Source organism: Thermostichus sp. MS-CIW-25, assembly GCF_054060015.1.
The window spans coordinates 1-40484 of record NZ_JBSSCS010000027.1 but is presented as its reverse complement, the minus strand read 5'-3'; the positions used below and the strand labels follow the sequence as shown (position 1 = coordinate 40484).

The window sequence follows — 40484 nt, the reverse complement described above, 5'->3', positions numbered from 1 at the left end:
CAGCCGATGAACACGAATCTGTCGCGCTTGAGCCAGTCATCGACGATGTCGAACCATCCTCGCTCCTGACGCACGCGCCCTACCGCTATGGTCATCTGAACTACTCCTTAAAGACATCTAAATGAATGAGGACGTTAATGAAACTACAAAGTCTGCTTCTTCGAAGCAAGAGCGGAGCCTAGGTATAAAGACTCAACCCTCGGGTCTTTTGCCTCAGTTTCTTTGAACGGCTCTTTGGCGAGAACTGCCTGGGAACTTTCCAGTGGGTTAGAATTCCCAGCGCTCCAAGACCCTATCGAGAACCGTTTCCAGGGCTCACGAGGCCCAACAGAGCATTCGAGAGCCACCGGACAAGTTTTACGGCTGTAGGCATTACAATTTAGCCTATGCCGGTAAAGACTTGTAAATTGCTTTCATTATAGAGGTGGATAGCCGGATCTTATCAAGTCCAAGAGAACGCCTGTTTTTCCAGGAGCTAGGTTTGGGTCGCTACACCGCTGGAGTGAAGGCCAGGGCTGGGGATCCGATATCCTGAGAAGGCGATGTATCCCATTTGCGAGGAAGCTGAATCCATGGCTGGCGAGATCTTCACCACTGCTGGACTCTGCATTGTGCTGACCCTGGTGGGCGTGGCACTTGGATATGGGATCCTAAGGGTGACCCAAGGGGGGGCAGAGTGAGGGTTCTCCAAAAGCCCTCCCTTCAGTTGTCGGGGGTTTCTCCCGATCCCGCTCGGCCCTTGTCACAGCCTCGTGTCAATTGGCCACCTGGATGTGAAGTGGGTGACGAAAAGATGATAGGCCCATGAAGATTTGTGTTGTTGGCGCCGGGGCGGTAGGAAGCCATCTGGCCGTTTGCCTGGCCCGGTCGGGCTTCCCTGTCAGTGTTGTGGCGCGTGGAGCTCACCTGCAGGCCATCCGCACCCAAGGTCTAAAGCTGATCCGGCAGGGGGATCCCTCCCAAACCTGGGTAGAGCACTTGACGGCCACCGACGACCCGGCTGCCCTTGGCCCACAGGACTGGCTGATAGTGACGGTCAAGGCCCACAGCTTGCCGCAGCTTGCCCCTTGGCTGGGATCCCTGTGTGGCCCAGACACCCCCATTGTGATCGCCCAGAATGGTATCCCCTGGTGGTACTTCTACCGGCATGGCGGCGAGTTTGAGGGGCATTCCCTGACTTCCGTGGATCCAGAAGGGGTTATCGCTGCCCATCTGCCGATAGAGCGGGTGATCGGCTGTGTGGTGTATATCGCCGTGCAGTTGGCAGAGCCAGGAGTGGTCTTGCACACAGGGGGTGGGCGCTACATTCTGGGGGAGCCGGATGGATCCCTGTCAGGACGGCTGCAGTCCTTGGCCGCCATCTTTGAACAGGCGCAGCTTTCCACCACCCTCACCTCGCAGATTCGGGCCGAGATCTGGCAGAAACTGTGGGGCAACGCTGCCTTCAATCCCATCAGCGCCCTCACCCGGGCTGCTCAAGATGAAATTGCCCAATACCCAACCACCCATGCTCTGGTTCGGTCGGTGATGCGGGAAGTTGAGGCTGTAGCCCAAGCTCTAGGGATCCGGCTGCCGGTCTCTTTGGAAGAGCGGCTAGAAGATGCAGCCCGCGTGGGATCCCATCGCACCTCGATGCTGCAGGATGTTGAGCTGGGGCGACGGACGGAGATCGAGGCCATTGTGGGAGCCATCACCGAGTTGGGGCGTTTGGTGGGGGTGCCCACTCCCCATTTGGATACTCTGTATGCTTGCGTCAAGCTGCTGGAGCGCTCTCTTTAAGGAGCTTTTGCAGGGAGCGGTAGGGTCGCTACCGAACGGCAGAGAAACGATTCGTTTGCTGGATCCCAGGCTCCCCCCTGGGGAAGTGGCTCGAACTCCTAGAATGGCTGTAGCCTCCCACTGAGGAGGAAGCTGGGGGCGGCTGTCCACTTTTCGCCGACTGCACTCAATTGAAATCACAGCATTTGAATTAGCAAATGATGATTGAAAACTCCATCGTGCTCATCACCGGAGCCAGTAGCGGCATTGGGGCCGCTTGTGCCACCCTTTTTGCCCGTTCTGGAGCCCGCCTGATTCTGGTGGCCCGCCGTCAGGATCGGCTGCAGGAACTGGCTGGGGAATTGCAGCAGGCTTACGGCACTCCTTCCTACCTGCTGGCTTTGGATGTGCGGGATGGGGCAGCCGTGCAGCAGGCGCTTCAATCTTTGCCCTCGCCGTGGGCCAACATCGACATCTTGATCAACAATGCCGGTTTAAGTCGTGGCTTGGACAAGCTCCACATGGGGGCCTTGCAAGATTGGGAAGAGATGATCGATACCAACCTCAAGGGGTTGCTCTATGTTACCCGCGCCGTTTTGCCCGGCATGGTGGAGCGAGGTCGAGGCCATGTGGTGAACATCGGCTCCATTGCCGGTCGGCAGACCTACCCAGGTGGCGCTGTGTATTGCGCTTCTAAGGCCGCCGTGCGGGCCATCTCTGAGGGGCTGAAGCTGGATTTACTGGGCACCCCCATTCGCGTCACCGAGATTCAGCCGGGCCTGGTGGAAACCGAGTTCAGCCAAGTGCGCTTCCGTGGGGATCGCGCCCGTGCGGCAGCAGTGTATCAGGGCCTCACCCCCTTGACGGCGATGGATGTGGCTGAAGTGGTGGTGTTTGCGGCAACCCGTCCCCCCCACGTGAACATCAGCGAGATCTTGCTTGTGCCCACCGACCAAGCCAGTACCACCCTCGTACATCGTCGATAAGAGGCCGGCAACCGGGCTTTCGCCTCCACTCTTGCTTCCCTGAGCGACAATGGCAGCAAAGGTGGTGGGAACATGGGACTGGAAGCCGGGATCCTGATCGGGTTGGGAATCGGTTTGCTTTGCACGTTGCTCCTGCTGTGGCAGACTCGGCGCCGTTTCAGATGCGAATTGCAGCGGTTGGGATCCCTGGTGCATCTGGCCATGCCCCTCCACTCCCCGGAACAGATGCTCAGCTTGCTCAGCCGTTATCTTCGCCAACAAGATCTGGATTGGGCCAACCAAAAACAGCAACTGCAAAACTGGCAATACCTGAGTCAGCGGCTCCCTTGGGGATATCTGCGGGTAGACGAAAACAACGTGGTGCTGGAGTGCAATCCTGCCGCCCAGCGCCTGCTGCGCATCAGCCAATGGCAGCCGGGCATCAAGCTCTTGCTGGAATGGGTGCGCTCCTATGAGTTGGATCAGCTCATCGAGGCTACCCGCCGACAGGAGACCGCTGCTCCTGTCCAAAGTCGCGAATGGATTTTCTACCCTTCCGGTGGGGATGGCAAACCGATTCCGCTGCGGGCTTGGGGGTTGCTCCTGCCGCAAGCGCACGTGGCCATTTTTTTAGAAGACCGGCTGGAAGCAAAAATGCTGGCCCAACAGCGGGATCGCTGGGCTTCGGATGTGGCTCACGAGCTGAAAACCCCCCTCACCTCCATTCGCTTGCTGGCCGAAACTTTACAAAGCCGGGTCGATGCCGCTCAAGCAGTCTGGGTGGAACGATTGCTGAATGAGACTCTGCGCCTGAGCCATTTGGTTCAAGACTTGCTCGAACTCAGTGCCCTCAATCTGGGAGCCGCATCCCGCTCTCAGTGGCGCTGGGTGGATCTGGCAAGTCTGGTGCAGGAAGCCTGGCAAAGTTTGGAGCCGTTGGCCAAACCCCGCCACCAGGAACTGCACCTGAGGGGATCGTCCCAGATCTATCTCTGGGGGGATGAGCAACGCCTATACCGCCTCGTTCTCAATCTCTTGGACAACGCCGTCAAGTATGGCAAGCCCGACTCTCCTATCCATGTGATGCTTTCGGAGCAGGGATCCCAGGTGCGGCTAGAGGTGTACGACCACGGCCCCGGCCTGCCAGAAGATCAATTTGAGTTGGTCTTTCAGCCCTTTTACCGCACCGACACTGCGCGGGCCCGCAGCAAAGGCGGAACCGGCCTAGGGCTGGCAATTGTGCGGCAGATTGTCGAGGTTCATGGGGGCACCATCCAATTGCGCAATCACCCACAAACCGGTGGGCTGTGGGTTCAGGTGGAACTGCCCCGGAAGCACTTGGATCCCTTGTGAAGCCTATCCGAAAACGCTCGCGTCAGTGGCCCGCAGCCAGAATCTGGACGAGAATCGCCTAAGATTTCCTTTCTTCAGGGCTGTCCATCTCAGGGGTGATCCCCTAGAATTGGGGTAGGTAATCCTTACAGTTCATCTTAAGCAGGCATTCGGAATGGGCACCGACTATCATTCCGCGGACTTGTTGTCCGAACGGGAGCTGCAGGTCATTGAGTTGATTGCAGCAGGACTGACCAATCAGGACATCGCGGAACGCCTAGAGATCAGCAAGCGCACCGTTGACAATCACATCAGCAATATTTTGAGCAAGACCCGAACGGCAAATCGGGTGGCCTTAGTACGCTGGGCCTTGCAATGGGGAAAGATTTGCCTGGATCAGGTAAACTGCTGCACTTTGGTCGATGACAAAATTGCTTAGTGCCATCCCATTTTGCCGGTCAAGTGTCCAGCAAAGAGTGTTGAGCGGGGGGGGTTTTGGTGACTGTATTGCCCAGAAGTTATAGTCATTTCAATGAGGAATGAAACTGTTCCGTTGCAGTGCTTCCTAGCTCTTCTCTCTCTTAGGGAGAGGGATTGGGGGGCTCGCGGAAGTGATGCGGAGCATTTGGGCGACACCGCGGAGTAGTTAGGAAGCGTCTTAATCTAACTTGAAGTGACTATACTTGAGTTGTTTTGAGCTACGTTGATTGGGTTGTCATACGTGAGCGTCCCCAAGCTGAAACGCTACGCTGTTCGCTACGATTCTATGCCCCTGATGGTTTATCGGGAATTGGCTGCCCATTTGGCTTGTGTTTCAGGGGTGAAAACGGAGCTGGAGTGGAAAAAAAACTCCACCTTTCGCTACCAAGACAGCCAAATAGAGGCATTGCATATTCATCAAGAACCCGATGCCGACATAGAACAAATTAAGCGTATTCTTGACCACTATGGAGCGTGGCAGTATAGCCCCTTAGAAGACTAGCTCTCTCTGCAACCCAAAAGGGATCCCTAGGGATAGGGATCCCCGGATGATTCCTCTGCAAGGTCTGGGAAAAACCAGTTCAGCGAGCAGCTTGGCCTTGGGCAGGCAGGTGCAGCTTACGAGCCAGGCCCAATCTCGCCAACAGCCAAATGGCCCAGTAGGTCATGTCGATCTCCCACCAACGCAAACCGGCCTTAACGCACTTCGGGTCGGCATGATGGTTGTTGTGCCAGCCTTCACCATAGGTTAGAATGGCCGCCCACCAAAGGTTACGGGCATTGTCGTTGCTCTCGAAAGTCCGGTAACCCCAGAAGTGGCTGGCCGAGTTGATCAACCAGGTACAATGCAGCAGCAGCACTGTCCGCACGAAGATACCGTACACGACGAATGACCAGCCCCCCAGCAGGTAGAGTATTGCAGCCAACGGCAGTTGCAAAAGCAGAGCATACCTATCCAGCCAGCGGTAGAAGGGATCCCGAGCCAAGTCCGGCGCAAAGGCAGAATACTTCTCAGGGTTGAAAAATTCTTCGCGGTGGTAGATCAGCCAGAGTATGTGGCTCCACCAAAAGCCCTTACGAGCAGAATAGGGATCCTTCTCCTCGTCTTCGGTGAAGGCGTGGTGCTGACGATGGCCGCCCACCCAAAAGATCGGCCCCCCTTGAACGGCCAGGGCACCGAGAGTCGTGAAGACATATTCCAGCCACTTGGGCACCTGGAAACTACGATGGCTGAGCAGGCGGTGGTACCCCAAGCAGATGCCTAAGCTGCCGAAACACCAGTGGAGAAATAGGGCTACTCCCAGAGCGGGCCAGGAGAAGAAGAAAATGCCTCCCACCAAAGCCACCACGTGAAAAATGGCAAAGAAGAGCACATGTTCCCAAGCAAACCGAAAGGACTCTTGGGGCTCGGGCCGATTGAGCGGAGCGGGATGATTCAGCGATTGGCGAGAAAAAGAAGTGGTCATGAACCCACAAAACCTCAGAAGAAGAAGTAGACTAGACTGACTAGGAAAGAGCCAAAACACAAAGCCCAAGTTAAGGCCGCCGGATAACAGCGGCCCAACGTGAAAACGGAGTCAAACCCCTGAAGACACCGCCATAGCCAGCGGTGACTTGCTATGTGCTCCGCTGTGATGAACTTGGCTACACAGGAAGAAGAGGAGCAGAGGCAACGCTGCCGACATCCTCTCGCTTGACATTAAGCCTAGCGGTATTCCACCGTAAATGCAAGCGTCACTTGCAGCCCGCCGCAATTCTTCAGGTTTTCTCCTCACTATGGCACGTCCTTCTTCTCGGCAAAGGCTGCTGAATGCGGCTCGGGAGCTGTTCGTTCGTCAGGGCATCACCCAGACCACCACCCGTCAAATTGCGGATTTGGCCGGAGTGAATGAGGTCACCCTGTTTCGGCACTTCGGCACCAAGCAAGGGTTACTCCTGGCCGTATTTGGGGAGCTGGGGGTCTTTTCCGGCATAGCCGATCTGCCCCTGAAGGCGGATCCCGCCCCCTCTCAAGGCTCTGGGTTACAAGCCATTCTCCTGCGCTACGTCCACACCTGTTTTCGGGCTTTGGCCGACAATCCTGAGCTGGTGCGCTCCCTGGTGGGAGAGGCCGGTCTTTATTCTGAGGAGCATCGTCGCGCCTTGCGGCTGGGTTTTTCTCAGGCCCAAGAACAACTGACAGAGTATTTGCGGCGATTTCCCAACTCTGAGTTGCAATCTGTCGAGCCAGATCGCCTTTATGCAGCCGTTGGGGTTTTGCATGTAATGATTTTGGGAGCAGCCATGCTGGCAGTAACCGCCGAGTTGCCCACCGTTCACGCCGACGGGGCGGAGCCCTCTGTCGAGGAGCAGAATGAGGAGAAACCGGCAGATAAACAATCAGAAGAAAGCGCTGAACCCGACAGGATACCCTCCCTCCTGCAAGCCTGCGTGGAGCTGTGGATGGCAGGCGTGACCAGAATGACAGAACCTACGCCGTAGCGCAGCCACCCACAATTGGACAAGGCTCTCCAAGTGCCCTAGGTGGGCATGCGATACAGCTTCTCCCAACGACACACTGACTACGGCCAATAAATAGCCCCAGACCACAGGGATCCCGGCAACCTGCAGAACTCCCGTGAGCTCGGAACAAACTCTCTCTGTGTGCAAATAGATGTGCAAACAGGTAGATGTGCAAGTAGAAAAGAGAGGAGGTTGTAAGCCGGGTTCTGTAGTGCAGAGTTGCACTGGCGATCATCCATCTGGGAGTGATGTTGCCATCACCCTCTAGCGGCTCACCACCATCGAGAGCACCCTTCCCCGCTTTGGGTACCGTGATCTCGATGCAGCCAACAGGGGCGAAGAACAGCCATGATCCTGCGGCTGCGGCCTTGCTTTCCACCGGGGTTTACCGAGCCAACGCCTCACGACGTTGCTGGTGGGCTCTTACCCCACCTTTGCACCCTTACCTGTGCTGGGATCCCAGCCATCGGCGGTATGTTTCTGTGGCACTATCCTCGCGGTTACCCGCACTGGGCTTTCCCCAGCGGTGTGTTCTTCTGAAAGCCCGGACTTTCCTCATCCCGCTGTCTGGTGGCGACAGCAAGGACGCGATCGCCTGCCCCTCCTCTCTCTTCAGCTCGATCCTACTGCATCTTCCAAACCTAGAAAATCCCGGAAATCGGTACAAACTCCACTTGATCGGGAATGTTGGGGGCCAGGTGTAAGATTTGCCGGTTCAAATCCATCACCACAGCCGCCACGCTTTCGGTGCGATCCCAGACGGGCAGATGGGGATCCGGATAGCGGCAGATGCAGTGGGGGGCATTCGTCCGGTCTTGTAGGATTTTTTGAAGAGCGACCGCGTCTAGGGTTCCCGTTTGAGCACTCTGGCGAAGCAAATGATAGGCCCGTTCTAGCCTTGTGGAGGATCCTATATGGGGGGGCAGCTCATCTTCTCGCAAGGCCGGATCCAGGAAATGATTGGTGTGGGCGAGGATCCCTCCTTGAGGGAGATGCAGGCCAATTCCTCGTGGACTGATTTCAAAGCTGGTCGCCTTAGCGGGCTGTAGGCCTGTCGCCTGTCCTGTAATACCGGCAACGCTGACACAAGAGGAGGCGGTGTAGGGGTAGGATCCCACCCTCTCTACAGCCTGCTGCCACTCCTCGCACTCCAACAATAAGCGCAACAGCAGATGCACCGGCATTCCCTCGGTTTGCCCATCTAGGGTAGAGCGCAAGAGGTTGAGGGCTACGGCCAACCCTGCTTGATTGAGGCCAATTTTGGCCAGGATCCCAGCTTCGGTCAGGGTGAGGTAGGCAGGGTGGTTATCGGAGCGAACGCACAACAGCACACAGGCCCTGCGCTGCTCCCCGATCCAATCCCAGGTTTGGGCCAAGTAGGTGTGGTGGGTGGAGGTAGCCTGGGGCAAGGCCGCCAGGGTGGTGCATTCTCCCCCATCCGGGTTGGCTTGGGCTGGATCGATGAGATCAATCCCCTTGAATTCATGAGCAGGATCCGGTGGGTGCTGGGGCACCCCGTTTTGGAGATTGTGTTCCAGAGCAGCGGCGCAGTCGGGATGGGATCCACCGACAACCGATCTGGATAAAATCTCGGTGCGCAAATTGAGGGCCAGAATCTCGGCAAAACGGAAGCCACTCCCCGCGGCAATGCCTTGGATTTCTTCCAGCAGGTGGGGCACGTGGCGCTCTAGCCAGGGCAGGGATCCCTCTGCTTGGGTCTGGGCCTGCTGCCAGGTGAGACCACAGCGGTAGGCAAATTGGCGGGCGTAACTAGCAATGCTGTGGCGAATGAGTTGGGCCGCCTGGGATCCATACTGTTGGCCTCGTTGTTGGGGATCCCCCTGCAGATGAAGAATGGGGAACATGGTGCTGGTTTGCCCGTGACCTCAATAGGTGGGCAGGGAGGGATCCACCTCACAAGCCCAAGCGTGAATGCCGCCGCTGATGTTATGAACCTGAGTGAACCCGTTGGCCTGTAGCCACTGGCTCATCTGAGCAGAGCGGAGGCCATGATGACAGAGCACAAAAGTTGGCTGATCTGGATCCAGCTCTGTGAGGATCCGTTCCCTCCATTCCTCGTACTGGCTCAAGGGGTAGTTGCGAAAGCCCAGGGCATTTAAATTCACCAGCTCCAGCTCTGCCGGTTCCCGCACATCGATCAATTGCAGAGGCCCAGCCTCGGGATCCTGTAGGTATTGGGCCATCTGTTGTGGTGTAATGGAGCGGATGGAGAAGGACATCGCCAACTCTGGTCTACAGGGATCCCTTCTCAAGATACACCGGCTCAGCAGCTGCCCTGAGACTGCCCGCAAAGGTTAAGATGTCACCCTGATTTGGGCTTAGCCTGGGTATGGCTGTGCAGCGCTTTTTGATCGACACGGATACGGCGGGAGATGATGTCACCTCGTTGCTCTTTGGGTTGCTCTGGCCCAACAGCAGTGTGGAAGCGATCACCGTCTGTGCTGGCAATTTGCACCTGGAACAATGCGTTGAAAATGCTCTCTATACCCTGGAGGTGGCGGGAAAAGCTGGGATCCCGGTCTATCCCGGGGCCAGCAAACCCCTGGTGGGCAAGCTGGTTACAGCGGCCTACGTCCATGGAGAAGACGGCATGGGCAATTCTTTTTTCCCCAAGGCCAGGCAGCGCCCGGAATCGCTTTTCGCCCCGACAGCCATTGTGGAGCTGGCCAACCGCTGGGCCGGAGAGCTGCAGATTATCGCCCAAGCCCCCCTGACGAACCTGGCTCTTGCCTTGGCTCAGGATCCCAACCTACCTCACAAAGTGAAAAAACTCTGGATCATGGGTGGCACCAACCATGCTCTCGGCAACATCACACCGGCTGCCGAGTTCAACTTTTACGTGGATCCGGAAGCGGCCAAAAAGGTGTTGCAGGCTGGATTTGAGGTGGTGCTGTCCCCTTGGGATCTGGCGGTCAGCGATGGCTTTTTGACACGAGAAGAGCTAGAACCGATCCTCTCCCTGGATACTCCCCTCAGCCGCTTTTACTTAGCGGTGAACCGGGTGGCCTGGGAGTTCAACCGCTCCCATCCTGAAGGGGGAGGTCTTGACGGCATCACCCATCCCGATTCTTTAACCATGGCCATGGCTTTGCAGCCGGAACTGATTGGCCAAAGTTCCCGTCACTATGTGGACGTGGAATGTTGCGGAGAGCTAACTCGCGGCTATAGCTTGGTGGATCGCCTAGGCATTCTGGGTCGGCCTGCCAATGCTGAGGTTGTGCTCAGAGCGGACAAAATGGCTTTTCGAGAGATGCTAATCAAGCTACTGGGGCGATAGGAAACCATCATGATGCGCAAAACCTTGGGGATCTCTTGGGTATTAACGGGGATATTGACGGGGCTGTTCGTTCTCAGCAGTGCCGCTCAGCCTCAAATACGGGTGGGTATTGCCTTTGGAGAAGGGGGCAAAAACGATCGCAGCTTCAACCAATCGGCGGCAGAAGGGGCGGAACGCGCCAAGCAGGACTTTGGAGTGCAGGTGTTCGACTTTGAGCCGACGGATCCCTCCCAACTGGGGCCGGGGGTACGCAAGTTTGCCGAAGAGGGGTTTGATGTGGTGATTGGGGTGGGCTTTGCCCTGGAACCGGCTGTTACCGCCAGTGCCTCTGAGTTCAAAGAGGTGAAGTTCGGCTTGGTGGACGCAGTTTCCCCCGAAAAAGACAACGTGGCCAGCCTCCTCTTCCGAGAACATGAGGGATCCTTTTTGGTGGGCTACATTGCCGGCAAGCAAACCCAAACCGGTGTAGTCGGCTTCTTGGGGGGCATGGACATCCCCCTGATCCACAAGTTTGAGGCGGGCTATCGAGCCGGGGTGGAATATGCCTGCGCCGAAGACGGCATCACCTGTCGCGTCATTGCCAACTATGTCGGGACTACGCCCGCCGCCTGGAACGATCCGGCCCGAGCCAAAGAGATCGCTGCTGCCCAAAAAGCCCAAGGGGCCGACATCATCTATGCCGCTGCCGGGGGATCCGGCCTGGGGTTGATCGACTTTGTCAAGCAAGAGAGATGCCTCAGAGCCTCCGATCTGCCCGCCGGGGTGAGTTTCATTCGGGATCCCTTTGCGGAAGTGCCCAAGCCCGCAGATTATGCCAGCCTCTGCAGTGGGGATACCCGTCCGCTGTTCTTTATCGGTGTGGATGCCAACCAAAACTACCTGGGGGATACCGACAACAACCCTGCCACCCTCAACCACGGTCTCACCTCGATGCTGAAGAGGGTGGATGTGGCCACCTATGAAGTGATTCGCAGCGTGGTGGAAGGCAACTTTGTCGGCGGCATTCAAACCTTTGGCCTGGAGAATGAGGGTGTCGGCTATGCTCTGGATGAGTACAACCAAGCCTTGCTCCCGGCAGATTTGGTGGCCGCCGTGGAAGCGGTGAAGCAGAACATTATCGCCGGAACCCTCCAAGTTCCTGAAGAGCGCTAGATTTTTGAGATTTTTGTTGCCGATTGATGATTGATTGCGGATCCCTTGCGAAGCCTTGACTGAGGAGGGGATTCGTTAGAGGATGCTTTTGCTGAGGGCATTGGATCCCAGCTTGGCCATCTGTACCTTGACCCCGTGGCAGTTGTTTGTTGCTCTGACAACCTTGACCGCTAAGCGCTTGAAAGGGCTTTCCACCTATGCTTGGCCAAGTATCCAAATCTGGTTGGGGGATCTGTTCAGCCTTGCTGCCTCTGTTGGCGGGGGTTGCCCTCGGCTGTGGGGGTGGCGGCGGCAGTTCTCCACCTCTTCCTCCGCCAGGTGGCGGGCCCATCATCCTGAGAGTGGATCCGGCCAGTGGCCCCTTTACCAAACTGGCAGACGCAGTTGCAGAGGCGCAGCGACTTCAGACTGCCACAGCCGGCCTGGAGGTGCTGATCGAGATTTTGGGGACGGGCAGGGAAACTTTGCAAAGCAACCTGGCCCTGGATGGCGGCGATGGCACCAACGGCGGTCGCATTCGCATCACCAGCTCCACCGCCTATGAGATCCTGACCGGGCTCTTTGACGTGATTGTAGCCGGCCAAACCAGCCTGCAGGGGGTGGACGTGGTGCTGGGAGGTGGACGGGTGCAGGTGAACAACGGTACCTTTCAACCGGGCAAGGTCACCCTTAACGACCCCCGCTCCAACATCTTGGTCAACGGCAATGCTGCAGTTCTGGAGGGGGCCTTGGGTCAGTTAGCCCAGATCTTGTGCCAGCAATTTTTGGATCCCTGTGTGCAGATCTCTGGGAATGGCCGGGTCAGCCGTGTCTCGCCGATTGTCAGTAAAACGGGTGGGGTGGGCATAGGCACTGTGCCGGGCAGCAATCCCACCATTGAAAACAACACGATCCTCCTCCAGGCTTTGGGGGCTTTGGCCGTTCGCTATGGTGACAACTCCGGCGGGATCTTCCGCAACAACCAAATCGAAGGGGATCCACCCACGGCTGGAGCCGGCTTGGTACTGCAGGCGCGGCAAGCAGGTACGAGTGGCACTACCGGGATTCAGCTGGATGGGGCAGGCTCAATTCCATCCATTCAATCCAACCGGATCGGCGTGGGTGGGATAGCCGGGAGCGTCGGCATTCGCATTTTGCAAGGAACACAAGCCCGTACCCTTTCTGGAAATACATTTCTGGCTCGGGGCGAGGGCATAGGGATAGCAATTCAAGCAGCCCCCGGCACCCCAGATGCGGTAGTTGCAGCCTACCTGGCCGACAACACTTTCCAAGGAAACTTTGCTCAGAGGGTCACTGGGGAACCTGCGCCCACGCCAACTCCTACCCTGAGGCCACCACCAACTCCTGCACCGACACCCTCTCCCACTCCTGCACCGACACCCTCTCCCACCCCCACACCTCCAGTATTGGGCACCGGCCCCATTCAAGTTACCTTGAGTTGGAATACCATCGATGACCTTGACCTGTATGTTACGGATCCCACGCAGCAGACCGTGTTTTTTAACAACCGAATTGTCCCTTCTGGAGGACGGCTGGATGTGGATGCCAATGCCGACTGTGTTGCCGTAACCCAAAATGCTGTGGAGAATGTCTTTTGGGCTTCCACCTCGCCCTCAGGGCCATACTTCATCGAGGTGAGATTGTTCCGGCGCTGCTCCCAATCAACTGCTCCCATTCCCTTTACCGTAACGGTTCGCAAGAGCGGAAACGTCGCGCAGACTTTTAGCGGCTTGGCCACATCCCCTGGCTTGGCGGGTAGGTTTACGTTTTCCTTCCCCTGAAGTTAGCCAAGGCTGGCAGCCATCTGCCCTGCCCACGTATGGCCATTTTGGTTCAGACTAGGACACCACACCTATACTCATACTCAGATCTTTGATTGCAGATCGCAGGGTTCAGAAGACCTTATTTCTGCGCCCCAGGCATCTCATTCCCACTAAGGACAGCTCCAACTTCGCGGCCTCGACGCTTTTTCTGGCCATCACCTTGCGGCAGCGGGCGATGCTGGAAGGCAGTCCCACAAGTTCAAACAGTCACATCCCCTGGGAAAGGGGCTAGGGGTGGCGGACAGCGGCGCGGAGCGCTTTGCGTCAGCATGAGTGCGGGAGTATGTCACGCTATTCCGCAGCAGCCTTGGCTGCTTTCGCTTCGGCTTCCTTAGCAGCTTTGGCCGCTCTCATTTCCGCCAGAATCTCCTCCGGTCGTTTGCCAGCCCGCTGGGATCCAGCAGGCAAGTCGTGGGGATCGATCACCCCTTTGGGCAGATAGGCAAACTCCCGCAGTGGGGTCACCATTGGGTCCTCAGTTACCTTGGAGGGCAGACGGCCCATCGCCACCTGATGGTAGTTGAGGTCATGGCGGTCGTAAGCGGCCAGCTCATAATCCTCGGTTACCGAGAGGCAGTTGGTGGGGCAAAACTCCACACAATTGGCGCAGAAAATGCACACCCCGAAATCAATGCTGTAGCTGTAAAGCTCCTTTTTCTTCAGCTCTGGGTTGTAGGCCCAATCCACCACCGGCAGGTCAATTGGGCAAACTCGAACACAGATCTCGCAGGCAATGCACTTGTCGAACTCGAAGTGGATGCGTCCCCGAAAGCGCTCAGAGGGGATCAGCTTTTCGAAGGGGTATTGCACGGTTACCGGGCGCCGGCCCATGTGGTCGAAGACAACCCCCATCCCTTGGCCGATGTACTTGGCGGCTCGGAAGGCATCGCCCACATATTCTTTGACACGCTTGAGAAACGTCATGACCTATGTTCTCCCTCTCTTGCCTCTTTACTTCTCATTCAACCCCCAAAAAAGGTGGGGAAGGCGAGCTTTAGGGCTGCCGTCAGCAGCAAGTTAACAAAGGATACAGGCAGCAAAAACTTCCACCCCAAGTCCAGCAGTTGGTCAATGCGCACCCGCGGCAAGGTCCAGCGCAGCAGGATGGCCAAGAAGATGAAGATAAAAGCTTTGACCATCGTCATGACAATGCCTAAGGCCGCCGCGCCGATCTGCAAGAAAGGGTTATCCAAAGGAATCCCGGCAAGTGCAGCAATCGTTTCCACCGGCACCACAAACGACCAACCCCCCAAGTACAGCACTGCCGCAATCAGAGAAGCCAGCAGCAAGTTGGCGTAGGATCCCAGATAAAACAGGGCAAACTTCATGCCGGAGTACTCCGTTTGGTAACCGGCTACCAGCTCTTCTTCTGCTTCCGGCAAATCGAACGGGATCCGCTCCGTTTCCGCCAGAGCCGAGATCAAGAAAATCACAAAGCCAATGGGCTGCCGCCACACATTCCAGCTCAAGATGCCCAGGCCACTCTGCTGTTCGACGATCCCCACCGTGTCCAGACCGTTGCTCATCAGCACCACGGCCAACACTGACAGGGCCAGCGGCAGTTCGTAGCTGATCGATTGAGCTGCCGCGCGTAGCCCACCCAGCAAGGAGTACTTGTTATTGGAACCGTAGCCCGACATCAACAAACCGATGGGTTGCACGCTGGAGGTGGCGATCAGGAAGAACACGCCAATGGCAATGTTGGAGATCAATAGGTTCTGGCCAAAGGGAACCACCAGGTAGCACAAAAAGACGGGCAGGAAAACCAATATCGGCCCCAGCGTAAACAAGACTGGGTCGGCCAAGATGGGCAGAACATCTTCTTTGGTCAGCAGCTTGATGCCATCGGCAATCGGGATCAGCACCCCCTGAGGGCCGGCCATGTTGGGGCCAATCCGCTGTTGGGCTGCTGCCGAGATCTTGCGCTCCAGCCAAGTCATGACCATCACCCCCAAGGTGGCGGCGATGATCAGCAGCAACATCGGCAGGGGCATCCAGAGGGCATGGGCTGCACCTGCTCCCAAGCCTAGGTTCTGTAGGGCAGTCTCGAAGCCAAGTTGTAGGTCGATACCAGCGTTTGTCATGGGGGTGAGTAGCTCCCTAGAGATGGCGGGTTGGGTAGGGTTTGGGATCCCTGTAGCTAAGTTTTCCCGTTGGGATCCGATTGGGGGGGACGGTTACGGCGGCGTAGCTCCTGCTGGATGATGGCCTGAAGGCGAGCATCAGATAGCTCTTCCGCGCGGCGGCGCCTTTCCTCTTGGTACTTAGCCCATTGCTTGGGGCCAATAATCGCAGCAATGACAGACACAATCAACAGCGGCAGAACCAAGATCGCCCAGGCCATCGCCTTTGTCCTCGCTTTCCGTAAGTATCTTAGCGATCCACCTCGCCCATGATGATGTCAATGCTGCCGAGGATGGCGATCATGTCGGCTACCTTCATGCCGCGAATCAACTGAGGCAGTACCTGCAAATTGACAAAGCCGGGGGGACGGATCTTCCAGCGCCACGGGCAGACGTTGTCGTCACCAACAATGTAAATGCCCAGCTCCCCCTTAGCGCTCTCCACCCGCACGTAGGCTTCCCCCTTGGGGATCTTGAAATTGGCGGAAGGCTTTTTGCTGATGAACTGGTAGTCCCCTTTGTTCCACTCCGACTTCGGCCCCTCCAGCATCCGCTTGGCTTCCAGGTTTTCAAAGGGGCCTCCTGGCAAAGCCTTGACGGCTTGCTGCACGATCTTGCAGGACTCGCGCATCTCTTTCATGCGCACCCGATAGCGGGCCAGGCAATCCCCTTCGGGGTAAACGGCCACCTCCCAGTCGAAGTCGTCGTAGCATTCGTAGTGATCCACTTTGCGCAGATCCCAGTTGACGCCGCAGGCCCGCAACATGGGACCCGACAGACCCCAGTTGATGGCGTCTTGCTTGGAGATGGCTCCCACCCCTTCCAGCCGCCGGCGGAAAATCGGGTTGTCGGTCACCAGCCGCTCGTATTCATCCACTTTGGGCAAGAAATACTCGCAAAAGTCTAGGCATTTTTCCGTCCAGCCGTAGGGCAAGTCCACCGCCACGCCGCCCACCCGGAAATAGTTGTTGTTGATCAAGCGCATGCCGGTGACGGCTTCAAACAAATCCAAGATCCACTCCCGCTCCCGCATGGCGTAGAGAAAGGGAGTTTGTGCGCCCAAATCTGCTAAGAAGGGGCCAAACCAGAGCAGGTGGTTGGTAATACGAGTTAGCTCCAACATGATCACCCGCAGGTAGCTGGCCCGTCTGGGCACGCTGATCCCGGCCAGTTTCTCAACGGCATTGACGGTAATGGCCTCGTTAAACATGCCGGCCCCGTAGTCCCAACGGGAGACGTAGGGCAGGTATTGCACCACCGTGCGGTTTTCGGCGATTTTCTCCATGCCGCGGTGCAAGTAGCCGATCACCGGTTCGCAATCGACGATGTTTTCGCCATCTAGGGTGACCAGCAAACGCAAAACCCCATGCATAGAGGGATGGTGCGGCCCAAAGTTGAGCAACATCCGGTCGGTACGGGTCTCGATCATGGGCATGGGCATAGCCGCCGCCTCCGCAACTGAAGAATGTTCATGGTCTGCAACATTTGCAGTATAGCGGTTTTCTTCTGCCTTCTCGGGATCCCATGCCATCAAGGATCCCAATCCTCGATATTGAAAGTCTCCAGGGGAACTCAACTAGAGTGAGAGAAAAAGGAGGGAGACCGATGGCTATATCCCGTTCACCCGCGAATGGCCCATCCCGGAGAGAGCAGCAACATCCGCAGTATGCCACCGACCGGGCTGTGCTCGATGAGCTGATGGTGCAGGCCCAGGAGAGGCCCCTCTCCGAGTGGGTGCTGGCGGAAGTCGCCCGTTTGCGCATCCGTTACCACGGTTTCCCCGGTGCCTGGGATCTGCAGCGGGATTTGGATCAGATCTTGGAACAGTGGGGCATGAGCGAAGAAGAGCTGTTCGCCCAGACCCGCCAGATCCATGCCCGCGGCCAGGTGTACGACCGCAGCTTTAGCACGCGAGACGACTGGGCCTAGAGGCAGGCTGGGGGGCGGGATCCCTCACCCCCATCCCCTCTCCCTCTGGGAGAGGAGAGCCCGCCGCTACCTAAGAGACGTGAAGTTGCTCGGCAAAGACGGGATCCAAAGGCACATCTAGGGCGGCAATCACCTTGGTCCAGAAGTTCATGAAGCCAATCCAAGCCGATAGCTCCACCAGATCTTCATCTGACCAAATGGCTTTTAGCTGGGCAAAGAAGCTATCGGTGACCACCATGCTGGGCACGGTCATCCGCTCAGCGTACTCGATGGCCAGCTTTTCCGCCTCGGTGTAGAGGGTGCTGGTGCGGGCCTGGGCCACCGCCGCAATTTTGGCAGGGGAGGCGCCGTGCTTCTGCGCCTGCAGGGTGTGGTAGGGAAGGCAGTAGTGGCGGCAGCCGTTGATTTGGGCAATGCGGATGCTGACCAGCTCCTTCAGCTCTTCAGGCAAGTTGGGGTTTTGGGTGTGCAGCGCCCCGTAGAGGTTCATCACGGCTCGCATCAGTTGGGGCTTGTGGGCCATCACCTGCAGGGGGTTGAGGGCGGTGCCGTAGGTTTTCTCCAGGCTTTCGTAAACCTTTTGCAGTTGCTTATCGGCTTTCTCTGGGGTAACAGGAGGGATCCGCATGGACAGTCTGTAAAATTGCAGCATTCTCGACTTTAGCGCGTCTGGGGGATCCGCCCAAGCCTGAGGGGCGCTTCACGGTCTGGGGGAGGGATCCCTTCTCCCGTTGAGAAGGGGGCCTTGGTCTTTTGGTTTCGTTCCAGACACTCCTGCAGGGCTTGCAACCTGTCAAGGATTGCCCAAGGATTGCTCAACGGCTTCCACCTGCTGCTGGGTGGCGGTAGCCCCTTGGTTGAGGGTTTGCTGCAGTTGATCCCGCGATTGGTAAATCTGCAGCGGCCCACCTTGAGGGATCCCCTGCTGGGCAGCTTCCGGGCTGGCTTGTTCCGGCCTTGGCTCCGAACTCAGCGGGTTGCGATAGAGGCGGTTGACCAGCAGAAATCCCACCAGCACCACAGCAGTTGCCACCAGAAGCCGAACCATACCCGGATCCCTTGCAAGCATCTGGTTCTAGAATGCCCAAAAAGAGGAGCAGGTATCCGATGTCGGGCAAAGTTGCGCAAACTTCCCAGCCGGTACGGGTTGGCATTGGCGGCCCGGTGGGATCTGGAAAAACCGCTTTGGTGGAAAAGCTCTGCTTGGCGCTGCGGGACCACCTGTCTTTGGCGGTGGTGACCAACGATATCTATACCCGCGAGGATGCCGAGTTTTTGGTGCGGGCCAAGGCCCTGGAGGCAGAGCGGATCATTGGCGTAGAGACCGGCGGCTGCCCCCACACCGCTATTCGGGAAGATGCCTCCCTCAACCTAGACGCCATTCAGGAGCTGGAGCGCCGCTTTCGCCCCCTGGATCTCATCTTGGTGGAATCGGGGGGGGACAACTTGGCAGCTACCTTCAGCCCGGAGCTGGTGGACGCCTGCATTTACGTCATCGACGTGGCCGAAGGGGACAAGATCCCGCGCAAAGGCGGGCCGGGGATCACCCGCTCCGACCTGCTGGTGATCAACAAGATCGATCTGGCTCCCTATGTGGGGGCAGACTTGGGGGTGATGGAACGGGATGCCCGTCGCATGCGGGGAGATAGGCCCTTTGTCTTTACCAACCTGCGCACGGGTGAGGGGCTGGAGCAGGTTCTCAGTTGGCTGGAGCGGGAGGTGCTGTTTCGCCCCATCAAGACCGACCCCCCTCGGTGAGCCGCCTGTGAACTTCGGTAAGGCCATCTTGAAGGCAACCCGCCGAGGCGACCATACCCACATTTGGGAGTATTCTCAGGCTCCCTTGCAATGGCTGGGATCCCCTGGGGAGCCACCTGTGTACTACCTGCGCAACCCCAACGGCGGCCTGCTGAGCGGGGATCGCCACCGGATCGAGATCGGGCTGGGGCCAGGCTCGGCGCTGGAAATTCGCACCCAAGGGGCAACGCGGCTACATCCCGGCTTGATTCGGCAACAGGTCAAGGTCAAGCTGGCCCCCACCAGCCAGTTGATCTGGATCCCTCACCCGACCATTCCGGGGGCAGGGGCAGACTTTCGCCAGCAGGTGCAGATCGAACTGGATCCCACAGCCCGCCTGGCCTATGCCGAGATCTGGACTGCCGGACGGCTGGCCATGGACGAACGCTGGCAGTTTGAACATCTTGCCAACTGCTTGCAAGTTTGGGTCACTGCTGGGATCCCATCCTCCCCCGAGGGGAGAAAACTCTGGCTGCAGGAACACATAGACCTGCACTTTCCCCATCGGCAGGTCTCCGCCGCGTCAGTGCTGGGATCCCATCTCTGTTGGGGATCCTTGTATTTGCTGGGGGATTGGCCGGAACCCACTTGGCTGACCGTTCACATCAGCGGAACGGAGTCCCCATACTGGCTGGTCAAGTCTCCGGATCCCATCTGTAAGGGTTGGATTCTGCGCCAGGTGGGGCCACAGGCAGAGGCCATTTGGCGGCATTTTGGCCAGGTTGCACTACAGCTTGCTCAAGCCAAGGGTGGCTCACCCCAGGGGTGGTAGACTAAGGCTGACTCAAACCAACTGGTTGACCCAAGGCCGGGACGGAGTCCTTTGAACGCTGCTCAACGGATTCTCAGACGCTCTGTCCTCAGGGGGCGAAGTCGCTGGCTGCTCCTCTACGAGAAGGGGATGGCCCTGCTGGCCCTGAGCAACCTGTGCTTGGTGCTCTTCGACATGAGCTATGTGCCTGGGCGAGATTTTTGGCTCCAGGGTCGGGTGCAAATTTTTGGCGCCTTTGGTCCTCCCATTCCGCTGCCGATTCTCTCCGAAGAAACCAGCCGTTCCCCGGTGACCGACCTATACGACCTCATCAAGGGCATTGAGCCCAACCCCGAAACCCAGCGCTACTTGGCCTTGGTGGATGAGCTGCGCCAGGTTACCCTGCGGTTTGGCGTGGAGTCTGAGGCGGCTGCACCGATCCTGGCCCGCTTGCGGGAGCTCAGCGACGAGATGATCGAGACCAACCCCTTTCAGGGCGCCAACAAAACCGGCCAGTTTGTGCGTATCCTCAACTTGATGCGGGAGCACATCCCAGAAGCCGACTCCGCCAGAGCTGCCTTTGCCCGCTTTTGGACTGCTGAGTACTTGGCCAGCGCCGATCCCGCAGATGGAATCGAATTTTTCCAGACCCGGCTGCGCCCCCTCTTCGAGACCAACTATTTCCGCCCCATTGGCGAGAGCGGTAACCCTGTTGACTTTTTCCCGGTGCTGGATTTTCCCTTCGTGCTTCTGTTTGGGCTGGAATTTTTGCTGCGCACGGTGGCCATCAGCCGCCGCTACACCGGCGTCAATTGGCTGGATGCCATGCTCTGGCGTTGGTACGATGTGCTGCTGCTGCTGCCCTTTTGGCGCTGGCTGCGGGTGATCCCCGTCACCATCCGGCTGGGACAAGCGCAGTTGCTGGATCTGGAGCGGGTACGCGCTCAGGTGAGCCAAGGCTTTGTCACCAACTTCGCCGAAGACCTGACGGAAGTCATTGTTGTGCGGGTGATCAACCAAATCCAGGGATCCATTCAGCGCGGATCCCTGCCCCTGCTGCCGGCAGCACGTACCCCGCGGGACTACATCGACATCAACAACACCAACGAGCTGGAGGCGATTGCCAACCTGGTTTTTCGCATTGTTCTCTACCGCGTTTTGCCCCAGGTGCAACCGGAGCTGCAACAACTGCTCCGCTACAACCTGGATGGCCTGCTCAAGCAGTTGCCTGCCATGCAAACTCTAGAACAGCTTCCCGGCCTGGGATCCCTGCCCAGCCAACTGACGGAGCGCCTGGCCAACGAGCTGACTACCACCACCTACAAAACCCTAACGGGCAGTTTCGAGGATCCCGTTGGCTCCAAGCTGGCAGCGCAACTGATGCAGCGGTTTGGTGAAGTCTTGGCACGAGAACTCACCCAGGAGCACGCTTTGGAGGAAATTCGCTCTCTCCTGCAAGACTTGCTGGAAGAGATCAAGATCAACTACGTCGAGCGGCTATCCCACGAGGATCTGGAGGAGGTGATGGAGCAAACCCGCCAGCTTCGGCAAAAGGCCCAGCAACTGGAGAAAGACCGCCGCAACTAGGGTTGGGAGGATTGGTTGACGAGGTTTCGCCAGTTCAGTAGGATAATGTTTCCAGGTCGGGCGAGTGGCGAAACTGGTAGACGCACCGCACTCAAAATGCGGCGGGAAACCGTGTCGGTTCGAATCCGACCTTGCCCATGCTCCTCAAATCTGTAGGGCTCGCCGCTTTCTGTGTTTGGTAGGTTGATCCGTCTTGCCTCTTCTCACAGGGGTTTGGTGATAGAACCAGCCAAGCCCTTCTGGAGCAGGGTGCCAGCGGGACGGAGTCCTTAGATAGGGCAGCCAGAATCGGGCTCATCCTGCATCCTAGAGATGAAGCTCTAGCCGCTAAACTGGGGAATCATGGATGCAACTTTGGAATCTTTCTTTGCCTCTGCCACCCGAATTGGGCTAGGTCTGGCAGGCTTGCTGGCTATGCTCACCCTGCTGGCCTGGATCCGCAATTGGCCATTGAAGTTTTCCCTGGTGGGCTACACAGCGTTTGCGCTGGTTTTAACGGCGGGATGTTTTGCCCTCAGCTTGGGGCCGATCTTTCGCTCCCGCATTCCCGGTGCTGCCCCCTACACCACCGTCTATGACCAAGGGGCGGATCGAGCGGTTATTGCTGTCAGCCCGGATATCACCCCAGAGCAACTGATCCTCACCCTGAAGCAGGCGGCCAGCGATTTGGGATCCCCGGGCCGCTTCTCCACCGGTTCGCCGGTGTTCACCTTGCGGGCCCGCACCGTCATCCATCCCGAGCCGGGAGTTTCCGAGCCGTTGCTCTTGGGCACGCTGCAACAGCCGTTGGGAAAGCGCCTGCGCACCCCAGAAGAACAACAGCAGCAGCAGATCCATCTGGAGGAAGAGGCCTTTGCCCGGCTGCGGAAGTTGGCCCGGGGTCAGGCTTCTGCCGCCTTGTCTGCAGAGGGAGCGGAAGAGCCAACCACCGGGATCCCACTTGCCCAGTCTTGAGCGCTGAGCCAGCGGCGCAGATCCTGTCCCACCCGGTCGGGGATCTCCCAGGGAAAGAGATGAGCCACGTTGGGATAGACAATGCAGGTGCAGTGGGGCAGGGCGCGGGCTGTGGCCAGGCTGCTGTTGGCGGTGATGTGGCGATCCCGCTCGCCGGCCATAAGCAGTACCGGGATGCGAATTCGGTGCAGATCTCCCTCGCGGTTGTAGCCCCGTTGCAAAGCGGCGCGCAGAGCTTGGCGAGCCTGGGGGGAGGTGTGCAGATAGGCGGGCAAGGCCATGTGCGCCAAATACCGATAGGCCGTTGGGGTCTGTTGCTGCATCAGGTAGCGGTAAAGGGAGCGACGGCCAAAGGTCTCGATGTTCCATTCCCAGCCGGGCCAAAGCCAGTTGAGCAGCGAGGCAACGCCGGTGTTGACCTGATCCCAAAAATCGGTGGGGGGATGGTTGCTGCGGGGGCAGGCGGCACTGGCCACCAAGACCAAACCCTTTACCCGCTGCGGCAGCCGCAAAGCCAACTCCAGGGCCAGGATCCCGCCCAAAGACCAGCCCAGCACCAGACACGCCTGCCAGCCCAGGCGATCCAGCAGCCGCTCCAAGTCCTCTAGGTGATCCTGCATCTCAAAGGGATCCGTCACCTGGGAATGCCCGTAGCCACGCAGATCTGGCGCCACACAGGGGTGGATCCCCGCCACTGCCTCTGCAAATACCGCCATGCAGTCGGCATTGCCCGGATGGCCGTGGAGCATCAAGATTGGGAGGGAGGGGATCCCTTCTCCCCAAGTACGATAGTGGAGCTGCAGGCCCATCGCTTGACATTCTCCCTGCCCTAAATGGCAAGGATTCTTTCCCAGGTTGCAGGATGACTCCTAACTTTCTGAGCTACACCACCCTTGCAAGTGGTGGGGGATGCTATGACGCCACCTACTGGGATGAACTCCCAGATACTTTCCCTGTTGACACTGCGCCCTATTCAAGTTGGCGGAGTTCGTTCAACACCATAGCACAAAGCCGCCCTGGTCGCGTCAGCGGGCCGTAGGCCTTAGGGCGGGGCTTGCAACCCAGTTTTCTTGGTCAAAGCTTCTCTTCTGCCCCTGTTTTGAAACTGATCCGAGGCCAATACCCTATTTTTCTCCCTGCCTAGTGCCTCTCTGGCCGATGTCGGGTAGATTTGGCGGTAGCCATCGCTGAAGAATCGGTCAACGCTTTATGAACAGCCCGATCCAGGATTGTGAGCCCCCCGTTTCACCTCGCTCTGAGCAGGGCAGTCTGGGTTGGAGCCTTCCCCTGAAAGGCTTGGGATTTGGCTTGTTTTTCGGATCCCTGGTTTGGGCAGGATGGGCAAGTCAACTCCAACTGTGGGCCCAGCCGGTCGAACAGCAACCCCAGGAGGAAGTCTTAGTGCCAGGGCGCAATTTGGATCCTGGGGCACAAATCCGGGTGCGTAACGAGCTGGTCAAGCTCTGTGGGGACTATCGTTGCGAAGATTACCGCTTTTCGGTGCGGGTACTGATCAGACCTGAAGACACTCTGGAAACTCTGCTGGGGCGGCTGGATACGGAGATGCTGCGGGAGGTGGATCGGGTGTTTCAAACTCGGCCCGATCTGAATCGGGTCATTGTCGATGGCTACGTCTTCTCGGGTACTCCCGCTTTTGTCAGCCGGGAAGTGCTGCTGCAAACAATGTTTGTGCCTCGTCACCGTTGGGAAGTGGGCCGCTTTGGGCCGGAGCAAGATGGGATTTTCTATGCCGAGCTGTTGAGACAGGTGACACCCTTTCTAGCTCCATCTCCAACCCCCACGCCTACACCTGGGCCTGTGCCTGGAGAAGCTGTGCCCCCTCTGCCCCCGCCTCCTGGAGCAACTCCTCCTGTAGAGGCAACACCTACTCCTCAAGAAACCCCAGCCGCTCCACCTCCACCTCAAGGGGATGTAATTCAGCGGCAGCCGATCCAGCCCTGATGGGTTTGTTGGGTAGCTGAGTCTGGGTTGTGAAGGATCCTCAGGATCCCTTGTTTTGTGACCAGGCCAGTGCCCTCCCAGTTGTCGCGGGGTTGAGTCCTGAGCCGAGGTGATCTAGGCTTCAAAAGTGGAGGGATCCCTCCAATTCATTGCTTGACTGGTGTGTGGCGGCATGGCAGGACACAGCAAGTGGGCCAACATTAAACGGCAAAAGGCCCGTGTAGATGCCAAAAAGGGCAGCCTCTTTACCAAACTCTCGCGGGCCATCATCGTGGCAGCTCGCAACGGCTTGCCAGATCCGGATGGGAATTTTCAGTTGCGGGCGGCAGTGGAGAAAGCCAAAGCAGCGGGGATGCCCAGCGAAAACATTGAACGAGCCATTGCCAAGGGAGCCGGCAACTGGAGCGACGACAGCCCCCTGGAAGAAGTTCGCTACGAGGGCTACGGTCCCGGTGGGGTGGCTGTGTTGATCGAAGCCATGACCGACAACCGCAACCGCACGGCTGCCGAGGTGCGGGAGGCCTTCAGCAAAGTCGGCGGCAGCCTGGGGGAAAGTGGCTGCGTGAGCTGGCTGTTCCGGCAAAAAGGGGTGATTAGCCTAGAGGGGGTGACAGATCCCGAAGCTCTGCTGCTAGCGGTAGCCGAAGCAGGCGGGGAGGATCTCAAGGTAGAGGGAACCGACGCAGAAGTCTACTGCGATTACACCCTGCTGGAGCAGGTGGCCACCTACCTCAAAAAAGAAGGCTACCAGGTGCAAGAGGCGGCCATCCGCTGGATCCCCTCTACGGAGGTGCATGTGGAGGATCCCGAGACAGCCAAGCTGGTACTGACCCTCATGGAGCGGCTGGACCACTTGGATGATGTGCAAAATGTCTACGCCAACTTTGAGATCGACGAGGCATTGATGGAGAGCCTGGCCTAAAGGTTCTAGCGCAGCTTGACGGCGGTGCCGGCGGCGGTAACGAGGATCATTGTCGTGCTCATGTTGGTATGAATGCTAACGCCTAGGATGCCATTTGCTCCCAAACGTTTGGCTCGCTGCTCCAACTCTTCCAAAACCTTTTTCTGGGCATTCTCGAGAACTTCTTCATAGGTTCTTGTGCGTCCCCCGATGATGTTGCGGAGGGCAGCAAGGAAGTCCCGTAGAACATTGGTGCCATAAACTACCTCGGCGGTAACAATGCCCAAGTAACGCTCAACCTCTCTACCTTGGAGCACGTCTGTAGTGGTCAGCAGCATGGCTTGTTTCCGCGTCACCCCCTCACAAGCTAGCCAATCCTCTCCAAGGTGGAAAGCTCTCCAACCAAGTGGTGGGAGCTAGAATGAGCTACCTCTAGGGCACCGTTTTTCAGCTAGCCAATGACAGCCCTAGTTCGCGTAGTGGGGAGCTTGAATCTGGACTTAGTGGTGCAGGTACCACGCCATCCTGGGCCTGGGGAAACGGTGCTGGGATCCGACTACGCCACCTACCCTGGCGGCAAGGGGGCCAACCAAGCGGTGGCAGCGGCACGGGCGGGAGCCCAGGTGGAGATGTGGGGGGCAGTGGGATCTGACAGCTTTGGCCGCCTGCTGAAAGAGAACCTGGAGCAGAACGGCGTCGATACCCACCACCTGCGGGAGCTGGAAGGGCCCAGCGGCATCGCTCTGATCACTGTGGATCCAGCAGGGCAAAACCGGATTGTGGTCAGCCCCGGCGCTAACAGTCGCTACACCCCCGCCCAGCTGCCTCCTTGGACGCCGGCAGCGATGGTTCTGCTGCAACTGGAAATCCCCCTGGCCACGGTGCAGGCGGTGGCAGAGCAAGCCTTTGCCCAAGGGATCCCCGTCCTGCTCAATCCAGCCCCTGTGGTGCCCCTGCCGGGATCCCTGTTGCGCCAGGTGCGCTACTTGGTGCTCAACGAAAGCGAAGCGGCTGCCCTTGCCCAATCTCCTGTGGAGACGCCGGAACAAGCCCAAAAGATCGCTCAGGAGCTCCAGAAGCACGGGATCCCAACCGTTATCCTCACCTTGGGAGGGGCAGGGCTGGTCTGGGCAGATGGGGAAGAAAGTGGCCATTGGCCCGCCCATCCCGTGGAGGTGGTGGATACCACCGCTGCCGGAGATGGGTTTTGTGGGGCCTTAGCTGCCTGTTTGGCTGCCGGCAGATCCCTGAGGGAAGCCCTGCGTTTTGCCAATGCCGCCGCTGCCTTGGTTGTAACCCGTGCAGGAGCCCAACCCAGCTTGCCCCAACGCTCTGAGATCGAGGCGTTTTTGGCCTCTGCCGTAGAAACAGCATAGACTGCTGCTTATCAAAAGTTTTCGACGTCTGCGGTGGAGAAGTTCATTGGCCGTTTGCGTGAGCGCTATGGGGAAACCGCAACCTCCACAGGACAGAGCGGGGCCAAATCCTTTTTCGGAGCTGCTACTCATAGCCGGCGGAGGGGATCCCTTGCTCCTTTTGAGTACTGCTCAATAGTGCCTTGCCTTCCCTTGTGGGTGTTTTTAGAGTTAGGAAGTGAAAAGAAAGTATTCGGTAACTCTGATAAAGGCCTGTGAGTACCCTCCTTGCTGAAGATGACGCTCTTTACCGTCAGCATGTCCATAGCCTACTGACGCAACATTTGCCTGAGTTCGGCCCGGTATACATGGCCTCGAATGGCCGAGAGGCGTTGGAACTTTACCGTCAGCACCACCCCAACTTTGTGTTGATGGACATTCGCATGCCTGAGATGACCGGGATCGAGGTAGCGCGGCAGGTTTGGTCAGAGTGCCCCAGCACGCGCATCATTTTTTGGTCGCATTTTGCCGATGAAGTCTATGTGCGGGAGCTGCACAAGATCGTGCCTCCGCAAACTGTCTATGGCTACCTTTTGAAAAATTGCACCGATGAAAAATTGGTCAGCGCCATCCAAGCGGTGGTGCAGGATGAGCAATGCGTGATCGACCGAGAGGTGCGCGGGGTCGATTCCCGTTCACAAAACAAAATCACCGGTCTCAGCGATGCCGAGTACGAAGTGCTGATCGACATTGCCCTCGGCCTCACCGACCAAGCCATTGCTGCACGGCGCTTTTTGTCCCGCCGAGGGGTAACCAACCGTCTGCGCAACCTCTACGACAAGTTAGAAGTCAGCAACGACCAAATTGAGAGCGACGAGTGGGGAACCACCTTCAGCTTGCGGGCCAGAGCCATCCGCCTTGCTTTCAAACGGGGGTTGATCAACGCCCAACTGCTGGATGAGGAGGAAGTGCATTTGGATCACTGGCTCAGCCGCTACCGACTGGATCCGTTGGACTAGAGAGGGGGTGTTCGAGCCGTCATCGCTCTTGGCAAGCACTTGTAGTCAATTCCCTTGCCAGCGACCAAGGAGACTTGGGCTCAATGGCTGGCCACCCCGCCAAAGAACTGGGATCAAAGCTCCCTCGTACCGCTATGGAGAAGCAAGCCGGCAGTGTGGGGGGTCGCTAGCGGAAAATCATCTCGGCAACCGCCTCAAAGCCGGCATCCAACAGCCGATCCAAGACCGACTGGGCCTGGCTGCGACTGTCGTACAGGCCCGCCTGCAACACTGTTCTGCCGTTGAAAACCGTTTCCACCGCCTCGGGGATGAGCTGCCGCAATCGGTTCAAGTCATCGCTGCTCTTGGGGGTCACCAACACGCGAAATTGAGTTGCCGTTCGCGTTGGCGAAACGGAGTCGTTACCCACAGCAACCACAGGGGGGGCAACTGGAGTTGTAGTGGGAGCAGAGGGAGTAGTTGGGATCCCCGTGGACGGGCGACGGGCCGGCGGAGGCAGGAGGGTGGTGATATCCGTGAGGGGAGCCGACGGTGGCCTGGGAACAGGGTCAGCCGGCTGGGCAGGTGTGGTAGAGCCATCGGGGGTGAAGGGGACAGCCACAAACTGCTCCCCCGGAGGTTGGGGCTGGGGAGTTGCCTGAGGGCTGGAGGGATCTGGCAAGATGCGCCCTCCGGATCCTTGGGGCGGAGAGGGGGGAACCGGGGCAGTAGACTGGGGCACCGTTAAAACCGGCAAGGTGGAGGGGGTCTCAGCGGCTGGCCGGGGATCCCTGGGAGTAGCCGGCTGGGCCGGAGCGCTGGGCAGAGCCAAAGTGCCAGGGGCAATGGGGCGGGGAGCGCTGTCGGGAAGGGCGGCAACGGTGGTTTGACCGGACAGATCCAGATCCCCTTTGACCTGGCCCCGCAGTTGGTTGCCGTTGGCATTGAGGCGCAGGCCGCGGGTGGCGTTGTTGATATCGTATTGGCCGTTGCCCTCAAAGATGTTGTTGCCGGGATCCGTGGCCGTGCCCAAATCCGGCTGGGCAGTGGTGATGGCGGTGAGGCCGGTCTCCAAGTTCTGGGCGATGAGATTGTTGCGCAGGATGGGCCTGGAGCTGCCCCCGACGATCACGCCGGTACGGTTCTGCAGGATGCGGTTGTTGCGCACAATAGGCGCCGAGCGCTGGTCGATGGTGATGCCAAAGCCGGTCTCCTGGAACAGGTTATTGATGATGGTGGGCTGGGAGGTGCCCAAGACGGAAATGCCGTTGGCCCCGTTTTTATAGAAGCGGTTGCCCTCCACCCAGGGATTGGCAGCGCCGGCAATGAAGATCCCATCGTGGATGCTGCCCACAAAGCTGTTGTTGAGAATGCGCGGGGAGGCAGATTCCACCCAGAGGGCATAGCCGCGCCGCCCCTGGTTGCGCAGGGTAATTCCTCGCACTTCTGCGCCGGTTTCTGCCAGCAGAGCAACATTTTGTCGGCCTAGGGTCGGGCTCATGTAGGTACCGCCGCCGGTGATGAGATAGCCCTCTCCCAAGGTGGACTCGTCCCCACGCAAGGTGAGGCCGGCTTTCAGACGGATGGGGAAGGTTTCGCCGCTCTCCTCGCTATATACCCCGGGAAAAAGCTGAATGACGCTGCCAGCCTCAGCCCGCTGAATGGCATAAGTAATCGTCTTGAAGGGGTTATTGCGGGATCCATCCCCACGGGTATCGCTGCCGTTGGCTGCATCCACAAAAATAGCCGGGCGATTGTCCGGGAGCGGGGGAGCTTGAGGCAGGGTCTGCTCGCCGGTAATACCAGTGTCCAGGGAAGTTTGCGCCCAGCCGGGATCCAACTTTGCTGTCAGCAGTAAGGTGGTGCCAAGCATCAGAGAGGTTGCCAGCCGCGTCAGCATTGCAGAACGATGGCGCTGCGCCCGCAGGCCGGGCAGGACTGCTGTAGATTGGTGTTCGCCGGATTTCTGCAGACCAATAGGCAGTAAGGACAATAAGGAAGAGATCATGGTGGTTATCCTCACACCAGGCTGGGCTAGAGAAGAAAGGCCGAGGTTATCCTACCAAACTGAGCAGGCAGGGGCCTGCCCTATCCGCCAACTCCAAATACGGACTAACGCAGGCTTTTTTTTGCAAGTCTAACACTAGCCCTAGAGTAACCTCCCTGCTTGCGCCATGACCTACAAAACCCTTGTCCCCGAACATCTGCCCCAAGAGCCGTCGCTGCTTGAATCCGGGATCCTGCTGTCTCCGGTCTCACCGTGGCAACCCCTGATTCATCTGCTGCTGTTGGGGATCCCGGCCTTCTTGCTGCTCTTGGGAAAGCTGATGGCTCAGCCGGTCTTGGGCTGGGGGGCGGTGCTGGCTTGGCTGGGCCTGGCGGGCTGGTGGGGGCGATCGCTTTGGGCTCAGATCGGACGCCGTCTTTGGCAGTGGCTGACCACTTGGCCTCAATTGGCCTGGGCGGGAGTGGCCCTCAGCTTGGCCGTGATGGGAGGGATTGCCGGGAGCGGGCTGTTTTCTGCCTTGGGATCCCTGAGTTGGGAAGCAATTGGGGCTTTGGGAGAAGTGTTCGGGGCCACAGGCCAAATCTTGATCGCCATCCTGGCCGCCTACATCGCCTGGCGGCAGTACATCATCTCCCGCGATCTCACCATTCAGCAGAATATCATCACCCAGCAGCAGACCATCGACGCCTACTTTGAAGGCATTTCCAACTTGGTCTTGTCTCCCGATGGGCAGTTGGACGATTGGCCCCTGGAGCGGGCCATTGCTGCCGGGCGCACGGCTGCTCTGTTGAATGGGGTGGATCGCTTCGGCAAAGCCAAGATCCTGCGCTTTCTCTCCACTGCCAATCTGCTCAGCCCTCTGCGGCGAGACGAACACCTGGGCCGACCTATCCTGGATGGCAAGGGGGGCTACCAGCGGGATCGCCTGCACGGGATCCGGGTGGTCAGCCTGGGCACGATGCTGGAGGGAGCCGACCTGCATGGCACCCTGTTGCGGGCGGTGGATTTCAGCGAAGCCAGCCTGGAGCGGGCCAACCTGAGCGGCTGCGATCTCAGCCACACCAACCTGTGCGGAGCCAACTTGCGGGATGCCGATTTGCGGGGAGCAGACCTTTACCGCGCTTTGCTGTTTGTGGGATCCCCTCAGACGGCTTCCCCCGCTCAGCCGGGGCAAAAGCCGGATTTTAAGACCGGAGCCTACACCGGAGCTATCGTGGCAGGGGCAGATTTCCGCCAGGCTCGCCGCCTTTCCCCCGAACAACGGGCCTACCTGGCCGCCTGGGGGGCCGAGCTGGATCCCGAGTCCGAACCTCCCCTCAACTCTCCTAGGCCGCGTTCGGATCCTGCCGACAAAACAGAGTCGTTTCCCCCCCCTGCTTCCCCAAGCCCTTGAGCGAGAATGCATTGATGAGCCTGGTTCAGGGCTTTTGCTGCCGATTTTTCGGCCATTGCAACCCGTCTCTTTCATGGGGATGAGGGCGATCCCTTTCAATTCTCAAACATGGCACGGTTGCTCACCAAGTTCTGGCTGCTGGAGCGCTATCTGTTTGGGGAGATGCTCACCCCGGTGCTGGCCGGTATTGCCGGGGGAACCCTGCTGCTGCTGGTGGGCCGGTTGTTTACCCTGGCCGAGCGGCTGGTCGAGGGATCCGTCCCCCCCCTGACGGTGTTGCGCCTCTTGGTTTTGGATCTGCCGGAGATGGTGGTGCTGGGTATGCCCATTGCCGCCTTTTTTGCCACCATGCTCACCTTGGGCAAGCTGAGCGGCAACAGCGAGATCACCGCTATGCGGGCAGCCGGGATCCCTTTTAGCCGGATTTTCCGACCCCTGCTGCTGGTGGGGTTGGCCATGAGCTTGAGCGCTTTTTTCATTAGCAACGTGCTGCTGCCAGCCAGTAAACAGCAAATCCGCCAGATCGATCAGCAAGCTTTGCTGGCCCAGGCCACCACCCCGGTGCAATACGACGTCTTTTTCAAAACCGAAGACAACCTCTGGTTCTTCATCCGCCAAGTGGATCCCCGGTTGAATACCATGCAAGATGTCACGATTTTGCGGGTGGATCCCTTGCCGGGAGGCAAATACCAGTTGGTGGAAGTGACCTTGGCCGCTCAGGCAGTGTGGAACGGACTGGAGTGGAGCCTCAGCGAAGGGGCAACCCACCTTTACGGCCCCACGGGTCTCAGCATTGCCGAGCAAACGTTTCATCGCAAGCCGTTGCAAGTTTCTCAGGATCTGGCTGCCCTGATGCAGCCGCCGGTTCCCCCCAGCGAGTTGAGCTTGCCGGAGCTGGCAGAGCGGATTTCCCGCCTGGCCCGCTCCAATCTCAATACTCAGGCTCTGCGCACCGAGTTCCACATGCGCTTCTCCCTGCCCTTGGCCAGCTTTTTTGCCGTGCTGATTTCGCTACCCCTGGGATCCAGCACTGCCCGGCGGGTGGGACGCTACGGGGGCGTCGTCTTCGGGATCCTGTTGGTGTTTGGCTACTACGTGGTTCTGAGCGTGTCTCGCAGCTTGGGAGAAGTGGGAGCCCTTCCCCCTTGGGCGGCAGCCTGGAGCTTCAACATCTTGTTCGGCGGCATCGGACTGGTGCTGCTGGCCCGTTTCCTGCGCTAGGGATCCACCCTAGAATCCGCCAGTCTCAGTTCTCAAGGATGTCTCGAAGAAGGCAGGGATCAACTTTCCTTTCTCTCTCCTCTCGCCTCGCGTAGCTCAGGTTTCCGTCCCCTTGCGGGGAAAAGGTAGGGATCAACGCACTTCGCCAAGTCCAGCTCATCTAGATTCCCTCAAAGGCTAGTTTCCGTCCCCTTGCGGGGAAAAGGTAGGGATCAACATTCTTCACCAAAACCACCATCCCATTGCCAGTGAGGGATCCGTTTCCGTCCCCTTGCGGGGAAAAGGTAGGGATCAACTTGAGGGAGAGCGGATGGGAAGGCCTTTGGTCACCTACGTTTCCGTCCCCTTGCGGGGAAAAGGTAGGGATCAACCTGTACATTCCCGGTCTTGCAAAAGCTGCTGCTATGATCTGGGCGTTTCCGTCCCCTTGCGGGGAAAAGGTAGGGATCAACCACACGTTGAGAAAGTAAACCTGACTCCAATCAAGCTTGTTTCCGTCCCCTTGCGGGGAAAAGGTAGGGATCAACCTCCCACTAACTCTCCCCCCCCCCCCCCCACCAACCAAGACACCGTTTCCGTCCCCTTGCGGGGAAAAGGTAGGGATCAACGTTCTACTGGGTCATTGGACCCACCGACAAGGCCACCCTATGGTTTCCGTCCCCTTGCGGGGAAAAGGTAGGGATCAACCCTAATCGTTAGCGGTCCAGTAGCACTAATGGGCTACTCGTATAGTTTCCGTCCCCTTGCGGGGAAAAGGTAGGGATCAACTTCCACGTCGTTGAGGTCAAAGTTCGGGGAGGAACTAAGTAGTTTCCGTCCCCTTGCGGGGAAAAGGTAGGGATCAACGTTGTTTCTTTCCCGTAAAGGGAGGTCTAAAATGGCTGTTTCCGTCCCCTTGCGGGGAAAAGGTAGGGATCAACCAGCACCCAGGTTCATAACTGGGTGTTATTTATTCCCACGTTTCCGTCCCCTTGCGGGGAAAAGGTAGGGATCAACCTTCTCAATGAAGTTTTTTGAGAACGGGTTGTAAATGTATACCGTTTCCGTCCCCTTGCGGGGAAAAGGTAGGGATCAACGGCCTAAGTACGCCCTGGGACGTAAAGAGAAAATCGGGTGTTTCCGTCCCCTTGCGGGGAAAAGGTAGGGATCAACCTGGCACGTACCGGATCAATGGCGTGTGCCAGATAGCGTTGTTTCCGTCCCCTTGCGGGGAAAAGGTAGGGATCAACGGGTCGACGCCATACGGTTTGTACGTTCTCGCTTAGTCACGTTTCCGTCCCCTTGCGGGGAAAAGGTAGGGATCAACTACAGGTGCAAAGCTGCCCGAATACAATCGGCATCCCCATTGTTTCCGTCCCCTTGCGGGGAAAAGGTAGGGATCAACTCTCCACTCGCGGAGGCTTCAAATACGCCCTAGGTTGTAGGAAGTTTCCGTCCCCTTGCGGGGAAAAGGTAGGGATCAACCTGCCATCTCCCGTCTGGGGCTATCGGGATATCGACTCTGTTCGGTTTCCGTCCCCTTGCGGGGAAAAGGTAGGGATCAACACGCTCTACCCGGTAGCCGAGCAGTACTTCGCTAAAGTCTTCGTTTCCGTCCCCTTGCGGGGAAAAGGTAGGGATCAACAACCCTTTTGTAGGTGGTGGCTTGCCACCCCCACCAAGTTTCCGTCCCCTTGCGGGGAAAAGGTAGGGATCAACTAGCTAAGTGGAGTACTCCCTATTGGCATCGATCTACCGTGTTTCCGTCCCCTTGCGGGGAAAAGGTAGGGATCAACCCTTGGCGGGTATCGATCCCTGCAGGTAAGCGGAGTTGGTTTCCGTCCCCTTGCGGGGAAAAGGTAGGGATCAACGAATACTTTATGACAGTATTCTACTTTCGGGGATCTTGGATGATCTGTTTCCGTCCCCTTGCGGGGAAAAGGTAGGGATCAACGCTGCTTTGCAGATGGTGACTTTGGTCTGATTTACAAAGGCTAGTTTCCGTCCCCTTGCGGGGAAAAGGTAGGGATCAACGTCAGAGGGGGAGGAACTAGCTTAGCTCACACGCGGTGGCCCGTTTCCGTCCCCTTGCGGGGAAAAGGTAGGGATCAACAAGTACTCCGCAAACAAAAGGGGTCGAAGAACCGCAGTTTCCGTCCCCTTGCGGGGAAAAGGTAGGGATCAACGTTCTGGGGCGAACACGCACGAACCCGCTATATCGAGGTTTCCGTCCCCTTGCGGGGAAAAGGTAGGGATCAACCGGACCCGGCTTGTGCTCACGTACGTGGGCAAGGCTGTTTCCGTCCCCTTGCGGGGAAAAGGTAGGGATCAACTACTGTTTCCAGATCGTAGAACACGACATCTGTGCCCCCGGTTTCCGTCCCCTTGCGGGGAAAAGGTAGGGATCAACCTTTATCCCTGATGAAGGGAGAGGTGTTTATGGAACCGGTTTCCGTCCCCTTGCGGGGAAAAGGTAGGGATCAACGGCACCTGGGTGTCCTTCTTCCGTGTTTAAGGGAGTATATAGGGTTTCCGTCCCCTTGCGGGGAAAAGGTAGGGATCAACGGATTGCGGGATCTCAGCCCAGCGGGCCTGAATGTGGTTTCCGTCCCCTTGCGGGGAAAAGGTAGGGATCAACAGCCTTCATTAGAAACAACCGTGTAGTCATCGTTAAGAACGTTTCCGTCCCCTTGCGGGGAAAAGGTAGGGATCAACATTAATTTAGACTACTTTGAGTTGGTGAATCCTAGACTCAACGTTTCCGTCCCCTTGCGGGGAAAAGGTAGGGATCAACCCAGGCCTCGACAGTGACTTTTTGACCGGCAAGAAATTTGTTCAGTTTCCGTCCCCTTGCGGGGAAAAGGTAGGGATCAACCTCTGGAAATCGGGTTCGAAAAAGACCCGAATGTCGTGTTTCCGTCCCCTTGCGGGGAAAAGGTAGGGATCAACTCCCTGCTAATTGGAGGTTGAAATGTTGGTTTACCGTTTCCGTCCCCTTGCGGGGAAAAGGTAGGGATCAACCACTATGTAGAAGGTCTCACCCTGGGCTATAAGTTTGGGTTTCCGTCCCCTTGCGGGGAAAAGGTAGGGATCAACATTTTCTCAGACTCCTCATAGGCGTTAGGGATGTAGACGTAGTTTCCGTCCCCTTGCGGGGAAAAGGTAGGGATCAACACTTACTACGAACTGGCTCCATGCGGGGTTGGATACGTTGTTTCCGTCCCCTTGCGGGGAAAAGGTAGGGATCAACGCCTTGGGGGCTAGAACCCGTTCAGGTTTGGGCAGAAGAGGTTTCCGTCCCCTTGCGGGGAAAAGGTAGGGATCAACTTTAGTTGGTCCGAAATAGAGCACCCACTCGTAAACGGCGAGTGTTTCCGTCCCCTTGCGGGGAAAAGGTAGGGATCAACGAGGAAGAATAGTATGAACTAACCAACACACCACAAACCAGTTTCCGTCCCCTTGCGGGGAAAAGGTAGGGATCAACTTCCCTGCCTTGGAGGTTAACATGTCTAGTCAAACTATATTGTTTCCGTCCCCTTGCGGGGAAAAGGTAGGGATCAACAAAGGATTACTCAAGCCCTCCCTATGCTTAAGTAATCCAAGTTTCCGTCCCCTTGCGGGGAAAAGGTAGGGATCAACCATGGCGGCTCCTGCGCGGAGCACCCAAATCGTTGGCTAGTTTCCGTCCCCTTGCGGGGAAAAGGTAGGGATCAACGTAGAACGGGGTTGCGCCAAGCTTCGATGTAGACTTTTTGGTTTCCGTCCCCTTGCGGGGAAAAGGTAGGGATCAACCCTCCTATCTCCCTAAAGCGGAAGGGAGATTGGAGATCTCCCCTAGTTTCCGTCCCCTTGCGGGGAAAAGGTAGGGATCAACCAGCAGTCTGCCGGCCCCAGCCCTGCTTTACTCACCCTTGTTTCCGTCCCCTTGCGGGGAAAAGGTAGGGATCAACCTTCGGTCCGAACGCTGCGAGTATATCCGCAGCGTCGCGTTTCCGTCCCCTTGCGGGGAAAAGGTAGGGATCAACAATACACACCTGTTAGCAATTGCCCCTACTAAATCTAGTTTCCGTCCCCTTGCGGGGAAAAGGTAGGGATCAACGGGGAGGTTAGAAAGCTAGTCCAAGAGCTCAGCTTTGCGTGTTTCCGTCCCCTTGCGGGGAAAAGGTAGGGATCAACATGCCTTAGGCATCAGGGAATAAACCTCCCCCACCAACACCGTTTCCGTCCCCTTGCGGGGAAAAGGTAGGGATCAACAAGTTAAACCCACAGGCTGCAGCAATTGTGTCTCACCCAGTTTCCGTCCCCTTGCGGGGAAAAGGTAGGGATCAACTGGTTTTTCTATCTGCCTAAGGGAGCACATCCCTAGTGGTTTCCGTCCCCTTGCGGGGAAAAGGTAGGGATCAACTTGTGCTCCCTTAGACATACCACAAAACCACCTTAGTTACGTTTCCGTCCCCTTGCGGGGAAAAGGTAGGGATCAACCAGTGCGCACGGTAGATCAGCTTAAGACTCAAAATGAAATGTTTCCGTCCCCTTGCGGGGAAAAGGTAGGGATCAACCCTTATGGGACGATTTAACTGGGGGGACGCCATACGGTTTGTTTCCGTCCCCTTGCGGGGAAAAGGTAGGGATCAACAGCCATAATTAGTCTCCTTCGGTAGGTGAACAACTAAGTTTCCGTCCCCTTGCGGGGAAAAGGTAGGGATCAACCCTACCCCCGGAAAAGCTTGAATCCATGCAGTTTTCAAGGTGCGTTCGCGAGGGAGTACGGAGACTTCGTGACATAGATGTTAACATTGCTCTTGGGGATAAGCGCAAGCAAGAAAATTGGGCTTTCTGAGGCTGTTATGTCTTGTTTTCGTGCCAATCATGGCAAGAGATCTAGGTTTGCCCTTGAAATCTTGAGCTAACAAAATTAGCCTGGCGATTGCTTGCCCCGACAGATCGCGCACAAAACTTTACAATTTTCGCTCTCCTGCTCAGGCCAGGGATCCCATTGCGGGGAGAGTCTGTCTAGACTGGAAAGCAGCCCTACGGGGATCCCTATGCGAATTGGCGTGCCCAAAGAGATCAAAGAGCAAGAGTTCCGTGTCGGGCTGACACCGGCGGCGGTGCGGGCCTTAACCGAACAGGGGCATCAGGTGTGGGTGGAAACCCAAGCAGGCCAGGGGGCGGGCTTCACGGATGAGGACTACCAAAAAGCGGGGGCCAAGCTGGCTGTCACTCCTGAGGAGATCTACCGGCAGGAGCTGGTGGTGAAGGTAAAGGAGCCCTTGCCTGCCGAGTATCCTCTGCTCCATCCCGACCTTATTCTGTTTACCTATTTGCACTTGGCCGCCAGCCGCGAGCTGACCCAGGCGCTGTTGCAATCGGGGGCCACCTGCCTTGCCTATGAAACGGTGGAATTGGCAGATGGATCCCTGCCTTTGTTGGCGCCCATGAGCATGATTGCCGGGCGGCTCTCGGTGCAATTTGGCGCCCATTACCTCACCCGACAACAGGGGGGGCGAGGCGTGTTGCTGGGCGGGATCCCAGGGGTATCGCCGGGACGGGTGGTGATCTTGGGCGGAGGCACGGTGGGCACCGAGGCGGCCAAAATGGCCGTAGGCTTGGGGGCACGGGTGCAGATTTTGGACATCAACCTGCAGCGGCTGAACGAGCTGGAGCTGCTCTTTGGATCCCGTGTGGAGCTGCTCTACAGCACGGCCCAAAGCGTGGAAGAGTGTGTTCGCGAGGCCGACCTGCTGGTGGGGGCAGTGTTGGTGCCGGGAAGGCGGGCCCCGGTCTTGGTGGGAGAAGAGTTGGTGGCCCAAATGCGTCCTCGCTCCCTCATTGTGGATGTGGCGGTGGATCAGGGGGGGTGCATTGCTACCACACGGGTTACCACCCATGCCCAGCCGGTTTACGAAGCCCACGGGGTGTTGCACTACGGCGTTCCCAACATGCCGGGGGCTGTCCCCTGGACTTCGACCCAAGCGCTGGTCAACGCCACTCTCCCCTACATCCTCAAGCTGGCCAACCTCGGCTTGCCCGCTGCTTTGGAACAAGACCCGGCCTTGGCCAAAGGGCTAAACGTCAGGGCAGGCAAGCTCATCCACCCGGCGGTGCGAGCCACCTTTCCAGACCTGGGCTAGCTCAGGCAGGGGTTGGCTCCCTGGGGAGAGATGCTACTGTCGCCAGGACAGGACATAGCGCTCCAGAGCCGCGAAAAAGGTGTAGAGCAAGACACCCATGAGGCCGAGGGCAGCCAAACCCGCAAAGGCCAAAGGCACATCAAAAGAAGAACTGGCCGACACGATCAGGTAGCCCAGCCCCTGGTTGGAAGCCACCGTCTCCGAGATCACCGAGCCGACAAAAGCAAAGGAGATGGCCACTTTCAACGAGGCAAACAGGTAGGGCATGCTGTGGGGTAGCCCCACCTTGGTGAAAATCTCCCAAGAGCTGGCCCCCAACGATCGCAGCACATCCCGCATTTCGGCTTCCACCGTCTCCAGCCCCACCGCCACATTGACCGCAATGGGGAAAAAGGCCAGCAAAAAGGCCGTGATCACCGCCGGGATCAGGCCCAAGCCAAACCAAATCGCCAGCAGCGGCACCAAAGCCACCTTCGGGATGGTGTTAAACCCCACCAGCAGCGGGTACAAACACAGATGGGCCAGGCGGGAGCTGCCGATGATCGATCCCAGCAATATCCCCCCCACCAAAGCCAGCACAAAGGCCAGCAGCGTCGAAGTGAGGGTGGTTAGGGAGTGGCGCATAATCACCGGGCTCCATTGGTTCATGGCTGCCAGGATCTCGGTGGGCGCCGGCAGAATGAAGCGAGGAACGTTGAACAGCCCCACCCCCACCTGCCAGAGCACAAGGGTCAAAACGATGGTGACAGCGGGCAAGACCACAGAAGCCGTTTGGGTCTGCAAAAATCGGTCAAATGATTTTTTCATGGGATCCCTCGGCAGAAATGCGCGGTAACCTGTCCAGCAAACCTTTCCAGATTTTTTGGATCAAGGGCTCTTTGGCCTAATAGCTGCGCCGAATGTGCTGGCGCACTTCCGAGACCAAGCGGTGAAACTCGTCCGTCAGGCAGATCTCCAGCGGGCGTGGACGGGGCAGATCCACTTTGAGGGAAAAGATGATCTCGCTAGGCCGTGGCCCCATCACATAAATGGTATCGGAGAGGAAAACCGCCTCCCGCAAATCGTGAGTGATCAAAATGGCGGTGCAGCCGGTGCGCAGCCACAGCCGCTGCAACATTTCCCACATATCCTCGCGGGTAAAGGCATCCAGAGCAGCAAAAGGTTCGTCCAACAGCAGCAGCTCCGGCTGATGGATCAAAGCGCGGCACAGGGAAGCCCGCTGCCGCATTCCCCCGGAAAGCTGCCAAGGATAGGCTTTCTGAAAACCCTCCAAGCCCACGGTGGCCAGCAGCTCCAGCGCCGACTTCTCGTGCTGGGCCAGGTTTTGCTTGAAGGTGCGCTTGTAGGGCTCCACCACCTCCAACGGCAGCAACACGTTCTCCAGGGTTGTGCGCCAGGGCAGCAGCACCGGGTTTTGAAAGGCCATGCCCACACTCTTCAGGGGGCCGGCGATGGGCTGCAACTGAAAGTAGAGGGTGCCGCCATGGTCAGTGTTCAGGCCGGCCATCATCTTCAAAAGAGAAGTCTTGCCACAGCCGCTCGGCCCAACAATGGAGACAAACTCCGAGTGGGCAACAGAAAAGCTGACGTCGCGGATGATCGTGACTGGGGATCCCTTGGTGGGGTACTGCAGCGAGACGTGGCGCAACTCCAGAACGGGCTTGCCCGAAACAGCGGGGGAAGATAACCCACTTTGAACCACCCTCTGCGACTCCAACATTGACTCAACTCCAATGATTTTCATAGTGGCCCAAGTGAGGGCTGATCCCCCTGATCCAGACAGATGATGGCGGGAGCAATGAGGGTTGCAGGCCGGTTTATCTCGATTGGTATGGCCAACCCCATCCCCACTACATCAGAGAGAGGGGCAGCCAGCTGTGTTGCCAGATACTTTGTGGGCCGGTGAGGTCCCCCCATGTTCAGCTTCAGGAGATGTGGGATCCCCGAGGGCCCGGTCATCGAAGACAGTAAACTACCCGACACCCGTGCTATGCGCAGGGTGCGGGCTTTATCCCAATCCCTAGCGGCCCCAGAGGACAGCTAAGTTTCGGAATTTCAGGCGAGTTTACAGTCGCCCCAAGG

Annotated in this window: 36 protein-coding genes, 1 tRNA gene, 1 other RNA gene and 1 CRISPR repeat array; of the genes, 23 read left to right on the top strand and 15 right to left on the bottom strand. The window is 57.9% G+C overall.

Translation table 11 applies throughout. From position 1 onward, the window contains the following. Window positions 1-572: 572 nt before the first annotated feature. From petM to ACVWZ1_RS10320, 6 genes are all read left to right on the top strand, one after another. A complete protein-coding gene (gene petM, locus ACVWZ1_RS10345; protein WP_011432492.1) occupies window positions 573-680 on the top strand; it encodes a cytochrome b6-f complex subunit PetM in 108 nt (35 codons plus the stop codon). A 124-nt stretch (window positions 681-804) separates the two neighbouring features. Then, entirely contained in the window at window positions 805-1779 is a 975-nt protein-coding gene (locus ACVWZ1_RS10340) for a ketopantoate reductase family protein (RefSeq protein ID WP_457503319.1), read from the top strand. A 197-nt stretch (window positions 1780-1976) separates the two neighbouring features. Further along, complete coding sequence (locus tag ACVWZ1_RS10335; protein WP_457392662.1) at window positions 1977-2744, top strand: SDR family oxidoreductase; 768 nt, start codon at window positions 1977-1979, stop codon at window positions 2742-2744. A 72-nt stretch (window positions 2745-2816) separates the two neighbouring features. Continuing rightward, entirely contained in the window at window positions 2817-4076 is a 1260-nt protein-coding gene (locus tag ACVWZ1_RS10330) for a sensor histidine kinase (protein WP_457503318.1), read from the top strand. Between the two features lie 154 nt (window positions 4077-4230). Beyond that, on the top strand, window positions 4231-4494 hold the full coding sequence (gene pedR / locus ACVWZ1_RS10325) for a photosynthetic electron transport-dependent transcriptional regulator PedR (protein ID WP_011432496.1): 264 nt from the start codon (window positions 4231-4233) through the stop codon (window positions 4492-4494). 282 nt (window positions 4495-4776) lie between these two features. After that, window positions 4777-5037 carry a hypothetical protein gene (locus ACVWZ1_RS10320; protein ID WP_414343320.1) on the top strand — a complete coding sequence of 87 codons (261 nt, stop codon included), beginning with the start codon at window positions 4777-4779 and terminating at the stop codon, window positions 5035-5037. Window positions 5038-5116: 79 nt separating this feature from the next. On the opposite strand, the gene ACVWZ1_RS10315 is transcribed toward ACVWZ1_RS10320, so the two are convergent. Next, a complete protein-coding gene (locus tag ACVWZ1_RS10315) occupies window positions 5117-6001 on the bottom strand; it encodes an acyl-CoA desaturase (RefSeq protein ID WP_414523215.1) in 885 nt (294 codons plus the stop codon). A gap of 310 nt (window positions 6002-6311) precedes the next feature. Between ACVWZ1_RS10315 and ACVWZ1_RS10310 the strand changes: the two genes are divergently transcribed. Continuing rightward, window positions 6312-7016, top strand: a complete 705-nt coding sequence (locus ACVWZ1_RS10310; RefSeq protein ID WP_457467152.1) for a TetR/AcrR family transcriptional regulator — start codon at window positions 6312-6314, stop codon at window positions 7014-7016. Between the two features lie 200 nt (window positions 7017-7216). On the opposite strand, the gene rnpB is transcribed toward ACVWZ1_RS10310, so the two are convergent. From rnpB to ACVWZ1_RS10295, 3 genes are all read right to left on the bottom strand, one after another. Beyond that, window positions 7217-7646: RNase P RNA component class A (gene rnpB / locus ACVWZ1_RS10305), an RNA gene on the bottom strand. Between the two features lie 32 nt (window positions 7647-7678). Next, a complete protein-coding gene (locus ACVWZ1_RS10300) occupies window positions 7679-8902 on the bottom strand; it encodes a C45 family autoproteolytic acyltransferase/hydolase (protein ID WP_457503317.1) in 1224 nt (407 codons plus the stop codon). Between the two features lie 21 nt (window positions 8903-8923). Beyond that, window positions 8924-9277 carry a rhodanese-like domain-containing protein gene (locus tag ACVWZ1_RS10295; protein WP_414343313.1) on the bottom strand — a complete coding sequence of 118 codons (354 nt, stop codon included), beginning with the start codon at window positions 9275-9277 and terminating at the stop codon, window positions 8924-8926. Window positions 9278-9387: 110 nt separating this feature from the next. On the opposite strand from ACVWZ1_RS10295, the gene ACVWZ1_RS10290 reads away from it, so the two are divergent. The 3 genes from ACVWZ1_RS10290 (at window position 9388) to ACVWZ1_RS10280 (ending at window position 13268) form a co-directional block, all read left to right on the top strand. Beyond that, a complete protein-coding gene (locus tag ACVWZ1_RS10290; RefSeq protein ID WP_414357935.1) occupies window positions 9388-10335 on the top strand; it encodes a nucleoside hydrolase in 948 nt (315 codons plus the stop codon). Window positions 10336-10347: 12 nt separating this feature from the next. Continuing rightward, entirely contained in the window at window positions 10348-11487 is a 1140-nt protein-coding gene (locus tag ACVWZ1_RS10285; RefSeq protein WP_457467171.1) for a BMP family lipoprotein, read from the top strand. A 242-nt stretch (window positions 11488-11729) separates the two neighbouring features. Further along, window positions 11730-13268 carry a right-handed parallel beta-helix repeat-containing protein gene (locus ACVWZ1_RS10280; protein WP_457503315.1) on the top strand — a complete coding sequence of 513 codons (1539 nt, stop codon included), beginning with the start codon at window positions 11730-11732 and terminating at the stop codon, window positions 13266-13268. A 333-nt stretch (window positions 13269-13601) separates the two neighbouring features. Here ACVWZ1_RS10280 and ndhI read toward each other — a convergent pair whose 3' ends face one another. Genes ndhI through ACVWZ1_RS10260 form a run of 4 tightly spaced genes read right to left on the bottom strand, consistent with a single transcriptional unit; the run spans window position 13602 to window position 16868 of the window. Beyond that, on the bottom strand, window positions 13602-14234 hold the full coding sequence (gene ndhI / locus ACVWZ1_RS10275) for an NAD(P)H-quinone oxidoreductase subunit I (protein WP_414331863.1): 633 nt from the start codon (window positions 14232-14234) through the stop codon (window positions 13602-13604). A gap of 38 nt (window positions 14235-14272) precedes the next feature. Further along, complete coding sequence (gene nuoH / locus ACVWZ1_RS10270; protein ID WP_414331864.1) at window positions 14273-15394, bottom strand: NADH-quinone oxidoreductase subunit NuoH; 1122 nt, start codon at window positions 15392-15394, stop codon at window positions 14273-14275. Between the two features lie 56 nt (window positions 15395-15450). Continuing rightward, window positions 15451-15654, bottom strand: coding sequence for a hypothetical protein (locus tag ACVWZ1_RS10265; protein WP_414331866.1), 204 nt, complete (start codon window positions 15652-15654; stop codon window positions 15451-15453). Between the two features lie 29 nt (window positions 15655-15683). Continuing rightward, a complete protein-coding gene (locus ACVWZ1_RS10260; protein ID WP_041437160.1) occupies window positions 15684-16868 on the bottom strand; it encodes an NAD(P)H-quinone oxidoreductase subunit H in 1185 nt (394 codons plus the stop codon). Between the two features lie 170 nt (window positions 16869-17038). Between ACVWZ1_RS10260 and ACVWZ1_RS10255 the strand changes: the two genes are divergently transcribed. After that, complete coding sequence (locus ACVWZ1_RS10255; protein WP_457503313.1) at window positions 17039-17362, top strand: DUF3288 family protein; 324 nt, start codon at window positions 17039-17041, stop codon at window positions 17360-17362. 70 nt (window positions 17363-17432) lie between these two features. On the opposite strand, the gene ACVWZ1_RS10250 is transcribed toward ACVWZ1_RS10255, so the two are convergent. Then, window positions 17433-17990: a carboxymuconolactone decarboxylase family protein gene (locus tag ACVWZ1_RS10250; protein WP_457503312.1), complete on the bottom strand. Its 558-nt coding sequence runs from the start codon at window positions 17988-17990 to the stop codon at window positions 17433-17435. Between the two features lie 165 nt (window positions 17991-18155). Then, window positions 18156-18410, bottom strand: a complete 255-nt coding sequence (locus ACVWZ1_RS10245) for a hypothetical protein (protein WP_414331870.1) — start codon at window positions 18408-18410, stop codon at window positions 18156-18158. A gap of 59 nt (window positions 18411-18469) precedes the next feature. On the opposite strand from ACVWZ1_RS10245, the gene ureG reads away from it, so the two are divergent. The 5 genes from ureG (at window position 18470) to ACVWZ1_RS10220 (ending at window position 22451) form a co-directional block, all read left to right on the top strand. Further along, window positions 18470-19120, top strand: coding sequence for an urease accessory protein UreG (gene ureG / locus ACVWZ1_RS10240; RefSeq protein WP_457503311.1), 651 nt, complete (start codon window positions 18470-18472; stop codon window positions 19118-19120). Between the two features lie 7 nt (window positions 19121-19127). Continuing rightward, window positions 19128-19931, top strand: a complete 804-nt coding sequence (locus ACVWZ1_RS10235; RefSeq protein WP_457503310.1) for an urease accessory protein UreD — start codon at window positions 19128-19130, stop codon at window positions 19929-19931. Window positions 19932-19982: 51 nt separating this feature from the next. Then, complete coding sequence (locus tag ACVWZ1_RS10230) at window positions 19983-21497, top strand: hypothetical protein (RefSeq protein WP_457503308.1); 1515 nt, start codon at window positions 19983-19985, stop codon at window positions 21495-21497. A gap of 58 nt (window positions 21498-21555) precedes the next feature. After that, window positions 21556-21635 (top strand) — tRNA-Leu (locus ACVWZ1_RS10225). A 204-nt stretch (window positions 21636-21839) separates the two neighbouring features. Next, window positions 21840-22451 carry a Ycf51 family protein gene (locus tag ACVWZ1_RS10220; protein ID WP_457503307.1) on the top strand — a complete coding sequence of 204 codons (612 nt, stop codon included), beginning with the start codon at window positions 21840-21842 and terminating at the stop codon, window positions 22449-22451. Here ACVWZ1_RS10220 and ACVWZ1_RS10215 read toward each other — a convergent pair. Next, on the bottom strand, window positions 22379-23260 hold the full coding sequence (locus tag ACVWZ1_RS10215) for an alpha/beta fold hydrolase (protein ID WP_457467160.1): 882 nt from the start codon (window positions 23258-23260) through the stop codon (window positions 22379-22381). The two genes, ACVWZ1_RS10220 and ACVWZ1_RS10215, sit on opposite strands and share 73 nt — an antisense overlap. A 400-nt stretch (window positions 23261-23660) precedes the next feature. Between ACVWZ1_RS10215 and ACVWZ1_RS10210 the strand changes: the two genes are divergently transcribed. After that, window positions 23661-24413 (top strand): hypothetical protein, encoded by a 753-nt coding sequence (locus ACVWZ1_RS10210; protein WP_457503305.1) that lies wholly within the window; start codon window positions 23661-23663, stop codon window positions 24411-24413. Window positions 24414-24585: 172 nt separating this feature from the next. Next, window positions 24586-25335 carry a YebC/PmpR family DNA-binding transcriptional regulator gene (locus ACVWZ1_RS10205; protein WP_457503304.1) on the top strand — a complete coding sequence of 250 codons (750 nt, stop codon included), beginning with the start codon at window positions 24586-24588 and terminating at the stop codon, window positions 25333-25335. A 5-nt stretch (window positions 25336-25340) separates the two neighbouring features. Here ACVWZ1_RS10205 and ACVWZ1_RS10200 read toward each other — a convergent pair whose 3' ends face one another. Next, window positions 25341-25652 (bottom strand): YbjQ family protein, encoded by a 312-nt coding sequence (locus ACVWZ1_RS10200; RefSeq protein ID WP_414425718.1) that lies wholly within the window; start codon window positions 25650-25652, stop codon window positions 25341-25343. Between the two features lie 120 nt (window positions 25653-25772). Here ACVWZ1_RS10200 and rbsK point away from each other — a divergent pair, with 120 nt between their 5' ends. Then, window positions 25773-26690 (top strand): ribokinase, encoded by a 918-nt coding sequence (rbsK, locus tag ACVWZ1_RS10195; protein ID WP_457467163.1) that lies wholly within the window; start codon window positions 25773-25775, stop codon window positions 26688-26690. 254 nt (window positions 26691-26944) lie between these two features. After that, window positions 26945-27688: a response regulator gene (locus ACVWZ1_RS10190; RefSeq protein ID WP_414356063.1), complete on the top strand. Its 744-nt coding sequence runs from the start codon at window positions 26945-26947 to the stop codon at window positions 27686-27688. 166 nt (window positions 27689-27854) lie between these two features. On the opposite strand, the gene ACVWZ1_RS10185 is transcribed toward ACVWZ1_RS10190, so the two are convergent. Beyond that, window positions 27855-29675 (bottom strand): DUF1565 domain-containing protein, encoded by a 1821-nt coding sequence (locus ACVWZ1_RS10185; RefSeq protein WP_457503303.1) that lies wholly within the window; start codon window positions 29673-29675, stop codon window positions 27855-27857. A 166-nt stretch (window positions 29676-29841) separates the two neighbouring features. Between ACVWZ1_RS10185 and ACVWZ1_RS10180 the strand changes: the two genes are divergently transcribed. The 3 genes from ACVWZ1_RS10180 to ald all read left to right on the top strand — a co-directional run bounded on the left by ACVWZ1_RS10180 (window position 29842) and on the right by ald (window position 38402). After that, a complete protein-coding gene (locus tag ACVWZ1_RS10180) occupies window positions 29842-31068 on the top strand; it encodes a pentapeptide repeat-containing protein (RefSeq protein WP_457503302.1) in 1227 nt (408 codons plus the stop codon). Window positions 31069-31176: 108 nt separating this feature from the next. Continuing rightward, window positions 31177-32289, top strand: coding sequence for an LptF/LptG family permease (locus ACVWZ1_RS10175; RefSeq protein ID WP_457503300.1), 1113 nt, complete (start codon window positions 31177-31179; stop codon window positions 32287-32289). A gap of 100 nt (window positions 32290-32389) precedes the next feature. Continuing rightward, window positions 32390-36978: direct repeats of the CRISPR family, unit length 37 nt; unit sequence GTTTCCGTCCCCTTGCGGGGAAAAGGTAGGGATCAAC. Window positions 36979-37313: 335 nt separating this feature from the next. After that, window positions 37314-38402, top strand: a complete 1089-nt coding sequence (gene ald / locus ACVWZ1_RS10170) for an alanine dehydrogenase (protein WP_457503298.1) — start codon at window positions 37314-37316, stop codon at window positions 38400-38402. A 33-nt stretch (window positions 38403-38435) separates the two neighbouring features. On the opposite strand, the gene ACVWZ1_RS10165 is transcribed toward ald, so the two are convergent. Both ACVWZ1_RS10165 and ACVWZ1_RS10160 read right to left on the bottom strand, forming a co-directional pair. Further along, on the bottom strand, window positions 38436-39209 hold the full coding sequence (locus tag ACVWZ1_RS10165; protein WP_457503296.1) for an ABC transporter permease: 774 nt from the start codon (window positions 39207-39209) through the stop codon (window positions 38436-38438). A 76-nt stretch (window positions 39210-39285) separates the two neighbouring features. Beyond that, window positions 39286-40122, bottom strand: a complete 837-nt coding sequence (locus ACVWZ1_RS10160) for an ABC transporter ATP-binding protein (RefSeq protein ID WP_049749636.1) — start codon at window positions 40120-40122, stop codon at window positions 39286-39288. Window positions 40123-40484 lie beyond the last annotated feature (362 nt).

Bases quoted from the DNA above. Each gene is read 5' to 3' on its own strand.
- ACVWZ1_RS10340 (WP_457503319.1), top strand. From the start codon at position 805: ATGAAGATTTGTGTTGTTGGCGCCGGGGCGGTAGGAAGCCATCTGGCC.
- ACVWZ1_RS10315 (WP_414523215.1), bottom strand. From the start codon at position 6,001: ATGACCACTTCTTTTTCTCGCCAATCGCTGAATCATCCCGCTCCGCTC.
- ACVWZ1_RS10260 (WP_041437160.1), bottom strand. From the start codon at position 16,868: ATGCCCATGATCGAGACCCGTACCGACCGGATGTTGCTCAACTTTGGG.
- ACVWZ1_RS10285 (WP_457467171.1), top strand. From the start codon at position 10,348: ATGCGCAAAACCTTGGGGATCTCTTGGGTATTAACGGGGATATTGACG.
- pedR (WP_011432496.1), top strand. From the start codon at position 4,231: ATGGGCACCGACTATCATTCCGCGGACTTGTTGTCCGAACGGGAGCTG.
- nuoH (WP_414331864.1), bottom strand. From the start codon at position 15,394: ATGACAAACGCTGGTATCGACCTACAACTTGGCTTCGAGACTGCCCTA.
- ACVWZ1_RS10245 (WP_414331870.1), bottom strand. From the start codon at position 18,410: ATGGTTCGGCTTCTGGTGGCAACTGCTGTGGTGCTGGTGGGATTTCTG.
- ACVWZ1_RS10310 (WP_457467152.1), top strand. From the start codon at position 6,312: ATGGCACGTCCTTCTTCTCGGCAAAGGCTGCTGAATGCGGCTCGGGAG.
- ACVWZ1_RS10200 (WP_414425718.1), bottom strand. From the start codon at position 25,652: ATGCTGCTGACCACTACAGACGTGCTCCAAGGTAGAGAGGTTGAGCGT.
- ACVWZ1_RS10165 (WP_457503296.1), bottom strand. From the start codon at position 39,209: ATGAAAAAATCATTTGACCGATTTTTGCAGACCCAAACGGCTTCTGTG.
- ACVWZ1_RS10220 (WP_457503307.1), top strand. From the start codon at position 21,840: ATGGATGCAACTTTGGAATCTTTCTTTGCCTCTGCCACCCGAATTGGG.
- ACVWZ1_RS10215 (WP_457467160.1), bottom strand. From the start codon at position 23,260: ATGGGCCTGCAGCTCCACTATCGTACTTGGGGAGAAGGGATCCCCTCC.
- ACVWZ1_RS10250 (WP_457503312.1), bottom strand. From the start codon at position 17,990: ATGCGGATCCCTCCTGTTACCCCAGAGAAAGCCGATAAGCAACTGCAA.
- ACVWZ1_RS10205 (WP_457503304.1), top strand. From the start codon at position 24,586: ATGGCAGGACACAGCAAGTGGGCCAACATTAAACGGCAAAAGGCCCGT.
- ACVWZ1_RS10160 (WP_049749636.1), bottom strand. From the start codon at position 40,122: ATGTTGGAGTCGCAGAGGGTGGTTCAAAGTGGGTTATCTTCCCCCGCT.
- ndhI (WP_414331863.1), bottom strand. From the start codon at position 14,234: ATGACGTTTCTCAAGCGTGTCAAAGAATATGTGGGCGATGCCTTCCGA.
- ACVWZ1_RS10255 (WP_457503313.1), top strand. From the start codon at position 17,039: ATGGCTATATCCCGTTCACCCGCGAATGGCCCATCCCGGAGAGAGCAG.
- ACVWZ1_RS10185 (WP_457503303.1), bottom strand. From the start codon at position 29,675: ATGATCTCTTCCTTATTGTCCTTACTGCCTATTGGTCTGCAGAAATCC.
- rbsK (WP_457467163.1), top strand. From the start codon at position 25,773: ATGACAGCCCTAGTTCGCGTAGTGGGGAGCTTGAATCTGGACTTAGTG.
- ald (WP_457503298.1), top strand. From the start codon at position 37,314: ATGCGAATTGGCGTGCCCAAAGAGATCAAAGAGCAAGAGTTCCGTGTC.
- ACVWZ1_RS10335 (WP_457392662.1), top strand. From the start codon at position 1,977: ATGATGATTGAAAACTCCATCGTGCTCATCACCGGAGCCAGTAGCGGC.
- petM (WP_011432492.1), top strand. From the start codon at position 573: ATGGCTGGCGAGATCTTCACCACTGCTGGACTCTGCATTGTGCTGACC.
- ACVWZ1_RS10330 (WP_457503318.1), top strand. From the start codon at position 2,817: ATGGGACTGGAAGCCGGGATCCTGATCGGGTTGGGAATCGGTTTGCTT.
- ACVWZ1_RS10300 (WP_457503317.1), bottom strand. From the start codon at position 8,902: ATGTTCCCCATTCTTCATCTGCAGGGGGATCCCCAACAACGAGGCCAA.
- ACVWZ1_RS10210 (WP_457503305.1), top strand. From the start codon at position 23,661: ATGAACAGCCCGATCCAGGATTGTGAGCCCCCCGTTTCACCTCGCTCT.
- ACVWZ1_RS10290 (WP_414357935.1), top strand. From the start codon at position 9,388: ATGGCTGTGCAGCGCTTTTTGATCGACACGGATACGGCGGGAGATGAT.
- ACVWZ1_RS10175 (WP_457503300.1), top strand. From the start codon at position 31,177: ATGGCACGGTTGCTCACCAAGTTCTGGCTGCTGGAGCGCTATCTGTTT.
- ACVWZ1_RS10295 (WP_414343313.1), bottom strand. From the start codon at position 9,277: ATGTCCTTCTCCATCCGCTCCATTACACCACAACAGATGGCCCAATAC.
- ACVWZ1_RS10265 (WP_414331866.1), bottom strand. From the start codon at position 15,654: ATGGCCTGGGCGATCTTGGTTCTGCCGCTGTTGATTGTGTCTGTCATT.
- ureG (WP_457503311.1), top strand. From the start codon at position 18,470: ATGTCGGGCAAAGTTGCGCAAACTTCCCAGCCGGTACGGGTTGGCATT.
- ACVWZ1_RS10180 (WP_457503302.1), top strand. From the start codon at position 29,842: ATGACCTACAAAACCCTTGTCCCCGAACATCTGCCCCAAGAGCCGTCG.